Source organism: Erythrobacter tepidarius (assembly GCF_002155695.1).
Classification (GTDB): Bacteria; Pseudomonadota; Alphaproteobacteria; order Sphingomonadales; family Sphingomonadaceae; genus Erythrobacter; species Erythrobacter tepidarius.
In genome coordinates this window covers 1-56683 of sequence record NZ_MUYJ01000007.1, presented here as the reverse complement: position 1 = coordinate 56683, position 56683 = coordinate 1, and the positions used below count along the sequence as shown (strand labels likewise).

Annotated in this window: 52 protein-coding genes (1 of these 52 cut by a window edge); 31 read left to right on the top strand and 21 right to left on the bottom strand. The window is 64.5% G+C overall.

Annotated elements, in window-relative coordinates:
• The 5 genes from BZF61_RS08205 to tyrS all read right to left on the bottom strand — a co-directional run.
• Window positions 1–394 carry the 5' portion of a dienelactone hydrolase family protein gene (locus BZF61_RS08205; RefSeq protein WP_086618400.1) on the bottom strand. 311 nt of this gene lie to the left of the window's left edge, so only the first 394 of its 705 coding nucleotides appear in the window; its start codon is at window positions 392–394; its stop codon lies off the left edge, out of view.
• Entirely contained in the window at window positions 391–1311 is a 921-nt protein-coding gene (cysK, locus tag BZF61_RS08200; RefSeq protein ID WP_086618399.1) for a cysteine synthase A, read from the bottom strand. The genes BZF61_RS08205 and cysK overlap by 4 nt, the downstream gene beginning before the upstream one ends.
• A complete protein-coding gene (locus tag BZF61_RS08195; protein ID WP_086618397.1) occupies window positions 1308–2576 on the bottom strand; it encodes an MFS transporter in 1269 nt (422 codons plus the stop codon). Before BZF61_RS08195 ends, cysK begins: the two co-directional genes overlap by 4 nt.
• Before the next feature lie 74 nt (window positions 2577–2650).
• Window positions 2651–2956 (bottom strand): PilZ domain-containing protein, encoded by a 306-nt coding sequence (locus BZF61_RS08190; RefSeq protein ID WP_086618395.1) that lies wholly within the window; start codon window positions 2954–2956, stop codon window positions 2651–2653.
• A gap of 108 nt (window positions 2957–3064) precedes the next feature.
• Entirely contained in the window at window positions 3065–4294 is a 1230-nt protein-coding gene (gene tyrS / locus BZF61_RS08185) for a tyrosine--tRNA ligase (RefSeq protein WP_086618394.1), read from the bottom strand.
• A 77-nt stretch (window positions 4295–4371) separates the two neighbouring features.
• Here tyrS and BZF61_RS08180 point away from each other — a divergent pair, with 77 nt between their 5' ends.
• Window positions 4372–4887 (top strand): DOMON domain-containing protein, encoded by a 516-nt coding sequence (locus BZF61_RS08180; RefSeq protein ID WP_086618392.1) that lies wholly within the window; start codon window positions 4372–4374, stop codon window positions 4885–4887.
• On the opposite strand, the gene BZF61_RS08175 is transcribed toward BZF61_RS08180, so the two are convergent.
• Window positions 4884–5366 (bottom strand): TspO/MBR family protein, encoded by a 483-nt coding sequence (locus BZF61_RS08175; RefSeq protein ID WP_086618391.1) that lies wholly within the window; start codon window positions 5364–5366, stop codon window positions 4884–4886. The genes BZF61_RS08180 and BZF61_RS08175 overlap by 4 nt on opposite strands.
• A gap of 71 nt (window positions 5367–5437) precedes the next feature.
• Here BZF61_RS08175 and BZF61_RS08170 point away from each other — a divergent pair, with 71 nt between their 5' ends.
• Both BZF61_RS08170 and BZF61_RS08165 read left to right on the top strand, forming a co-directional pair.
• The gene (locus BZF61_RS08170; protein ID WP_086618389.1) at window positions 5438–6637 is read left to right on the top strand and encodes an exo-beta-N-acetylmuramidase NamZ family protein; all 1200 of its coding nucleotides are present in this window, start codon (window positions 5438–5440) and stop codon (window positions 6635–6637) included.
• 96 nt (window positions 6638–6733) lie between these two features.
• Window positions 6734–8026 carry a spinster family MFS transporter gene (locus BZF61_RS08165; RefSeq protein WP_086618387.1) on the top strand — a complete coding sequence of 431 codons (1293 nt, stop codon included), beginning with the start codon at window positions 6734–6736 and terminating at the stop codon, window positions 8024–8026.
• Between the two features lie 11 nt (window positions 8027–8037).
• Here BZF61_RS08165 and BZF61_RS08160 read toward each other — a convergent pair whose 3' ends face one another.
• Together BZF61_RS08160 and BZF61_RS08155 are read right to left on the bottom strand one after the other, a co-directional pair.
• Window positions 8038–8391, bottom strand: a complete 354-nt coding sequence (locus tag BZF61_RS08160; RefSeq protein ID WP_086618385.1) for a hypothetical protein — start codon at window positions 8389–8391, stop codon at window positions 8038–8040.
• Between the two features lie 57 nt (window positions 8392–8448).
• Window positions 8449–9633 carry a vWA domain-containing protein gene (locus BZF61_RS08155; RefSeq protein WP_086618384.1) on the bottom strand — a complete coding sequence of 395 codons (1185 nt, stop codon included), beginning with the start codon at window positions 9631–9633 and terminating at the stop codon, window positions 8449–8451.
• A 129-nt stretch (window positions 9634–9762) separates the two neighbouring features.
• Between BZF61_RS08155 and BZF61_RS08150 the strand changes: the two genes are divergently transcribed.
• Window positions 9763–11163, top strand: coding sequence for a methyl-accepting chemotaxis protein (locus BZF61_RS08150; protein WP_086618382.1), 1401 nt, complete (start codon window positions 9763–9765; stop codon window positions 11161–11163).
• A 128-nt stretch (window positions 11164–11291) separates the two neighbouring features.
• Here BZF61_RS08150 and BZF61_RS08145 read toward each other — a convergent pair whose 3' ends face one another.
• From BZF61_RS08145 to BZF61_RS08130, 4 genes are all read right to left on the bottom strand, one after another.
• Window positions 11292–12152, bottom strand: coding sequence for an AAA family ATPase (locus tag BZF61_RS08145; RefSeq protein ID WP_086618381.1), 861 nt, complete (start codon window positions 12150–12152; stop codon window positions 11292–11294).
• A gap of 81 nt (window positions 12153–12233) precedes the next feature.
• Window positions 12234–13538, bottom strand: a complete 1305-nt coding sequence (locus BZF61_RS08140) for a serine hydrolase (RefSeq protein ID WP_158094075.1) — start codon at window positions 13536–13538, stop codon at window positions 12234–12236.
• Window positions 13539–13785: 247 nt separating this feature from the next.
• Window positions 13786–15774: a DNA topoisomerase IV subunit B gene (parE, locus tag BZF61_RS08135; protein WP_086618378.1), complete on the bottom strand. Its 1989-nt coding sequence runs from the start codon at window positions 15772–15774 to the stop codon at window positions 13786–13788.
• An 84-nt stretch (window positions 15775–15858) separates the two neighbouring features.
• A complete protein-coding gene (locus BZF61_RS08130) occupies window positions 15859–17070 on the bottom strand; it encodes a penicillin-binding protein activator (protein WP_086618376.1) in 1212 nt (403 codons plus the stop codon).
• A 41-nt stretch (window positions 17071–17111) separates the two neighbouring features.
• On the opposite strand from BZF61_RS08130, the gene rsmI reads away from it, so the two are divergent.
• From rsmI to BZF61_RS08110, 4 genes are read left to right on the top strand one after another with little or no spacing between them, the layout of a single operon-like run.
• Window positions 17112–17969: a 16S rRNA (cytidine(1402)-2'-O)-methyltransferase gene (rsmI, locus tag BZF61_RS08125; RefSeq protein WP_086618375.1), complete on the top strand. Its 858-nt coding sequence runs from the start codon at window positions 17112–17114 to the stop codon at window positions 17967–17969.
• Window positions 17966–18343, top strand: a complete 378-nt coding sequence (locus BZF61_RS08120; RefSeq protein ID WP_086618373.1) for a YraN family protein — start codon at window positions 17966–17968, stop codon at window positions 18341–18343. The genes rsmI and BZF61_RS08120 overlap by 4 nt, the downstream gene beginning before the upstream one ends.
• Before the next feature lie 19 nt (window positions 18344–18362).
• Window positions 18363–19340: a glutathione synthase gene (gene gshB, locus BZF61_RS08115; protein ID WP_086618372.1), complete on the top strand. Its 978-nt coding sequence runs from the start codon at window positions 18363–18365 to the stop codon at window positions 19338–19340.
• Window positions 19341–19352: 12 nt separating this feature from the next.
• Entirely contained in the window at window positions 19353–19970 is a 618-nt protein-coding gene (locus tag BZF61_RS08110; protein WP_086618370.1) for a DedA family protein, read from the top strand.
• A gap of 8 nt (window positions 19971–19978) precedes the next feature.
• Here BZF61_RS08110 and BZF61_RS08105 read toward each other — a convergent pair whose 3' ends face one another.
• Both BZF61_RS08105 and hemW read right to left on the bottom strand, forming a co-directional pair.
• Window positions 19979–20869 (bottom strand): tyrosine recombinase XerC, encoded by an 891-nt coding sequence (locus BZF61_RS08105; RefSeq protein WP_086618368.1) that lies wholly within the window; start codon window positions 20867–20869, stop codon window positions 19979–19981.
• The gene (hemW, locus tag BZF61_RS08100) at window positions 20866–22017 is read right to left on the bottom strand and encodes a radical SAM family heme chaperone HemW (protein WP_211276742.1); all 1152 of its coding nucleotides are present in this window, start codon (window positions 22015–22017) and stop codon (window positions 20866–20868) included. Before hemW ends, BZF61_RS08105 begins: the two co-directional genes overlap by 4 nt.
• A 69-nt stretch (window positions 22018–22086) precedes the next feature.
• On the opposite strand from hemW, the gene BZF61_RS08095 reads away from it, so the two are divergent.
• Window positions 22087–22629, top strand: coding sequence for a CAP domain-containing protein (locus BZF61_RS08095; protein ID WP_086618365.1), 543 nt, complete (start codon window positions 22087–22089; stop codon window positions 22627–22629).
• Between the two features lie 6 nt (window positions 22630–22635).
• On the opposite strand, the gene rdgB is transcribed toward BZF61_RS08095, so the two are convergent.
• On the bottom strand, window positions 22636–23262 hold the full coding sequence (gene rdgB, locus BZF61_RS08090) for an RdgB/HAM1 family non-canonical purine NTP pyrophosphatase (RefSeq protein ID WP_086618363.1): 627 nt from the start codon (window positions 23260–23262) through the stop codon (window positions 22636–22638).
• Window positions 23259–23972, bottom strand: coding sequence for a ribonuclease PH (rph, locus tag BZF61_RS08085; RefSeq protein WP_086618362.1), 714 nt, complete (start codon window positions 23970–23972; stop codon window positions 23259–23261). The genes rdgB and rph overlap by 4 nt, the downstream gene beginning before the upstream one ends.
• 80 nt (window positions 23973–24052) lie before the next feature.
• Between rph and hrcA the strand changes: the two genes are divergently transcribed.
• Entirely contained in the window at window positions 24053–25096 is a 1044-nt protein-coding gene (gene hrcA, locus BZF61_RS08080) for a heat-inducible transcriptional repressor HrcA (protein WP_086618360.1), read from the top strand.
• A 16-nt stretch (window positions 25097–25112) separates the two neighbouring features.
• Window positions 25113–25691, top strand: coding sequence for a nucleotide exchange factor GrpE (grpE, locus tag BZF61_RS08075; RefSeq protein WP_086618359.1), 579 nt, complete (start codon window positions 25113–25115; stop codon window positions 25689–25691).
• On the opposite strand, the gene BZF61_RS08070 is transcribed toward grpE, so the two are convergent.
• Both BZF61_RS08070 and BZF61_RS08065 read right to left on the bottom strand, forming a co-directional pair.
• Window positions 25688–26185, bottom strand: coding sequence for a vgr related protein (locus BZF61_RS08070; RefSeq protein ID WP_245804551.1), 498 nt, complete (start codon window positions 26183–26185; stop codon window positions 25688–25690). The genes grpE and BZF61_RS08070 overlap by 4 nt on opposite strands.
• A gap of 32 nt (window positions 26186–26217) precedes the next feature.
• Entirely contained in the window at window positions 26218–26730 is a 513-nt protein-coding gene (locus BZF61_RS08065) for a copper chaperone PCu(A)C (protein ID WP_245804550.1), read from the bottom strand.
• A gap of 171 nt (window positions 26731–26901) precedes the next feature.
• Here BZF61_RS08065 and dnaK point away from each other — a divergent pair, with 171 nt between their 5' ends.
• Window positions 26902–28824: a molecular chaperone DnaK gene (gene dnaK / locus BZF61_RS08060; RefSeq protein WP_086618357.1), complete on the top strand. Its 1923-nt coding sequence runs from the start codon at window positions 26902–26904 to the stop codon at window positions 28822–28824.
• A 91-nt stretch (window positions 28825–28915) separates the two neighbouring features.
• Window positions 28916–30067 carry a molecular chaperone DnaJ gene (dnaJ, locus tag BZF61_RS08055; protein ID WP_086618356.1) on the top strand — a complete coding sequence of 384 codons (1152 nt, stop codon included), beginning with the start codon at window positions 28916–28918 and terminating at the stop codon, window positions 30065–30067.
• A 24-nt stretch (window positions 30068–30091) separates the two neighbouring features.
• Here dnaJ and BZF61_RS15570 read toward each other — a convergent pair whose 3' ends face one another.
• On the bottom strand, window positions 30092–30472 hold the full coding sequence (locus BZF61_RS15570; RefSeq protein WP_143736963.1) for a hypothetical protein: 381 nt from the start codon (window positions 30470–30472) through the stop codon (window positions 30092–30094).
• 164 nt (window positions 30473–30636) lie between these two features.
• Window positions 30637–32952, bottom strand: coding sequence for a patatin-like protein (locus BZF61_RS08045; RefSeq protein ID WP_086618615.1), 2316 nt, complete (start codon window positions 32950–32952; stop codon window positions 30637–30639).
• A gap of 72 nt (window positions 32953–33024) precedes the next feature.
• Here BZF61_RS08045 and radA point away from each other — a divergent pair, with 72 nt between their 5' ends.
• From radA to rnr, 9 genes are all read left to right on the top strand, one after another.
• The gene (gene radA, locus BZF61_RS08040; RefSeq protein ID WP_086618353.1) at window positions 33025–34392 is read left to right on the top strand and encodes a DNA repair protein RadA; all 1368 of its coding nucleotides are present in this window, start codon (window positions 33025–33027) and stop codon (window positions 34390–34392) included.
• A gap of 12 nt (window positions 34393–34404) precedes the next feature.
• Window positions 34405–34950, top strand: a complete 546-nt coding sequence (locus tag BZF61_RS08035) for a CvpA family protein (RefSeq protein ID WP_086618351.1) — start codon at window positions 34405–34407, stop codon at window positions 34948–34950.
• Between the two features lie 4 nt (window positions 34951–34954).
• Window positions 34955–35395 (top strand): iron-sulfur cluster assembly scaffold protein, encoded by a 441-nt coding sequence (locus BZF61_RS08030; RefSeq protein WP_211276741.1) that lies wholly within the window; start codon window positions 34955–34957, stop codon window positions 35393–35395.
• 58 nt (window positions 35396–35453) lie between these two features.
• Window positions 35454–37085: an MFS transporter gene (locus tag BZF61_RS08025; protein ID WP_086618348.1), complete on the top strand. Its 1632-nt coding sequence runs from the start codon at window positions 35454–35456 to the stop codon at window positions 37083–37085.
• Window positions 37078–38121: an alanine racemase gene (alr, locus tag BZF61_RS08020; RefSeq protein WP_086618347.1), complete on the top strand. Its 1044-nt coding sequence runs from the start codon at window positions 37078–37080 to the stop codon at window positions 38119–38121. The genes BZF61_RS08025 and alr overlap by 8 nt, the downstream gene beginning before the upstream one ends.
• A gap of 77 nt (window positions 38122–38198) precedes the next feature.
• Window positions 38199–38771: a polyhydroxyalkanoate synthesis repressor PhaR gene (gene phaR, locus BZF61_RS08015; RefSeq protein WP_086618614.1), complete on the top strand. Its 573-nt coding sequence runs from the start codon at window positions 38199–38201 to the stop codon at window positions 38769–38771.
• 45 nt (window positions 38772–38816) lie between these two features.
• Window positions 38817–40361 carry an aminoacyl--tRNA ligase-related protein gene (locus BZF61_RS08010; RefSeq protein WP_086618345.1) on the top strand — a complete coding sequence of 515 codons (1545 nt, stop codon included), beginning with the start codon at window positions 38817–38819 and terminating at the stop codon, window positions 40359–40361.
• A gap of 37 nt (window positions 40362–40398) precedes the next feature.
• The gene (locus BZF61_RS08005) at window positions 40399–41772 is read left to right on the top strand and encodes a M20/M25/M40 family metallo-hydrolase (protein WP_211276740.1); all 1374 of its coding nucleotides are present in this window, start codon (window positions 40399–40401) and stop codon (window positions 41770–41772) included.
• A gap of 113 nt (window positions 41773–41885) precedes the next feature.
• Window positions 41886–44171, top strand: coding sequence for a ribonuclease R (rnr, locus tag BZF61_RS08000; protein ID WP_245804549.1), 2286 nt, complete (start codon window positions 41886–41888; stop codon window positions 44169–44171).
• A gap of 11 nt (window positions 44172–44182) precedes the next feature.
• On the opposite strand, the gene BZF61_RS07995 is transcribed toward rnr, so the two are convergent.
• Window positions 44183–44635, bottom strand: coding sequence for a universal stress protein (locus BZF61_RS07995; RefSeq protein ID WP_086618342.1), 453 nt, complete (start codon window positions 44633–44635; stop codon window positions 44183–44185).
• A gap of 148 nt (window positions 44636–44783) precedes the next feature.
• Between BZF61_RS07995 and BZF61_RS07990 the strand changes: the two genes are divergently transcribed.
• From BZF61_RS07990 to BZF61_RS07950, 9 genes are all read left to right on the top strand, one after another.
• Window positions 44784–46208, top strand: a complete 1425-nt coding sequence (locus BZF61_RS07990; RefSeq protein WP_086618340.1) for a 2-oxo acid dehydrogenase subunit E2 — start codon at window positions 44784–44786, stop codon at window positions 46206–46208.
• A gap of 233 nt (window positions 46209–46441) precedes the next feature.
• Window positions 46442–47854, top strand: a complete 1413-nt coding sequence (gene lpdA, locus BZF61_RS07985) for a dihydrolipoyl dehydrogenase (RefSeq protein ID WP_086618339.1) — start codon at window positions 46442–46444, stop codon at window positions 47852–47854.
• A complete protein-coding gene (locus tag BZF61_RS07980) occupies window positions 47854–48708 on the top strand; it encodes a class I SAM-dependent methyltransferase (RefSeq protein WP_086618337.1) in 855 nt (284 codons plus the stop codon). The genes lpdA and BZF61_RS07980 overlap by 1 nt, the downstream gene beginning before the upstream one ends.
• A 256-nt stretch (window positions 48709–48964) precedes the next feature.
• Complete coding sequence (locus BZF61_RS07975; RefSeq protein WP_086618335.1) at window positions 48965–49663, top strand: Crp/Fnr family transcriptional regulator; 699 nt, start codon at window positions 48965–48967, stop codon at window positions 49661–49663.
• A 332-nt stretch (window positions 49664–49995) separates the two neighbouring features.
• Window positions 49996–50211, top strand: a complete 216-nt coding sequence (locus tag BZF61_RS07970) for a helix-turn-helix transcriptional regulator (protein WP_086618334.1) — start codon at window positions 49996–49998, stop codon at window positions 50209–50211.
• A 172-nt stretch (window positions 50212–50383) separates the two neighbouring features.
• Complete coding sequence (locus BZF61_RS07965) at window positions 50384–51256, top strand: BrxR family helix-turn-helix transcriptional regulator (protein WP_086618332.1); 873 nt, start codon at window positions 50384–50386, stop codon at window positions 51254–51256.
• Window positions 51257–51315: 59 nt separating this feature from the next.
• Window positions 51316–52137 carry an IS5 family transposase gene (locus BZF61_RS07960; RefSeq protein WP_086618331.1) on the top strand — a complete coding sequence of 274 codons (822 nt, stop codon included), beginning with the start codon at window positions 51316–51318 and terminating at the stop codon, window positions 52135–52137.
• Between the two features lie 126 nt (window positions 52138–52263).
• Window positions 52264–55113: an SNF2-related protein gene (locus BZF61_RS07955; RefSeq protein ID WP_086618329.1), complete on the top strand. Its 2850-nt coding sequence runs from the start codon at window positions 52264–52266 to the stop codon at window positions 55111–55113.
• Window positions 55114–55142: 29 nt separating this feature from the next.
• Window positions 55143–56683: hypothetical protein (locus BZF61_RS07950; protein WP_211276739.1), on the top strand; the 1541-nt coding region annotated here is incomplete at its 3' end.

The window sequence follows — 56683 nt, the reverse complement described above, 5'->3', positions numbered from 1 at the left end:
GCGCCAGATCGGCACCATCGCGCGCCAGTTCCAGCACCGCCATCCCGCCCAGGCAAAAGCCGATCGCGATCTGCGGTAGCCCAGGCGCGATACCCGCTAGAGCATCAAGCGATGCTCGCAAACGCTGGCGCATCGCCAGGGGATCGGCACGCAGCCGTTCCATCGCGGCGAAGGCGCTGGGCGCATCATGCGGCGTATCGGGGCCATAGAAATCGGCGACCAGCGCGATGCACCCCGTCTCCGCCAGCGCCAGCGCCTTGGCCTCGATCCCTGGGGTGATGTTCATGAAGGTCGGAAACACCGCGACCGCGGCGCGGGCAGGGCCGGAAGGCCGCGCCAGCCATCCGGCCAGCGCGGTGGCCCCGTCGGCATAGGCAAGCGGGGCGAGGCTCATTCGACCGGAAGAAAGTCGGGCACCGAAAGGTAACGCTCGCCGGTGTCGTAGTTGAACCCGAGCACGCGGCTGTCTTTCGGCAATTCGGGCAGTTTCCTGGCGATCGCAGCGAGGGTCGCACCGGAGGATATCCCCACCAGCATCCCTTCCTCGCGCGCTGCACGGCGGGCCATTTCGCGTGCATCCTCAGCGGCTACTGTGATGGCACCGTCGATCGATTGTGTGTGGAGATTGCCCGGAATGAAACCTGCACCGATGCCTTGGATCGGGTGCGGGCCGGGCTGACCGCCGCTGATGACGGGCGAAAGCTCAGGCTCGACCCCGTAGGCCTTGAGCGAGGGCCAGTGCTTCTTCAATTCCTCGGCGCAGCCGGTCAGGTGCCCGCCGGTGCCAACCCCGGTAATGATCACGTCGATCGGCGTGTCGGCGAAATCGGCGAGGATTTCCTGCGCCGTGGTGCGGGCGTGGATGGCAGGGTTGGCGGGGTTGTCGAACTGGCTCGGCATCCACGCGCCCGGGGTTTCCTCGACCAGCTGCTGCGCGCGTTCGATCGCGCCCTTCATGCCTTTCTCGCGCGGCGTGAGATCAAAGCTCGCACCATAGGCGAGCATCAGCCGGCGGCGCTCGACCGACATCGATTCGGGCATGACCAGCACCAGCCGGTAACCCTTGACTGCCGCGACCATGGCGAGGCCGATCCCGGTGTTGCCGCTGGTCGGCTCGACGATGGTGCCACCCGGCTTGAGCGCACCGCGCGCCTCAGCATCCTCGACCATGGCGAGCGCGATGCGATCCTTGATCGAGCCGCCGGGGTTCGACCGCTCGGACTTCACCCAGACCTCGTGGTGCGGGAACATCCGCGCCAGACGGATATGCGCAGTTCCGCCGATGGTGGCGAGAATGCTGTCAGCCTTCATGTCGATACCTCTCTTTTTAGCGCTTGCGGCTCGAAGCTGCTGGCGTGTCGCAATTCGGGAAAATACCACGCCCAGATAAGTGTCACCACTATCGCGCCCGCCCCTCCGAATACAACCGCTCCGGTTGCCCCCAGCAGCGCTGCGGCCAGGCCGGATTGCATCTCGCCCAGCTCGTTCGAGGCCGAAATCGCGAGGCCCGAAATCGCGGACACCCTCCCGCGCTTGTCGTCGGGCGTGAACAGCTGGACCAAGGACGAGCGAATGAACACCGAAACCATGTCGACTGCACCCATCGCGGCAAGGATCGCCACCGACAGGGCGAAGCTGCGCGAAAAGGCAAAGGCGATGGTAAGCGCCCCGAAGGCGCCCACGGCAAGGAGCATTTTCACCCCCACGCTACGTTCGATCGGGTGGAACGACAGCCACAGCGCCACCAGCGCCGCTCCCAGCGCAGGGGCGGCGCGCATCAGACCAAGGCCGTCCGGGCCGACGAAGAGGATATCGCGGGCGAACACCGGCAGCAGCGCGGTTGCCCCGGCGAGCAGCACCGCGAACAGATCGAGGGTGATACAGCCGAGCAGAAAGCGTTCACGCCAGACATAGATCATTCCCTCGATGATCTGACGCACCGGCTTCAGCGTCGGGCTTTCGTGTCGCGCCTTGATCGGGCGGATCGACAGGATCAGAATCGTCCCGGCCAGCAGCATCAGGGCAGAGATGGCGTGCGGCAGCCACCCGGCGCTTGCAAAAATCAGCCCGCCCACCGCCGGGCCGGCTACGCTGGCGGCCTGCCAGGCGATCGAGCTCAAGGCGATGGCGCGCGGCAGGAGGGCAGAAGGCACGATATTGGGCGCGATTGCGCTCATCGACGGTCCGACGAAAACCCGCGCAGTGCCATGCGCCGCCGCCAGCGCGAAAAGGATCGGCAGATTGAGCGTATCGGTCCAGGTCATCACCGTCAGCAGCACCGCAACCAGCGCGTCTATTCCATTGGCGAAAGCGGCGACATGACGGCGGTCAAAGCGGTCGGCGGCGAGACCCGCGACCGGGGTGAGAACGAACAGCGGAACGAACTGCGCCAGGCCCAGCAGTCCGAGATAGAAGGAAGCCTCGGCCAGGCTCATGGCGTAGTCCGCACGCGCGACTTCGTAGGTCTGGTAGCCGAGCAGGACCACCATCGACATGGTCGCGAACACGGCCAGAAACCGCGCGAGCCAGTAGCGTCGGTAATCGCCGATCTGGAGGGGGGAGGTAGGTTCGGTCACGCGCGCGCCATGGCAGGCCTTATCGCTCCTGCCAAGCAGGCGAAACTTGCCAAGGGTTGAGCGAGGCTTGTGGTTCAGCGCGGGCGGCGCAGGCGGGGGTTGGGCTGCAGCTCGTCGATGATGGCGATGAAATCATCGAGCCGGATAATCCGCTCGAACTGGAAGCCGGCGCGCGTATCGCGGGTCCAGATCACATAGGCCTCGAGTCGTCCCACCACCGGCAGGCGGATGATGATCCTGTCGCCACGCGCTAGCTGGTGCGCATCGTCGACCATGAAGCCGTGGGCCGAAAGGTTGCAGACATGCAGCTTGAGATCACCATGATCGAAATGCTCGACGATCACCGGATAGTCGACCGGATGCCGCGCTGCACGCCGCATATCGGTTACGCTCAGACTTGCTCGGCCAGTCACGCGCCGCGATCCTCCGTTGTGCCTGGGGTTCGCACAGGAGATGCCCGAGAAAGGCTTCAAATTGGTAAAGGGCTCTCAGCGCTTGACCAGCGCATGGCGCTTCTTGCCGAGGCTGAGGCGCAAGGTTTCGCCTTCGCCGGGCAGCACGAGGTGGGCAGGATCGGTGATGGTCTCGCCTTCCAGCCTAACCGCGCCTTCGGCAATTTTTCGTTTGGCCTCGCCGTTCGAGGCTGTCAGGCCGATATTGGTGAGGAGCGCGGCTATGCGCATGCCTTCGGGACCGGTGGCAAGCGTGGGCAGATCCTCGCCGGCGCCGCTGCCGGTGAAGGTTTCGCGCGCGGTCGCCTCGGCGCGGGCAGCCGCGTCTGGCCCGCGCACCAGCGCGGTCACCTCATTGGCGAGCACGATCTTGGCGGCATTGATTTCAGCGCCTTGCAGCGCTTCCAGACGGGCGATCTCGTCGAGGGGAAGATCGGTGAACAGCCGCAGGAACCTGCCGACGTCGGCATCATCGACATTGCGCCAATATTGCCAAAAGTCGTAACTTGGCAGCTGATCTTCGTTGAGCCAGACGGCGCCGGCCGCAGTCTTACCCATCTTGGCTCCGCTCGCGGTGGTCAGCAACGGGGTGGTAAGACCGAACAGCTCGACCCCATCCATCCGCCGGCCTAGCTCGATCCCGTTGACGATATTGCCCCATTGGTCACTGCCACCCATCTGCAAGCGGACATCAAATTCCTTTGACAAGTACCTGAAATCATATCCTTGCAGTATCATGTAATTGAATTCGAGGAAGGTCATCGGCTGTTCGCGCTCAAGTCGAAGGCGAACCGAATCGAAGGTCAACATCCGGTTGATGGTGAAGTGCGTGCCGATTTCCTGCAGCAGCTCGATATAGCCGAGCTTGCCGAGCCAATCCTGGTTGTTCACCATCACTGCGTCAGTCGGGCCGTCACCGAATTTCAACAGCTTGTTGAATACAGTGAAGATCGATTGGACATTGGCCTCGATCGTCTCGTCGTCGAGCATCTTGCGGCTCTGATCGCGCCCGGTGGGATCGCCGATCCGCGTTGTCCCGCCGCCCATCAGTACGATCGGCTTGTGTCCGGTCTGCTGCAAGCGCCGCAGCATCATGATCTGCACCAGACTGCCCACATGCAGGGATGGCGCGGTTGCATCGAAACCGACATATCCCGGCACGATCTGCCTGGCTGCAAGGGCATCAAGCCCTGCCGCATCGGTCAGCTGGTGGATGTAGCCGCGCTCGTCGAGCAGGCGCAGAAGGGCGGATTCGTAGGTGCTCATGGGGCGCGCGCTTAACAGCGGGGAAGGAAGACGGGAAGAGACTTGCCCGCCGCCGGTGCCGGGGCCATGAAGCGCGGATGCACCCGCTCATGCTCCATGTCGCCTGTGACCTCGGCCCGATCCGCGCCGTCAGCGCCTCGGTCACTGCGACCGCGCAAGGCTGCGAGGCCGAATTCAGGCTCGATGGCCGGGTTCCCGCGATCGTGCTCCCGGCCCGGGCCACGCCGGCGCGGATGGACAACCTGTGGCAGACGACCTGCTTCGAGATCTTTTGGCAGCCTCTGGGCGGGACCCGGTACCGAGAATTCAACCTCTCGCCCTCGGGGTGCTGGGCGGCCTACGATTTCGATGACTTCCGCGAGGGGATGCGCGATGCGCCGGTCGATACGATCGCGATTGCCTGTTCGCATGACGACGGCGGGCTGGTGCTGACGGCCAGCATCGCCGCCGCTTTGCCGGCCCCTGCGCAGGTGGCGCTCAATGCGATTGTCGCGCATCCGGACGGCGGCAAGCAGTTCTGGGCGCTGGGCTTCCCGCCGGGCAAGCCCGAGTTCCATTCCGAGGCCTGCCGTACGCTGATCATCGAACGCTAGCGCCCGAAGGGGCGGTTGAGCTGCACGATCTTGGCATTGAGGATCAAGGCGAAACTCACCCAGATGAAATAGGGCAGGTTGAGCCAGCCGACGATGCTGTCCTGCACAAGCCGTGGGAACACGGTCAAGAGGGCGGTGACCGAACCCCACAAAAGCACGTTCTCCGCCAACGCCCAGTCGGGGCGCCTGAGCTTGAAGAACAGCGGCGACCAGCACAAGTGCAGCACGAAATTGGCGGCGAAAAGTGCTTCCACCGCCAGCTTCGTCTCCGGGGTGGGCGCGCGGGTAAGACCGATGTAGAAGCTCCACCCGGCCAGCCCGAGGATCACCGTCCAGGCCGGGCCGAACAGCCAGTCAGGCGGTTGCCACTGCGGTTTCCTGAGATCGCGATACCACTGGCCGATCTCGGTCAGCGCGCCGCCCGCTCCCCCGAGGATGATTGCCCACGCGGCGGCAACAAGGGCGCTGGTCCAGTCCATGGGCGAGGATATAGGCAAGCGCGGCGCAAATGCCATTGCCTTTGCCGCAAGCCTGCTGCACCCCAAGGCACATGAAGACTGGTATTGACCGGCTGCTGGCCGATCCCGAACTGCTCGCCCGGCTAAGCGGCCGCCGCGTCGCGCTGGTGGCGCATCCTGCGAGCCTCACCGAAACGCTCGTGCACAGCCTTGATGCACTGATCGGCGCCGGGGTGAACATTTCCAGCGCTTTCGGTCCGCAGCACGGGCTCAAGGGCGACAAGCAGGACAACATGATCGAGACGCCGGACGCGTTCGATCCGGCCTATGGCATTCCGATTTTCTCGCTCTATGGCAAGGTGCGGCGGCCGACTGGCGAGATGATGTCAAGCGCCGACGTCTTTCTGTTCGACCTTCAGGACCTCGGCTGCCGGATCTACACCTTCGTCACCACGCTGCTCTACCTGCTGGAGGAGGCGGCGCGGCACGGCAAAGAAGTATGGGTGCTCGACCGGCCCAATCCGGCCGGGCGTCCGGTCGAAGGCACGCTGCTGGTGCCTGGGCAGGAAAGCTTTGTCGGCGCCGCGCCCATGCCGATGCGGCACGGGCTGACAATGGGAGAGATGGGCCACTGGTTCATCGCGCATTTCGGCCTTGATCTTGCCTATCGCGTTGTGACGATGGAGGGCTGGCAGCCGGATGAGGAGGGCGGCTTTGGTTGGCCGGCGTCACGGATCTGGATCAATCCCTCGCCCAATGCCGCCAACCTCAACATGGCCCGCTGCTATGCCGGCACCGTGATGCTCGAAGGCACCACACTATCCGAAGGGCGCGGCACCACACGGCCGCTGGAGGTGCTCTTCGGTGCGCCCGATCTTGATGCCAGAGCGGTGCTGACGGAGATGCAGCGCCTTGCACCCGACTGGCTGGCGGGTTGCGCGATCCGGGAATGCTGGTTCGAACCGACTTTCCACAAGCATGCAGGAAAGCTTTGCCACGCCCTGATGATGCACGCAGAAGGGCGCTTTTATGAGCATCATGCTTTCCGCCCTTGGCGGCTTCAGGCGCTCGCATTTAAGGCGATCCGGCGGCTCTATCCCGACTACTTGCTGTGGCGCGACTTTCCTTACGAATACGAGCTTGGCCGGCTGGCGATCGATGTCATCAATGGCGGGCCTGGGCTGCGCGAGTGGGTCGATGACCCGGCGGCAACACCGCATGATCTTGACGTCATGGCCTCACATGACGAGGCCGCATGGGTGGCCGAAGCGCGACCGCACCTGATTTACTGAGTGGCCTCAAGGCGCTGGAAGACACCCTCCAACGCCACTGCAATGACACAATTAGGGATGGCGGATGGCCCGTCACCGCGAGAGGATTGGGAGCCGATGGCGAGCACGAATGTCGGGACAGCCGGTCAGCGATCGGTCCGGATCACACTTTGGACACTGCTGGCCGTCTATATCTTCAACTTCATCGATCGCCAGATCGTCAACATCCTGGCCGAGCCGATCGCACGCGACCTCAAGCTTTCCGACACCCAGATCGGGCTGATGACGGGCCTCGCCTTCGCGCTGTTCTACACTCTGCTCGGCATTCCCATCGCCCGTTACGCCGATCGGGCGACGACCAGCCGGCCCCGGCTGATCGCGGTCGCGCTCGCCGTGTGGTCGGCGATGACGGCGCTGTGCGGGCTGGCGCAGAACTTCGTGCAACTGCTGCTCGCGCGCATCGGCGTTGGCGTGGGTGAAGCGGGTTGCACCCCGCCGGCGCATTCGCTCATCAGCGATATTGTGCCGTCCGAGAAGCGCGCTTCTGCGCTGGCGTTCTATTCGCTTGGCATTCCGCTGGGATCTTTGCTGGGAATGGTGATCGGCGGCACTTTGGCCGATCTGATGACTTGGCGCGATGCTTTCGTGATCGTCGGTCTGCCGGGGGTGGGGCTGGCGCTACTCGTGTGGTTCGTGCTCAAGGATCCGCGTCGGGCGGATGCCGCCGCCGTGCTGCGCGCCCAGAACCAGCCGGCCGCGCTGCCCTTGGGCGAGGCGCTGAAGGACGTGATGGGCTCGCGCGCCTTTGTGCTGCTGCTTTTCGCCGGATCGGCGGCGGCGTTCCTGTCCTATGGCAAGACCACTTGGACCACGATCTTCTTCCAGCGCACCCATGATCTGACCCCGGGGCAGGTGGGACTGTGGTTCGGCCTGCTGGGCGGGGTGGGCGGGATGTTGGGCACTTGGCTGGGCGGATACCTTGCCGACCGCTTCGGTGCGATCAATCGGCGCCACGTGCTGAGCGCGCCTGCGATCGGCATGGCACTGGCCGTGCCGCTGGCGATTGCCGCCTACCACGCGCCGAGCTGGCCGCTGGCGCTGGCGCTGCTGTTCATCCCTACCGTGTTCAATTCGTTCTACTATGGGCCGTGCTATTCGGCGGCGCAGGGGCTGGTGCCGATCAAGGCACGGGCGATTGCGGCGGCAACCCTGCTGTTCTTCCAGAACCTCATTGGCCTGGGTTTGGGACCATTGTTTTTCGGGATGCTGTCGGACTGGCTGCAACCCAGCTTTGGTGCGGATAGCGTGCGCTATGTGCTCTACGGCGCAGCGGTGCTGGGGTTGGTGCCGGCGTTCTTCTTTTGGCGTTGCAGCCTGCATCTGGACGCGGAGCTAGACCGCAAGGGGTGAGCAGTGCGCAGCTACTTGCCGCGTTCGGGCAGCGGCGCCCCTGGCAAGGAGCAGGGCCGAACTCGCGGTTGTCGCGGATCATTGGGGACGTATTTTACCATCACCATAGAGCATCCGTCGATGCGCCGCTCCACGGCATAGATCATCTGGCCATCGCCCGGCGTTGCCGGCTCGCGTTCGAAGCGCGGCCGGGTCGAAGGCTCTACATCGGTCTGCACGAGGCGATCGTGGCACCATTTGCCCGACGCTTTGAGCGGCGCGATGATGCGCATGGCGGCGTCGGGCTGGGCAGGCGAGGGCGAAGGCGGCGCATCAGCGGCACCCAGCAGGGCCACCGCGGCAAGCAACAGGATGATCGGTTGCATGACGTCTCCTCGGAGACGTAAGATTACCACGAAACCGAGCGATTTTGAGCCCTCGGCTCAGGCCCCGTGCTTGCGCGAAAGCTCCCGCATGGCGTCATCCAACCCCTCGAGCGTCAGCGGATACATCCGGTCGCCCATTAGCTGCTTGATGATCTTGGTAGACTGCGAATAGCCCCATTGCTTCTCGGGCACCGGGTTGAGCCACACGGTCGCGGGATAGGTGTTGGTGACGCGCTGGAGCCACACCGCGCCCGCTTCCTCGTTCATGTGCTCGACGCTGCCGCCCGGATGGGTGATCTCGTAGGGGCTCATTGCCGCGTCGCCTACGAAGACGATCTTGTAGTCGTGGCCGTATTTGTGGAGCACGTCCCAAGTCTTGGTGCGTTCCTGCCAGCGACGCTTGTTGTCCTTCCACACGCCTTCGTAGAGGCAGTTGTGGAAGTAGAAGAATTCGAGGTTCTTGAACTCGGCCGTGGCGGCGCTGAACAGCTCCTCGACTAGCTTGATGAAGGGGTCCATCGAGCCGCCGACGTCGAGGAACAGCAGCAGCTTGACGGCATTGCGCCGTTCGGGCCGCATCTTGATGTCGAGCCAGCCCTGCTTGGCGGTGCCTTCGATGGTGGCGGGAATGTCGAGCTCGTCGGCCGCGCCCTCGCGGGCGAAGCGGCGCAGGCGGCGCAGCGCCATCTTGATGTTGCGGGTGCCCAGTTCCCTGGTGTTGTCGAGGTTCTTGAACTCGCGCCGTTCCCAGACCTTGATCGCCCTGCCGTGGCGGGACTCGCCGCCGATGCGCACCCCTTCAGGGTTGTATCCCGAATTGCCGAACGGGCTCGTGCCGCCGGTGCCGATCCACTTGTTGCCGCCCTGGTGACGCTTTTCCTGTTCCGCGAGCCGCTGCTTGAGCGTCTCCATGATCGCGTCCCAGTCGCCCAGCGACTTGATCTTCTCCATCTCTTCGGGGGTGAGAAACTTCTCGGCGACAGCCTTGAGCCACTCCTCTGGAATGTTCACCGGGTTCTGGCCATAATCGGTCATGATCCCCCTGAACACCTTCTGAAAGACCTGGTCGAAACGGTCGAGCAGGCCTTCATCCTTCACGAAAGTCGCGCGCGACAGGTAGTAGAAAGCCTCGGGCGTCTGCTCGATCACGTCCTTGTCGAGCGCCTCCAGCAAAGTGAGGTGTTCCTTGAAAGACGCGCCGATCCCGGCAGCCCGCAATTCGTCGACGAAGTTGAAGAACATGAAGGCTGCTTAACCTGCACGGACGTGCCTGACCAGTCCCCATTCTTGTGGGACGTGGGCACGGGTCTTAACCCTTCACTAACCATCCCGGCGCTAAACCGGCGGTGCACCAAGGGGCGGCTTATCATCATGCAACAGATCGCAATCGACACCGTCAATGCCCGCGCGCTGACGATGATCCCGGAAAGCTGCGGCGCAGTGACGGTGGGTTGCAGCGATGTCGCCGGCGTGGTCGAAGCGGTGATCGCTTCTTCCAAGATCCTGCGTTCCGAGCACGAGGCGCTGGCCGAAACCGTCCGCGCGCTTGAGGCCGACCAGACAAAGGTTGCCGAAGCGAGCGACGAGGCGCGTCTTCTGTCCGAACGCGCGATTGACCGGCTGGCTGAGGGCACTGCGCTGATCGAGTCATCGCTCGCGCAGATTGGCGGCCTCATCGAACTGGTCGAGGCGCTCGGCCAGCACGTAACCAGCTTCTCTGCCGCAATGGAGCAGGTGCGCCGCTCCGCGCAAGACATAGACAACATTGCCGAGACGACCAACATCCTCGCGCTCAATGCCACGATCGAGGCGATGCGTGCGGGGGACGCGGGCCGCACCTTCGCGGTGGTCGCAAGCGAGGTGAAGAGCCTGGCCAACGACACCCGCAAGGCGACCGAGGAAATCGCCCAGACGATCGACGCATTGGGCGGCGAGGCGGAAATGGTGATCGGCCGGATCGAAGCCGGTGCGCGAGCGAGCGGCGAGGCCAAGGCCTCGGTCGCGCGGATCGAGGCCACCATGGCGAGCGTCGGCGCTCTCGTCGAGGAAGTCGACAAGCAGAACGACGTCATCGCTCGCTCCACCGGCACGATCTCCGGCCATGTCGACAAGGTGCAGCGCGTGCTCAGCAGCTTCGATGCCGCCGCGCGCAGCAACGAAGACCGGCTCCACGGTGCGCATCGCAAGATGGAGGAGCTGGAGTTCACCGCCTCCGAAATGTTCGACCGGATCGTCCAAGCCGGGCTCAGCCCCGAAGACAGTGTGATGGTGGAACAGGCACAGGCGATAGCGCGCGAACTGGTGGCGCATACCGAGGCCGCGTTGGCTTGCGGCGCGATCACCATGGCAGCGCTGTTCGATACGGACTACGTGCCCGTCCCCGGCACCAACCCGCAGCTGTTCCGCACGCGCCTGACCGACTGGGCCGACGCCGAGTGGCGGCCTTTCCTCGACCGCGCCAAGGCGAGCGACCCGCGCGTGCTGGCCGCAGCCTGCACCGACATGAACGGCTTTCTTCCCACCCACCTGACCGAGCGCAGTCGCACCCCTACCGGCGATGTCAATCATGACACCCAGTTCTGCCGCAATGGCCGGATCATGCTGGAGGCGATCGACCGCAAGGCCAAGGCATCGGCTGCGCCCTACATGATGGCGGTCTATCGTCAGGAGGGCGACGGCAATTCCTATGTGGTGGTACGCAACGTCTATGTCCCGCTGGTGATCGGTGGGCGGCGCTGGGGCGATTTCGAGCTTGCCTACAGCTTCGACTGAGACAGCCGGGCGGCCCTGCGGTGTTTCACGTGGAACACCGCAAGACCCGCCATTGATCATACAATCATCGCACAATGAGGCGGCAATGACCGCACCGCGCCCGTGGCGGGGCCTGCGCGAAGCCGCCCTCAGCTCGGGTTGCGCCGGGCCATGAAGGCAAGGCGTTCGAACAGCATGATGTCCTGCTCGTTCTTGAGCAGCGCGCCGTGGAGCGGCGGGATCGCGCTCGCCGGGTTCTTGTCTTGCAGCACTTCGAGCGGCATGTCCTCGTTGAGCAGCAGCTTGAGCCAGTCCAGCAATTCGCTGGTGGAGGGCTTCTTCTTCAGGCCCGGCACTTCGCGCAGGTCATAAAAGATATCCATCGCCTTCTTCACCAGCGTCTTCTGGATGCCGGGGAAGTGGACATCGATGATTTTCTGCATCGTCTCGCGGTCGGGGAACTTGATGTAGTGGAAGAAGCAGCGGCGCAGGAAGGCGTCGGGCAGTTCTTTCTCGTTGTTCGAGGTGATGACCACGATCGGGCGCTCCTTGGCCTCGATCCGCTCCTGCGTCTCATAGACGTCGAAGCTCATCCGGTCGAGTTCCTGAAGCAGGTCGTTCGGGAACTCGATATCGGCCTTGTCGATCTCGTCGATCAGCAGCACGGGAAGCTTGGGCGAGGTGAAGGCCTCCCACAGCTTGCCCTTCTTGATGTAGTTGCGAATGTCATGAACCCGCTCGTCACCGAGCTGGCCGTCGCGCAGCCGCGCCACGGCGTCGTATTCGTAAAGCCCCTGCTGCGCCTTGGTGGTCGACTTGATGTTCCATTCGATCAGCGGGGCGTCCAGCGCCTTGGCGATCTCATGCGCCAGCACGGTCTTGCCGGTGCCCGGCTCCCCCTTGACGAGGAGCGGGCGGCGCAGTGTCACGGCGGCATTGACCGCGACCTTCAGATCTTCGGTCGCGATATAGGACTTGGTGCCTTCAAAACGCTGCGGCTGATCGGTCATGAGTTTTCCTGTGAGACTGAATTTCGCTGCCAGCGATAGGGGCGCGCTTGACGCGGCGCAAGGGGGAAGCAGGCTGGCAAATCAGCGAGGCAGCAACAGGATGCGCTGGGCTATCCCTTCCAGCTTGCCTTGGTCGAGCGCAGCCGCCGGGTTGTTCCATCCGAGCGTCAGCACCCAGTCGCGCCCGGCCTTGTCGGTGAGCAGCCAGGTGAGGTTCATCACCCCCGGCTCGCTTCCCCCCTTGAAACCGATATAGCGCCATGCGTCCGTGATTGCGGGCGTGGCCGAGGGGTTGATCGCCATGATCGCGAATGCCTCGGGATCGGCGGTCATGCGCATATGGGCGAACAGCTTCGCCAGATCGGCGGGCGAGGCGAACCATTCGATGTCGATCGCCTTGGGGCCTTGCGCAAAGGCGGCATTGACCTCGTCGAGCGAGGGGTTGTCGCTCGACAGCAAAGCTTCGAGTGCTCCGTTTTCGGTGGACGGCCCTTTGCGCCAATCATCGAGCGCCTTGCGGTCCCAGGTCTTGAGCACGAACAGTTCGCGCGTGGTGAGGAAGGGATCGTTTGCGCCCGGATTGGCGTGGCCGCTGTCCTTCATCAGCTTGAGAATGCGCTCGCGGCCCAGCACCGTGATCAGCTGGTCGGTGGCGGTGTTGTCGCTGATCGAGATCATCAGGCTCGCCAGCGTGTGCAGCGTTACCGGCGCGCCCTTGGGCCAGTCCTGCAAGCGCCCGCTGGGATAGCTTTTCTCGCTGAGCAGCACGACATCAGACCAATTGCGCCGCTTGGCCTTCACGTCTTCGGCCAGGGTAGCGAGCACGTAGAGCTTGAAGGTCGATCCTAACGCGAGCGGCTTGTCTGCGTCGATGCTGATCACCGGCGCGCCCCCATCCAGCGGGGCGAACCATGCGTTGACGGTGCCGGGCAGGGCGGCCAGATCGGCGGCGATCCTTTCATGCGTGTCGCCCGCAACCGCGAGCGAATCGACCGAGGTGAACAGCAGTTCGCTCACGCGGCCCTCCTCGGCAGGGTCGATGGCGATGCTGCCCTTGGCCAGCCCGCGTTCGAAGCGGATATGGAGCACCGCACGAGTGCCGTCACGCGGGCTGAGGAGATCGACCGCCACCGCCGCGCCGAACTGCGCGACAAGGCTCGCGGAAAGCGCCTTGATCTGGGCGGCGGGGATCGCGGCCTGGAATTCGCGGCTGAATACATCTTCGGGCGCCGCCTCGCCATTGAGCAGCATGATGACCTGGAGGCTGCGCTCCTCCAGCGGGGTCGGCGCGTCAGCGAGCGCGGGGACGGGGTCCTGCGCGGCGAGCGGGACGCCGGCAACGATGCCCGCCACCAGCGCGATGCCAAGAAAAAGACGGCGGATCATCGGCATTGCTCCTTTTGTCTGAGCTGAAGTCTAGGATTTTTGGCCGTCCGGTGCCAGCGCCTTGAGCCGCGCCTTGTCGGCGTTACGCTCGACCGAAAGGGCAAGGCGCGCAAGAGCGGGCGCGAATTGCGCGCCTGCCTGGCGTCAGACATGTTCGGTTGCGCCGGTCATGCCCCTTTAGTCGCTGCCGGCGCGGGGTTCTTACAGCGCGGGCGCGATTCTCTCGCCGCGCGCCTGCGAGCGCCGCTCAGGCATCGATCAGATCGCGGTCGACATCGCCGGCGTGGTTCTGGATGAAGTTGAAACGGTGTTCGGGGTTGCGTCCCATCAGCTCGTCCACCAGCCGCGCAACGCTGGCGCGCTGTTCATATTCGGCCGGCAAGGTGATACGGATCAGGCTGCGGGTTTCGGGCGCCATGGTGGTTTCGCGCAATTGCTGCGGGTTCATCTCGCCCAGGCCCTTGAAGCGTGCGACTTCGACCTTTTTGCCCTTGAACACGGTGGCTTCCAGCTCCGCCCGGTGGGCATCATCGCGGGCGTAGCGGCTCTCCTTGCCCGCAGTCAGCCGGTAAAGTGGGGGCTGGGCGAGGAACAGGTGGCCGCGCCGCACGATCTCGGGCATTTCCTGGAAGAAGAAGGTCATCAGCAGCGTGGCGATATGCGCCCCGTCGACGTCGGCGTCGGTCATGATGATGATGCGGTCGTAACGCAGATTATCGGCATTGCAGTCCTTGCGCGTGCCGCAGCCCAGCGCGAGCACGAGATCGGCAATCTCGCTGTTGGCGCGGATCTTGTCGTTGGTGGCGCTGGCAACGTTGAGGATCTTGCCGCGGATCGGGAGGATGGCCTGGCTCTTGCGATCACGCGCCTGCTTGGCGCTGCCACCGGCGCTGTCGCCCTCGACGATGAACAGTTCGGTTTCGCGCCCGCCTTCGCCGCTGCAATCGGTGAGCTTGCCCGGCAGGCGCAGCTTCTTGGCGTTGGTGGCGCTCTTGCGCTTGATCTCGCGCTCGGCCTTGCGCCTGAGGCGCTCGTCCATGCGCTCCATCACTTCGCCCAGCAGTGCGCGCCCGCGCTCCATATTATCGGCGAGGAAGTGGTCGAAATGGTCGCGCACCGCATTCTCGACGAGCCGCGCGGCTTCGGGCGAGGTGAGGCGATCCTTGGTCTGCGACTGGAACTGCGGATCGCGGATGAAGACCGAGAGCATAACCTCCGCGCCGGTCATCACGTCGTCGGCGGTGATGTCCTTGGCCTTCTTCGCGCCGACCAGTTCGCCGAAGGCACGCAGGCCGCGGGTCAGCGCCATGCGCAACCCCTGTTCGTGCGTGCCGCCATCGGGCGTGGGGACGGTGTTGCAATACCAGCTGGTCGCCCCGTCGGAATAGAGCGGCCAGGCGATCGCCCATTCGACCCGGCCCTGTTCGTCAGGGAAATCCTGTCGCCCGGTGAAGGGCTGGGCCGTCACGCATTCGCGGCTGCCCACCTGTTCGGCAAGATGATCGGCAAGGCCGCCGGGGAACCGGAAGGTTGCCTCGGCCGGCACATCCTCGCTGGCGAGACTGGCCGCGCATTTCCAGCGGATCTCGACCCCGGCGAAGAGATAGGCCTTGGAGCGGGCGAGCTTGAACAGGCGCTTGGGGTTGAACTGCCGATCTCCGAAGATTTCGGTGTCAGGGGTGAAAATGACGGTGGTGCCGCGCCGGTTGGGCGCCGCGCCGAGAATCTGCAGCGGGCCTTGGGCGAGTCCGCGCGCGAATTCCTGTGCGTAGAGCTGCCTGTCACGCGCCACTTCGACGCGGGTGTGCGAGGACAGGGCATTGACCACGCTGACCCCGACACCGTGCAGGCCACCGCTGGTGGCATAGGCCTTGCCAGAGAACTTGCCGCCCGAATGGAGTGTCGAAAGGATCACCTCGAGCGTTGACTTTCCGGGGAACTTGGGGTGCTCGTCAACCGGAATGCCGCGCCCGTTGTCAGCGATCGAGAGGCGGTTGCCTTCCTCAAGCCGCATCTCGATCCGGGTTGCATGGCCGGCCACCGCCTCGTCCATGGCATTGTCGAGCACTTCGGCGGCGAGGTGGTGAAGCGCGCGGTCGTCGGTTCCGCCGATATACATGCCTGGCCGGCGGCGCACCGGCTCCAGCCCTTCGAGCACCTCGATGGCGCTGGCGTTGTAATCGCCGCTCGATGCAGGGGTATTGGCGAAGAGATCGTCAGGCGTGATTTCGGACATGGCCCGGATATAGGCCGGCCCGCTGGCCGGTCACAAGCGGGGCAGGAGGGTTTTGCGCAAGCCTGCCTGCGACCGCATCGCCTGCTATTGCTTGCCGAAGCTGGTAGGTGGCGGATCGACCACCGTCACTTCGCCCCGGCGCACTTCGCGCACTTCGAGCGCACGCTCGACAATTCCGTTGCGGGCGAAGCGGAACGGGCCATCCACCCCCAGGAAGCCGCCACGGTCGTAAAGTTCGCCCTTGGGAAAGGGCGTGCCAACCCTCCAATCGCGCGCGATCCGCAAGGTCAGCAGCACGGCATCATAACCGAGTGTTGCGATCCGGTAGGGCTTGCTGCCGAAGCGAGCTTCGTAGCTTTCGGCAAAGCGCCGGTAGCGCTGGTCAGAGACGGCGGAGAAGATTGCGCCTTCCATTGAAGCAGCGCGGGCGATCACGGTCTCCCCGCTCCACAATTCGGTGCCGATGATGCGGGTGCGCGGGCCGGAACCGCGCTGCAATTCGTCTGCGGCCTCGATCCCCAGCCGGGCGGAATCCGCAATCAGCACCGCGTCATAACCTCCCGCGGCGCGCAGGCGTTGGGCGGCGCTGAGGATCGAGGTGTTACCGCGGGCATAGCTTTCCTTGCGCGCCAGCACGCCGCCGAAATCGCGCAGGGCATTGCTGAGCGCCGAGGCCGCGCGGGTGCCGTAGTCACCCTCGGGCAGCAGCGCGGCAAATCGGTTCGTGCCGCGCGCGCGAGCAAATGCGACCGAGCGGCGGATCGCCTGTTCGGGATTGTGGCCCATCACGAAAACATCGGCCGAGGCGACGCTGGTATCGTTGGAAAAGGCGATCACCGGCACCCCCGCGGCCCGGGCGACGGAATGCACTTGGGGCACGGCGTCGGCCATAAGCGGGCCGAGGATCAGCTTGTTGCCATCGGCGATCGCCTGCCGCGCGGCCGCGGCAATCCCGGCCGTTGTGTCATAGGTGGTGATGCGCAGATTGTCGGCATTGGTATCGAGCAGCGCCATGGTGGTGGCATTGGCAATCGCTTGACCGACCGCGCCGGTCTCGCCGCTCAAAGGCACCAAGAGCGCGATGCGATGCCGGCCGCTGTCGGTCGGCAGCGCGGTGGCCGATGGTTCGGGGGCAGGCGGGGCTGGCGTGGTGGTTGCGGGCGCGTTGCTCTTGGGCACGACCGCGCAGGCCGCCGTCAGCAGTGCCGCCCCGGTCATCACGACGATGCGCCGGTTCAGCAGCCCCGCGAAAGTCGCAAGCCATCCTGCCCAATTCGGCACTTTGCTGTGGTTCATCCTTGCCGACCCCTCGCTGGTGCTTCAATGCTGCGCCCGTCATGACGAGCACGCGTCCATTCATCCCTGCCGGGACTCCCTTGCCCGGGCTGTATATCGTGGCGACCCCGATTGGCAATCTTGGCGACATCACCCTGCGCGCGATCGCGGTGCTGCAAGGCGCCACGCTCGTGGCCTGCGAAGACACGCGGGTGACAGGCAAGCTGTTGAAGCATCTGGGGATAAAGGCACGGCTTCAGCGGCTCGATGATCATGCCTCGCCCGAAGTCCGCGCGCGGATCATCGACGCGGCGAGGCAGGCACCGGTCGCGCTGGTGAGCGACGCGGGCACCCCGCTGATCTCCGATCCCGGCTATCGTCTGGTGCGCGAGGCGCGTGCGGCAGGGGTGACGGTCACCAGCATTCCCGGCCCCTGCGCCGCGGTCTCGGCGCTGGCGATGGCGGGCCTGCCGTCCGATCGCTTCCTGTTTGCCGGCTTCCTGCCGGTCAAGGACAAGGCGCGCACCGAGACGCTCGAGGCGCTCGCGCCAGTCGCGGCGACGCTGGTGTTCTATGAAGCCGCGCCCCGGCTCGAAAGGTCGCTGCGCGCGATCGCGGAGCTTTGGCCGACACGCGAGGTGGCGGTCGCACGCGAGCTTACCAAGCTGCACGAGGAATGCCGCACCGGCACTGCGGCGAGCCTTGAAGAACACTACGCGGCGCATCCGCCCAAGGGTGAGATCGTGCTGCTGATCGGCCCGCCCGGTGCAGACGAAGCGCCGGTGCAGGACGCCGATGCATTGCTGCGCGAAGCACTGGCCGAAGGCGGCCCGGGCAAGGCGGCGGGGATCGTCGCCAAGGCCACCGGGATTGACCGCGCTAAGCTCTACGCCCGCGCGCTGGAACTGAAAGGGGCATGAGCGTGCCGCGCACCTCCGAGCAGCGCCAGGAGGCCGAGCGGCGTGGCCGGACGGGCGAGGCCGAGGCGGCGATGTGGCTCGCGCAGCAGGGCTGGCGGATCATCGCCGAAAGGGTCAAGACCAAGGCGGGCGAGATCGACCTCATTGCCAAACGCCCTGGTCTGATCGCCTTCGTCGAGGTCAAATGGCGCGCTCGCGCGGCCAGCCTTGCCGATGCCATCGACGAACGGCGGCTTTCCCGGGTGGCCGCCGCGGTCGAGCTGCTGTGGCAGGACTATGCGACAGGCGGCGAGGATATCCGGATCGACGTCATCCTGCTTGCGCCGGGCTGCAAGCCGACCCACATCGAAAATGCCTGGATGCCTTTCGGCTGACCCTTTCGGAGCCCAATCAATGACCTTGCGCATTGCCGTCCAGATGGACCCCATCGACCGTATCAACATCGCCGGCGACAGCTCCTTCGCGCTGATGCTGGCGGCGCAGGCACGCGGCTACACCCTTTATGAATATCACGTCGAAAGCCTGACGCTCGATGAGGATGATCGTCTTTTCGCCCATGCCTTCCCGGTGACGGTACGGCGCATTGAGGGCGATCACTTCACCCGCGGTGAACGGGTGCGGCTCGATCTCGGGGCCGATGTCGATGTGGTGCTGATGCGGCAGGACCCGCCGTTCCACATGGGCTACATCACCGCAACGCACCTGCTGGAACGGATCGCGCCGCACACGCTGGTGGTCAACGATCCGGCCAATGTCCGCAATTCCCCCGAAAAGGTGATGGTGCTGAACTATCGCCGCTTCATGCCGCCGACGCTGGTAACGCGCTCGGTCGAGGAAGTGCGTCGCTTCATGGCAAAGCACGGCGCGATCGTGGTCAAGCCGATCCACGGCAACGGCGGCAAGGCGATTTTCCGCGTGCCGGAGAACGGCGAGAACCTCACCGCACTGTTCGAAGTGTTCAACCAGACCTGGCCCGAGCCGCACATGGTCCAGCCTTTCCTTCCCGAGGTGGCCAAGGGCGACAAGCGCATCGTGCTGGTCGATGGCGAGGTGGCCGGTGCGATCAATCGCATTCCGGGCGAGGGCGAGTTCCGTTCCAACCTCGCGATGGGCGGTTCGGCCCAGCCGACCGAGTTGACCGCGCGCGAACGGGAAATCTGCGACGCGCTTGGGCCGGACCTCAGGCGCCTCGGCCTCACCTTCGTCGGCATCGACGTGATCGGCGGGCAGTGGCTGACCGAGATCAACGTCACCTCGCCCACCGGCATCGTCGCGATTGACCGCTTCAACAGCACTGATACGGCGGGGATGATCTGGGATGCGATCGAGCGCCGTCTGGCCGAGCGCCGCGCGGCTGCAACGCACAAGTGACGGAAAGGCCCGATGACCGAACTCCTGCTCACCCTGCTCGACAAGGGCGGCTACTTCGGCATTTTCGTGCTGATGATCCTGGAAAACGTGTTTCCCCCGGTGCCCTCCGAGGTGATCCTCGGCGCGGCGGGGGTGCTTGTCGCGCAGGGCAAGATGAACGGGATCGCGCTCTGGCTGATCGCCACGGCGGGCACGCTGGTCGGCAACCTGTTCTGGTACTGGCTGGGCAGTCGCTGGAGCGAGGAGACGCTCAAGAAGGTGATCGACCGCTGGGGCCGGATTCTGACCTTCGAGTGGGACGAGTTCACCAAGGCGCGCGACATCTTCCGCAAATATGGCGACTGGATCGTATTCCTGCTGCGCTTCTCGCCGTTGCTGCGCACCATCGTCTCGCTGCCGGCCGGACTTGCGCGGATGAGCGTGTGGCGCTTCAGCCTGTTCACCTTTCTTGGCTCGCTGATCTGGAACGGGCTGCTGATCCTCGGCGGGCAGGCGCTTGCGGGGTTGATCGCGCGTTACGAGAGGCTTGCAGGCTATGTCATCATCGCGCTCGTGCTCGCAGGCGTGGCAATCTACATCTACCGCTTCGTCACGTGGAAGCCGGTTGCCGCCTTCGAGGATAAGGAATAGCGCGCGGCCTAACCGCGCGGGTGGGCCTTGCGGTAGTTCTCCAACAGGCTTGCCGCATCGACGCGGGTGTAGATCTGGGTTGAACCCAAGGAAGCGTGGCCGAGCAGTTCCTGCAGGCTTCTGAGGTCAGCCCCCGCGCTCAGCAGATGGGTGGCGAAGGAATGCCTGAGGGCGTGAGGTGTCGCGGTGTCGGGCAGGTCGAGCGCGCGGCGGGCCTGCGCCATCGCCTTTTGCACCATGCCCTGCGCCAGCGGCCCGCCCTTTGCTCCGCGGAACAGCGGCTCGGCGGGTGTCAGCGGCCAGGGGCACAGGCGCGCATAGTCGGCCACGGCAGCGCGGGTAATCGGCAGCACCGGTACGATGCGCTGCTTGCCGCCCTTGCCGGCCACCTGCAACACTTCGCCTAGCTCCGCTTCACGACCCGTGAGCGAGAGCGCCTCGGCGATCCGCAGGCCCGAGCCGTACATCAGCAGCAGCACCGCCCGATCGCGCGCGCCGATCCAGTCCTCGCGGGCAAGTTCGCTCGCCAGTTCGGTGAGGTTGACCGCCTCGTCCGGAGTGACGGGGCGGGGCAGGCCCTTCTTCAAGCGCGGACCGCGCAGGCGAGGGGCGGCAGGATCGGGATCACCCGCCTGCGCGCGCGCAAAGGCGATGAAGGCCTTGAGCGCCGAAAGTTCGCGCGCGGCACTGGCGTTGCCCAATCCTTCAGCGCGGCGCGCAGCAAGATGGCCGCGCAGATGATGGGCCTCGTTGCGAGCGACGGACTGCCAGTCGGCCAACCCGTTTGCCGCGACCAGCCTTTGCGCGGCGGCAACATAGGCGCGCACGGTGTGGGGCGAGCGGCGACGGTTGTCGGCGAGATGCGCCTGCCAGCTGGCGATCAGGTCGGCCGCACTCATGCCGCCACCAGCGTATCGGCGACGACTTCGGCGAGCAGCGCATCGAGCAGCCCGCGCCCTTGCGGCGCAACGCCGATCCGCGTGCCCTCGCGCCACATCAGTCCGAGCGCGGCAAGCCGGGCAAGCGCGGCTTCATCCACCAGTCCTTGAACCGGCAGGCCAAAGCGGGCTGAAAGCGGCGCGAGATCAATGCCTTCGGTCAGCCGCAATCCCATCAGCAGTGCCTCGGCGGCCTGATCGGCAGGGGCGAGCAGGCGGGCTTCGGCAATCCCGTGTCCCTGCCGCGCCACGGCGGCGAGGAAATTCTCCGGCTTCCTGTGCCGCACCGTCGCCACGCCGCCGCGCCGGCCATGCGCGCCGGGGCCGATTCCGGCGTAGTCCTGATAGCGCCAATAGGCGAGATTGTGACGGCTCTGCTCGCCCGCGCGGGCGTGGTTGCTCGTTTCGTAGGCAGGCATTCCGGCCGCCTCGGTGAGGCACTGGGTGATGCTGAAAAGTTGGGCAGCCGCGTCGTCATCGAGTGGCACCAGCCGTCCATGCCGGACATCGCTGGCAAAGCGCGTGCCCGGCTCGATGGTGAGCTGATAGAGCGACAAATGCCCGGTGCCGTACCCGAGCGCGCGGGCAAGGCGCCGCTCCCACAGCGCGGGCGTGTGGCCGGGCAGGGCGTAGATCATATCGAAACTGACGCGCGCGAAATGCGCCTGCGCAGTCGCCAGCGCCGCCAGCGCCTCGTCCGCCCCGTGCAGCCGCCCGAGGAAGCGCAGCTCCGCATCGTCCAGCGACTGCACCCCGAGCGACACGCGGTTCACCCCCGCGCCCGCCAATGCCGCGAAGTTCGCTGCCTCGACCGAGGAGGGGTTGGCTTCCAGCGTGATCTCGATCGCGGAATCGAATCCCCATAGTCGCTCGGCCTCGACCAGCAGCGCGGCGACCAGTTCGGGTGGCATCAGCGAGGGCGTGCCGCCGCCAAAAAAGATCGAAGTCAGCGTTTCGCCCGCGGCAAGCGCCGCCTCAGCACGCATATCGGCGATCAGCGCGCGCTCCCACGTGGCGCTATCCACACGCGCGCGCACGTGCGAATTGAAATCGCAATAGGGGCATTTCTTCGCGCAGAAGGGCCAGTGGATGTAGAGCGCGCGTGCCACAGGTGTAATCTTCAGCCTCGCTTAACCGTTGACCGGGATAGTCTGCCTCCGAAAGGAATCTTCCCCCCGGTGAGCATCATCGCCCGTTTTGTCTGCCTTGCCCTGCTTATGGCAGCCGCGCCAGCGCTGCCGCAAGCCTCGGGCGAACAGCCTCCTCATCCGCAAGAGTGGCTCGATGCGCACAACCTCGCACGCGAGGATCTCGGCCTGCCGCGGCTCGCATGGAGCGAGGCTCTGGCGCGCGATGCGGCGGGCTGGGCGCGGCATCTGGCACGCAACGATCTCTACGAACACGCCTCGCCCGATCAGCGGCGCGGGCAGGGCGAGAACCTGTGGCGCGGGCCGAAGGGCCTTTGGTCCGCTTCGCAAAAGGTCGGTTTTTTCCTTGCGGAGAAGCGCCATTTCCGTCCGGGCAACTTCCCCGATGTCTCGCGTACGGGGCGCTGGAGCGATGTGGCGCATTACACCCAGATCATCTGGCCCCAAACCCGCGAGGTCGGCTGTGCGGTGGCGCATTCCGCCAGCGATGAGGTGCTGGTGTGCCGCTATTGGCCAGCGGGCAATGTCTGGGGGCAGCGCATCGACCCGCGCGAGCATGCCTTGCAGCGCTAGGCCTGCCTAGCCGAACTGCTCGGCGACGAGCCTGGCGAAGGCATCGGCGCGGTGGCTGATGGCGTGCTTTTGCTCGGGTGAAATCTCGGCGAAGGTGAGTGTGCTGCCGACGGGGACGAACACCGGATCATAGCCAAAGCCCATCGTTCCGCGCGGCGGCCAGGTCAGCGAACCGTCACAGCGTCCCTCGTAGATCGCATGTTCGCCGTCCGGCCATGCCAGCGCCAGCACGCAGTGGAATGCCGCTGCACGGTCGACGTTTGCGCCTTTCTCCGCCAGCATCCCCTCGACCTTGCCCATTGCCATGTACCAGTCGCGGCCCGGAGGGCCCTCGAACCACTGCCGCTCGGCCCAGTCGGCGGTGTAGACGCCGGGACGACCATCGAGCGCGGCAACGCTGAGACCGCTGTCGTCAGCCAGCGCCGCCAACCCTGAGGCCTCGGCCGCGGCCCGCGCCTTGAGCAGCGCGTTCTGGGCGAAGGTGGTTCCGGTCTCGGCCGGTTCGGGCAGGCCGAGCGATCCGGCCGAGATGCATTTCACCCCATAGGGTTCAAGCAGCGCGGCAATCTCCTTGAGCTTGCCCGGATTATGCGTGGCGATGACCAGCGCGCCCGAGCCAAGACGGCGGGTCATCGCACCGCGTCCGCTTGCGCCGCGAAGATGCGCTCCGCACCGATCCGGGCGAGGCGCAGGAGGCGCAGCAGGCTTTCCTCGTCATAGGTCGCGCCCTCGGCAGTGGCCTGCACCTCGGCGATCTTGCCGCCCGAGAGCAGAACGAAATTGCCATCCGCCTCGGCGTTCGAGTCCTCGTCATAATCGAGATCGAGCACCGGCACGCCCTTGTAGATGCCGCAGGAAATGCCGGCGACCTGGGCCTGGATCGGATCATGCTTGATGTCGCCTGCGGCCATCAGCCTGTTGACTGCCAAGCGCAGCGCGATCCACGCGCCGGAAATCGCAGCGGTGCGGGTGCCGCCATCGGCCTGGATCACGTCGCAATCGAGGGTGATCTGCCGCTCTCCAAGCTTCTGCAAATCCACCACGGCGCGTAAAGAGCGTCCAATAAGCCGCTGTATTTCTTGTGTTCTACCAGATTGTCTGCCCTTGGCCGCTTCGCGCTGCCCGCGGGTATGGGTGGCGCGCGGGAGCATCGAATATTCGCCCGTCACCCAGCCTTCGCCCTTGCCGCGCAGCCACGCCGGCACGCCCTTCTCGACGCTTGCGGTGCACAGCACCTTGGTATCGCCGAAGCCGATCAGGCAGGAGCCTTCCGCGTGTTTGGTGAAACCGGTTTCGATGGTGATGGCGCGCATTTCATCGGGCGCGCGTCCTGAAGGGCGCATGGGGAACTCCGTTTGGGGCAAGACCGGCCATTAGTCGCCCGGCACTTGCCGCGGCAAGCGCAAAGACTAAGATTGCTTCCATGACATCGCTTCCCGTTACCGAACTGTCGGCGCGTGCGCGCGAGATCTTTCGGCGGGTGGTCGAGGAATATATCGAGAGTGGCCAGCCGGTCGGGTCAAAGACACTGGCGGCCGATGGCACGCTTAACCTCTCGCCTGCGTCGATCCGCTCGGTTTTGGCGGACCTTGAGATGGCGGGCCTGCTCGCCGCGCCGCATACCAGCGCGGGGCGGATGCCGACCGATGCCGGCCTCAGGATCTTCGTCGATGGGATCATGCGCGTGTCCGAGCCGACCGCGCAGGAACAGGCGACGATCGAGGCGCGGTTGGCCGAGGCTGGCCCGGTCGAGGCGGCGATCAAGCAGGCCTCGGCGATCCTGTCCGATCTTTCTGGCGCGGCCGGGATGGTGCTGGTCGCACCGCGCGAACAACGCCTTGCGCAGTTCAGCCTCGTCGATCTCGGTCAGGGTCGGGCACTCGCGGTGCTGGTGGGCGAGGATGGCGGGGTGGAAAACCGCGTGCTGACGATCGACGGCGCGCTCAGCCCCGGCGCGCTCGACCGGGCGTCGAACTACATCACCGCCCGGCTTGCCGGTCGCACGCTCGCCGAGGCGGCGCAGGCGGTGCGGGCAGAGATTGCGAGCGGCCAGTCCCAGCTCGACGATGCCTCGCGCGATCTGGTCGAGCGCGGGCTCGCGGTGTGGAGCCAGGATGCTGCCGCGCGCCCCGTTCTGATCGTGCGCGGTGCGGCGAACCTGCTCGATGAGGCGGCGATGGGCGATATCGAGCGGGTGCGGATGCTGCTCGAAGACCTCGAGAACAAGCAGTCGATCGCGCAATTGCTCGATTCGGCGCGCGAGGCCGAGGCGACCAGGATCTTCATCGGCAGCGAGAACCGCCTGTTCGCACTCTCGGGTTCCAGCGTCATCGCTTCGCCCTATCGCAATCGCGAGGGGCGGGTGGTCGGCGTTGTGGGTGTGATTGGCCCTACGCGGTTGAATTACGCGCGGGTTGTCCCCATGGTGGATCTGACCGCCCGTTCGCTGGGCAAGCTCATTGCTTGAATGGAAGCCACAGGACATGATCGACAACGACAAGCCGCAGGATCAAGCGGCTGAAGACCAATTGCAGGATGTGACCGAGGAGTCCCCCGATAATGGCGGGGACGAGAGCAGCGAGGATGCTCTTGGGGAGACACTCGCCGCGCTACAGCGCGATCTCGAAGCGGCCAAGCAGGAGATCCTCTACGCGCAGGCCGAAACGCAGAACGTGCGTCGCCGCCTTGAGCGCGAGAAGGACGAGGCACGCGCCTATGCCGCGACCGGCTTTGCGCGCGACATCCTGAGCGTGGCAGACAACCTCGCCCGCGCGGTGCAGGCGATCCCCGAAAGTCTGCGCACCGATGACAGCCTGAAGGGCCTCGTGACCGGCCTTGAAGCCACCCAGCGCGAGCTGGAAAAGGTGTTCGCCAGCCACGGCATCACCCGCATCGCCGCGATGGGCCTGCCGCTCGATCCCAACCAGCACCAGGCGATGCTCGAAGTGCCGAGCAATGAGGTCGAGCCAGGCACCATCGTGCAGGAATTGCAGTCTGGCTGGATGATCAAGGATCGTCTGTTGCGCGCGGCGATGGTGGCAGTGGCAAAGAAGCCGGACTAACTAGCGAAGGCCAACAATGTTTCGTAACTGGCCAGTGGCGGGGCCCCCGCCACCGGCATGCCGTTGCGCAAGAGAAATGCGTGGCGCACGATTTCGGCCTGTTGCTCGATGCCGTAGCCTTCGAGCCGAAGGCCGGGCTTGAGCGCATAGTGATAGCGGCACCATGGGTGGCGGCGCAGGACAAGGTGCCAGCGTCCGCGCGTCTGGGCTTGCCACACATGCACCATCTCGTGGATGAAGTGGCCCTGCAAGGCGAGCGGGGCAGCGGCGAAGTCGTCGCAGTAATGCGCGGCCAGCGGATGGAAGTGCAGGTGGCCCATGGGGGCCATCGTTACGTCGCGGGGATGCAGCGGGAAGAACTTGCGGCGACGCACCGTCACGCGCGCATAGTCGATCGCCTCTCCAAAGATGCTGCGGGCGAGCGCAATCTCGCCTTGGGTGAGCGGGCGGATGCCGCCGGCCGGGCAAGCCAGCGGCGGCGCGTCCGGGCGCACTGCAGCCAGCTCGTCACCGTTGAGCCGGTCGATCAGCGTTCTTCACCCGCGGCGCGCACTTCGGCATCGAAAACCTGAGTGGTGCCGCCTGACAAGGTGAGCGTGACCTTGACCTTGTCGCCCGGCTTCCAGGTGGCGGGCGGTTCCATCACCATCACATGCAGACCGCCGGGCTTGAATTCGACCTTTGAGCCCTTGGTCAGCGAGACCGGGAGGGCCTCCATCATCTGCACTTTGTTATCCCACTCGCCATATTCGTGCATCATCGTCATGCCGGCGCCCTCGACATCGGCCTTGCGGATGGTGAGACCGCGATCACCTTGATAGTCGAGATCGAAATAGATCGCCGCCGGATTGCCTGCGACTGGGGCAAGCACGAGGCGGGCGTTGCTGATGGTCATGCCGGGCACCTGCCCTGGTGCAGCCTCGATGGCGGGTGCCTCGGCCTCGCCGCCGCAGGCGGCAAGGCCCAGCATCGCCGCTGCCACACCTGCCGCCAACACGCTCTTCCGCAGCTTCAGACCCAATCCGTCAATAATTGTCACGTCGTCTCGCTCCCTCTTGGAATGGCCGAAAACTAGGCGCTTCCAAGTCTTGTGCCAAGCAAAACCGCACCTATATCGCGCTCAACCAAACGAGCCGCCAAAGTGCTTTGCCGCCTTGTGGGAAGCGCGGGGTGCGGTGTCCAACGAACTTCCAGATGGATGGGGTAAAAAATGGGTAAAGTAATCGGTATCGACCTCGGCACCACCAATTCCTGCGTTGCCGTGATGGACGGCGGCAAGCCCAAGGTGATCGAGAATTCGGAAGGCGCGCGCACGACGCCGTCGATCGTCGCCTTCGCCAAGGATGGTGAGCGCCTGATCGGCCAGCCTGCCAAGCGGCAGGCCGTCACCAATCCGGACAACACCCTGTTTGCGATCAAGCGTCTGATTGGTCGCCGGTTCGATGATCCGCTGACCAAGAAGGACATGGAGCTGGTGCCCTACAAGATCGTCAAGGGCAAGAACGGCGACGCTTGGGTCCATGCCGGCGGTCAGGATTACAGCCCCTCGCAGATTTCTGCCTTCATTCTGCAGAAGATGAAGGAGACGGCGGAAAGCTATCTCGGCGAGCCAGTGACGCAGGCGGTGATCACCGTCCCAGCCTATTTCAACGACGCCCAGCGTCAGGCGACCAAGGACGCCGGCCAGATTGCCGGCCTTGAAGTGCTGCGCATCATCAACGAGCCGACCGCGGCGGCGCTCGCCTACGGGTTGGACAAGGAAGACGGCAAGACCATCGCCGTCTATGACCTTGGCGGGGGCACCTTCGACATTTCGATCCTCGAGATCGGCGATGGTGTGTTCGAAGTAAAGTCGACCAACGGCGACACCTTCCTTGGCGGTGAAGATTTCGACAATGCGATCGTCGAATATCTCGCCGATTCCTTCAAGAAGAAGGAAGGTATGGACCTGAGGAGCGACAAGCTCGCGCTCCAGCGGCTCAAGGAAGCCGCCGAAAAGGCCAAGATCGAGCTGTCGAGCGCGGCCACGACCGAAATCAATCTGCCCTTCATCACCGCCCGCATGGAAGGCGGGACCACCACCCCGCTGCACCTCGTGGAAACGATCACCCGCGCCGATCTGGAAAGGATGGTCGACGGCCTCATTCAGCGTACGCTCGAACCGTGCAAGAAGGCGCTGGCCGACGCCGGAATCACCAAGGATCAGGTCGACGAGGTGATCCTTGTTGGCGGTATGACCCGGATGCCCAAGGTGCGCGAAGTCGTCGAAGCCTTCTTCGGGGCCAAGCCGCACACCGGCGTCAATCCGGATGAAGTGGTTGCCATGGGCGCCGCGATTCAGGCGGGCGTGCTGCAGGGCGACGTCAAGGACGTGCTGCTGCTCGATGTGACCCCGCTTTCGCTCGGCATCGAGACGCTGGGCGGCGTGTTCACCCGCATGATCGACCGCAACACCACCATCCCGACCAAGAAGACCCAGGTCTATTCGACCGCCGAAGACAATCAGAACGCGGTGACGATCAAGGTCTATCAGGGCGAGCGCGAGATGGCGGCGGACAACAAGCTGCTCGGCACGTTCGATCTGATCGGGATTCCCCCGGCGCCGCGCGGCGTACCCCAGATCGAGGTGACCTTCGACATCGACGCCAACGGCATCGTCTCGGTCTCGGCCAAGGACAAGGGCACGGGCAAGGAGCAGACGATCAAGATCCAGGCCTCGGGCGGTCTTTCGGATGCCGACATCGAGCAGATGATCAAGGACGCCGAAAGGTTTGCCGAAGAGGACAAGAAGCGCAAGGCCGTCGCGGAAGCGCGCAACCAGGCCGATAGCCTCGTCCATGCGACAGAAAAGCAGCTTGCCGAACACGGTGACAAGATCGACGCTGCCACCAAATCGGCTGTCGAGGCCGCCATCGCGGCGACCAAGACCGCGCTCGAGGGCGACAATGCCGACGATATCAATGCCAAGGCGCAGGCGCTCACCGAGGCGGCGATGAAGATGGGCCAGCAGATCTACGAAAGCCAGCAGGCCGCAGGTCCCGAGGCTGCCGCCGAGACTGCCGGACAGGCGGCCGCCGACGAGGAAGTCGTCGATGCCGAGTTCTCCGAGGTCGACGACGACAAGAAGGTCTAAGGCCCCGATGCCATCCTGAACGTCGCCGATGTGGCCGGTTCCCCTTTCCGACACATCGGCGGCGACCGGCCACGGGGATTAGGTCACGATCATGTCCAGCGCCCAGCTCGATTATTACCAGACGCTCGGAGTCGCCCGCGATGCCGATGGCGCGACGATCAAGAGCGCCTTTCGCAAGCTCGCGATGAAGTATCACCCCGATCGCAATCCGGGGGACAGCGAATGCGAAGCCAAGTTCAAGGCGATCAACGAGGCCTATGAATGCCTCAAGGACCCGCAGAAGCGTGCGGCCTATGATCGTTACGGCCATCAGGCCTTCACCCAAGGCATGAACGGCGCAGGGGGCGGTGGCCCCTTCGGCGGCGGCTTTGGCGGCGGTCGCGGCGACTTTGCCGATATCGGCGATATTTTCGAGACGATCTTCGGCAGCGCCTTTGGCGGCGGCGGGCAACGCCAGCAGAACCGCCGCGGCGCAGACCTGCGCTATGATTTGCAGGTCACGCTCGAAGAAGCATTCCACGGCAAGTCGACCGAGATCGAGATCGAAGTCAGCACCGAGTGTGATGCCTGCAACGGCACCGGGGCCACGCCTGGCACCTCCGAACGCCAGTGCAACATGTGCCACGGCCTAGGCTCGGTGCGCGCCAAGCAGGGCCTGTTCGTGATCGAGCGTCCCTGCCCGACGTGCAACGGGCGTGGCACAGTGATCGAGAACCCCTGCCGTGGGTGCCGGGGTGAAGGCCGGGTTGATCGCGTGCGGACGGTGAAGGTCGAAATCCCCGCCGGGGTCGATACCGGAACCCGCATCCGTCTTGCCGGCAAGGGCGAGGCCGGCCAGCGCGGCGCGCCTCCGGGCGATCTCTACATCTTCCTTCACGTCCAGCAGCACCCCGTGTTCGAGCGCGATGGTACCACCTTGCTAACCCGTGTGCCGGTGAGCTTCACCACCGCGGCGCTGGGCGGCTGTGTCGAGATTCCCGATCTCGACGGTTCAACCAACCGGCTCGAGATTCCCGCAGGCATCCAGTCGGGCAAGCAGTTGCGGGTGCGCGGCGGCGGGATGCCGGTGTTGCAGGGGCGCGGGCGCGGCGATCTTGTGGTCGAGATTGCGGTCGAGACCCCGACCAGGCTCTCGCGCCGCCAAAGGGAAATCCTTGAGGAGTTCCGCGCCACCGAAACCGGCGAAGAGTGCCCTGAAAGCCGCGGCTTCTTCGACAAGCTGAAAGACGTGTTCGGGAGCTGAGGGGTCTGCTCCCCGCGCTCCTGCTCATCGACGATTTCCTGAAAGATCCGTGGGCGGCGCGCTGCGCTGGCGCTGAACCATGATCCGGCGCTCCGGCACGGCAATTTTTCCGACCCCAACGCATCGACGCGGCTCGATACCAGCGCGATCGAAGCCATGGTCTCGCGGCCGCTCGGCGTCGCGCGTGGCCCGCAGCGCGGCATTCTGCGGGGAGCCTGTCACCCGGCGCGCAGGGGTGATCGCGGCAAGAAGCCGGCGCCCCACCGCCGCACCGGGCTGGAAGCTTTGCCGCAGGACCTGGCCAAGCTCGCCGCATCGGGCCGTGCCGACATCAATGCGCTGGCCGCGGCCGCGGCTTGAAGGGATGCCATCCTGCCCGGCAAGTGGGATCGCATCATCCGCCATGCCGGCGCGTTTCGACCGTCTTTTGCTGTTCTTCGGAGTGACGAATTGAACCGCCTTTGGGGCGGGGCCTGTCCGCGGCGGGCGACCTTCCATGCGCGCCCGCGCCACATATCACCGAGCAGGGTCGTGACGCGCGCCGTGCGAACATCGGGGTTAGGCAAGCCTCAGCCCATCCGTTCGGTCACCTCCATGCGGATCTGGTCGATCAGGCCGCGCTGGCAGCGCCCGGCGATTTCCTCCTCCTCGAGAATGGCGAAAAACGCCTCCCGTTTTGCCGCGCGGATGCGGGCTTGGGAGATGCTGCCGCCGACGGTCGAGGCGACGAGATCGATCATCCGCTCGGCCCCGTGAAGCCGGCCCCAAAGATAATCGTTCTCGCGGTAATCGCGGCTAAAGAAGGCGCCGAAATTGTAGAATTCGATCCCGCGCAAGGTGGCCGCGGTGCCGCCTTCGCGGATCGATCGGGCGTCTTCGGGCGAAATGCGGTCGATCCGCACCGGGTTGTATTCATCCAGCCCCTCGCGCCGGGTGAGCGGCAAGGTTGCCACGTCATAAAAAGGAAAGCCGAGATAGGACAGCAGCATACGCCGCTTGAGCCGCTTGGGCATCGCATCGAGCGCAGCGATCAGTTGCTCTTCTGCGGCCAGATCGGTGCTGGGCAGCAAGCGCTGTGCAGCGAGGAAATCGAGCACCGCCTCCGGCTTCGCCAGGGCATTCTTGGCAAGGGCGGCAAACTGCGGGTTGTTAAGCACGGTTTCGTCCGCCCGGTGATAGAGTGCCAAGATGCCATAGAGCCGGTCGCGCGCATAATCGAGCGCAGCGTCGGGAATCTCCGGATCGAGCTCCCAATCGCGCGAAACGTTGCGCGCCAGCAGTTGCAGACGACGGATACGGAAGCCGGTATCGTGGGTGCGGAAGAATGAAATCGCCGCGGCGCTGGCACCGCCATGATCATCGGTCAGCCGCTTGAGGCCGCGCGCCTCGAGGGCTGCGCGGAACGCCGCCGCGAGCAGCGCGTGATCGGCCTGCGGTGTGCCTGCCGCGCGCAGCGTGAGTCTGGCGAGCTGATCGAGGATCGCGTCGAACTTGGTCAAGGCATAGGCGCCGAAGGCATAGCCCGCCCGCTCGGCGGCGGCCTGCTGCGCCTTGGCCCGCCAGCCAGCAAGCCGTTTTGGCGTGGGGCGATTGAGAAAGACAGTGAAGCCGAACAGCTTCTCCACCGCGCGGTCGATGTCAGGCTGTAGCTCCATGATGATCCGCTTGAGCCGCGCGGCATCGCGGGACTGTTGTTCGATGCGTTCGAGATCGTCGCGGATCGGCTGCTCGCGCGGGATGGTCGAGAGCGAGCCGAAGATCGCCCCGAAGAAGCCAATCCGCCGCTGGCGCAAGCCGGGCATCAGCGCGCCGCCCTCCGGACGTGGATCGATATAGACGAAACGTCGATCAACCTCGCGCTGGCTAGGGCGGCCGTGAAGCGCCGCCAGTGCCGCTCCGAAGGGTGCATTGACCAGCACTGCGCCGTCGATCAGGGCCGCTTCGTCGATCGTTCCTTCGCGCATGTGCACCGGCATGATCCGGCCGAGGAAGCTGCCGCGGCTTTGCCAGTGATGTCCCTCGGCGGCAGCCAGTTCGTCGATCTCGGCGATCCTGAGCGGCGGGAAGGCGCCGGGAAAACTCGCCGTGGCGCGCGCGGCCAGCACCAGCTCGAACCGATCGGCCAGTGGTTCCAGCGGACCGGCATTGACCCGCGCGCGGAAGCAGATCGGCAATCGGTGCTCCATTTCTTCGATCTGCGGGGGAGAATTGAGCCGGAGGGTCTGGGGGTAGCCGCGAAAATCGGTGGCCGTCACGACGAGGTCGATCGGATAGTTGGGGGGCAGCAGGCTGAGGCCGTCGCCCTCGGCCGCCATCTTGGTCAGCGCCTCGCTCAGCATCGCGGAAAAGCGCGCGCCCGAGAACGGCGGACTGAACCAGCGCCCGCGCACGAAGCGTGAGACCTTGTGGCGCACCTCGGCGCGGGTTTCGGGTGAGACCGTCTCGCTGACAGCATTGCCCGGACGGCGCAGAAACCACTCGGCAATCGGCTGCGCCCAGAACTTGGCATAGCGCCACATCGGTTCGGCATCGGGATCGGTGAGCTGACTGACATCGGCATTCTCGAGCCACAATTCGGTCAGCGGTTCGAGGCTGTGCCCCGAATGGATCGCCTGCGCGAGAAACACCGCGTTGATCCCGCCCGCGCTCGCGCCGGTGAGAATATCGGGAAGAACCCTGAGGCGCAGGCCATCGACACGCGCGATTTCGGCAAGGAAGGCGTGATAGGCACCCGCCACGCCTTCGAGCGGCGGCGCGGCGGAATGGTGGAAGGCCCGGCTCGCCCGCGCAAGGTGCCAGATTTCCTTTGTGATGCCATGCATATAGACCGCAAGGCTGACGCCGCCATAGCAGACGAGGGCAAGGCGCAATTCCTTCTGGCGCATGGTCATCTGTAACCCGCAAGGCCGCGCCAATGCAATTGCGTTCTAATTCTGTTCCGGTTATGGCATGGCGCCATGGCAAAGTCAAAGCGCCGCTATGTCTGTCAGGCCTGCGGGTCGGTGTCGCCACGTTGGCAGGGACAATGCGGCGATTGCGGCGCGTGGAATACGCTGGTCGAGGATGTCCCGGCAACGGTGTTTTCGGCCAAGCACGATCTGTCCCGCGGAGGGCGGGCGCTGGCGTTCGAGCCGCTCAATGCCCCAACGCAATTGCCGGTGCGAAAGTCCACCGGGCTTGCCGAGTTCGATCGGGCGCTGGGCGGCGGGCTGGTACCGGGGTCGGCCGTGCTGATGGGCGGCGATCCGGGCATTGGCAAATCGACTCTGCTGCTCCAGACCGCGGCGACCATCGCCCGCGGTGGCCATGACGTGGTCTATGTCAGCGGCGAGGAAGCGGCCGGGCAAGTGCGGTTGCGCGCGGCGCGCATGGGGGTGGCAGACAGCCCGATCCGGCTCGCTTCGGAAACCTCGGTGCGCGATATCCTCACCACGCTTGGGCAGGGCGATCCGCCAGCGCTGCTGGTGATCGATTCGATCCAGACGATGCATTCCGACATGATCGAAGGTGCACCCGGCACTGTCGCGCAGGTGCGCGGCTGCGCGCTCGAGCTGATCCGCTACGCCAAGGAATCGGGTTGCGCGCTGGTGCTGGTCGGCCATGTCACCAAGGATGGCTCCATCGCCGGGCCGCGCGTGCTCGAACACATGGTCGATGTGGTGATGAGCTTCGAGGGTGAACGCAGCCACCAGTATCGCATATTACGTGCCTTGAAGAACCGCTTCGGGGCGGTCGACGAGATCGGCGTCTTCGCGATGGCTTCTGAAGGGCTGGAGGAAGTGACCAATCCCTCGCTGCTGTTCCTTTCCGGGCGCGATCAGCCCCTGGCAGGCAGTTCGGTTTTCCCGGCGCTGGAAGGCACGCGCCCGGTGCTGGTGGAGATCCAGGCGCTGATCGTGCGGCTGCAATCGGGCGCGACCCCGCGCCGCGCGGTGGTGGGGTGGGATTCGGGCAGGTTGGCGATGCTGCTTGCGGTGCTCGAATCGCGCTGCGGGCTCAATTTCTCCTCGGCCGAGGTCTATCTCAACATCGCCGGGGGCTATCGCCTGACCGATCCGGCCGCCGATCTGGCGGTGGCCGCCGCGCTGGTCTCGGCGCTGGCCGACAGGCCTTTGCCCGACAAGGCGGCGTGGTTCGGTGAGGTCAGCCTTGCAGGGGAGATCCGCCCTGTTGCCCACGCCGCGCTGCGATTGCGCGAAGCGGCCAAGCTTGGTTTTACCCGCTCGTTCGGCCCGGCAGGCCTGATCGGGACGCTGGATACGCCGGGCTATCGCGGCCTTGCCGCGCTTGCGAACCTCGTTGACCAAGTGATGGGCAATGCATAGACAGACCGGCGCATGGCCGGGCTCGACATCATAATTCTCATCATCGTTGCGGTCGCCGCGATCGGCGGCTTCATGCGCGGGCTGGTGCAGGAAGTGCTCTCTCTTGCCTCGTGGGTTTTTGCCGCGCTGGCGGTGCATTTCCTGCACCCCGTGCTGGCGCCGGCGCTCAGCGATTTTTTCCACTCTTCGCGGCTGACGCCGGTGTTCGCCTTCGTGCTGCTGCTGCTGATCCCCTATGCGGCGATGAAGCTGATCGCAGCGAATATTTCCGGGGCCTCGGACGGCGCGATCCTTGGCCCGGTCGATCGCGTGCTCGGCTTCGGCTTCGGTGCGGTCAAGGGCGCGCTGATCGCGGGTTTTGCCTTTTCGCTGTTGGCGCTCGGGTTTGACGAGCGCTGGGGCTACAAGGGTCGACCAAACTGGATAACCGAGGCGCGCACCTATTCAGCCGCTGATGCGTTCTCGCGCGAGCTTGTGCCGATGATCGCGATCCGCCGCGATCAGTTGCGCCGCGAATCCGAGGCACAGGAAGCCGCAGCGGCCCGGGCCGCCAAGTAAGCGCGTGCGTCCGCGCGTCTCCTCCAAGCTTTACACGCCCGAATTGCTCGCTCTGGCGACCGGGCTGGCGAGCTTCCCCCTGACCGATGATCTGCCTCTGCGCGCCGAGGAACGCTCGCGCACCTGCGGCAGTGCGATTGCGCTCGGCCTTGCGCTGGATGACAAGGGCCTTGTGTCCGGCGTGGGGATGAAGGTCAGCGCCTGTGCGATCGGACAGGCTTCGGCAGCGCTGCTGGCGCAGTCGATCAGAGGCGTCGATCCCGCTCATGTCTGCTGGATGGGCGGCGCATTGGAACGCTGGCTGGCGGGCGAGAGCGAGCTGCCGCGCTGGCGGGGGATCGAAGCGCTGGTTCCAGCCCGCGATCATCCGGGCCGGCACGCGGCCTTGCTCTTGCCGTGGAAGGCGGCTCGCAAGGCGCTTTCAAGCAGCGTGACAGCGGGCTAGGGGTGCGTCCGAGAGACACCGCTGATGGCGATGCAGCGATAATTGGGGATTGAGCGACATGGCACAGGCGCAGACGCTCGCGGACCGCGAGCCGTCCGAGAAGGAAATCCGTCTGGTGATCGGCGCGTCGAGCGCGGGCACCATTTTCGAATGGTACGACTTTTTCATCTACGGCACGCTTGCGTACATCCTCAAGGATGCCTTCTACGCCACCGATAACGAAACATTGGGCCTGCTGCTGGTGTGGTCGACTTTCGCGGTCGGCTTCGCCTTCCGTCCGCTGGGGGCGATCCTGTTCGGCTTTCTGGGGGACAAGCTGGGGCGCAAATACACTTTCCTCGTCACCGTCACCTTGATGGGCATCGCCACGGCGGGCGTGGGCCTGATCCCCACAGTCGACACGATCGGCATGGCCGCGCCGATCATCGTGATCCTGCTGCGGGTCATTCAGGGCCTGGCGCTGGGCGGCGAATACGGGGGCGCGGCAATCTACGTCGCTGAACACGCGCCGCCTGACAAGCGCGGGTTCTATACGAGCTTCATCCAGGCGAGCGTGGCGGGCGGCTTCGTGCTGTCGATCATCGTCGTGCTCGCTTGCCGCGCGCTGATCCCGGCCGAGGCTTTTGCGGCATGGGGCTGGCGGGTGCCGTTCCTGCTGTCGATCGCTTTGCTCGCCATCTCGCTGTGGATGCGGCTCAAGCTCTCGGAAAGCCCAGTGTTCCAGGCAATGAAGGCAGCGGGCGAGACCTCGGGCAATCCCTTTGTCGAAAGCTTCACCTATCCCGGCAACAAGAAGCGCATCTTCGTCGCCCTGTTCGGCATCACCGGGATTCTGACGACGGTGTGGTACACTGGCTTTTTCTCGGCGATGAGCTTCCTTCGCGGGCCGATGCACGTGGACGATCTGACGGTCGAGTTGGTGCTGCTGATCTCGGGCCTGGTGGTGATGGGCTTCTACATCATCGTTGGCAAATGGTCGGACAGGGTCGGACGAAAGCTGCCGATCATCATCGGTGCGGGGCTGAGCCTGGCGCTGCTGTTCCCGCTGTTCTGGGCGATGGGCAGCTTTGCCAACCCCGGCATTGCCGCCGCGGCCGAGAAGGCGCCGGTGGTGGTGCGCGGCCCCGCCTGCGAGACCGATCCCTTCGCCGAGCTGTTTCAGCGCGAGCAGACCGATTGCGGCAAGATGCTGGAAACGCTGACCGCATCAGGCGTGCCCTACCGGCTCGAGGCAGGCGAGACAGTCAGCCTCATGGTCGGTGGCGATCCCGTGTTTGTCGATCCGGCATGGTTTGCCGATCCTGCCGCGCGCAAGGCGGGTATCCATGCCGCGCTTGGCCGATACGGTTTTGATTTCTCCAAGCAGCAGCCGCCGCTTCCCAATATCCTCGGCATTATCGCGGTGCTGCTGGGATTGGGGATGCTTTCGGCGCTGACCTATGGCCCGGTCGCGGCGCTGCTGTCCGAGCTGTTCCCGCCGCGGATCCGCTATTCCTCGATGTCGATCCCCTACCACATCGGCGCCGGCTATCTCGGCGGGTTCCTGCCACTGATCGCGGGTGTGATCGTGGCCCGCACCGGGGATATCTATTCCGGGCTGTGGTACACGTGGGCTGTGGTCGCTTTCGGCCTGGTGGTCGCATGGTGGGGCATCCCCGGCGGCCCGCCGCGAGACTTCGCCGATGACTGAAGCGCCGCCGCCGCAGCTGCGGTTGGTGGTCGACACCGCCGCACTGGCGCACAATTGGCGCGCGCTCGACGCCCTTTCGGGGACAGCGCGGGCGGGCGCAGCGGTCAAGGCGGATTGTTATGGCCTCGGGGTCGAGACCTGCGTGCCGGCGCTGCGCGATGCGGGGTGCGAGACCTTTTTTGTCGCGCACTGGAGCGAGGTTGCCGCAGTTGCGCGCCATGTCTCGCCCGGCCGGGTCGCGGTGCTGCACGGCCCGACCAATGATGCCGAATGCGCCTATGCCCGCGCGACCGGGGCGGTGCCGGTGATTAATTCGCGCGAACAGGCGGCGCGCTGGACCGCGAGCGGAGGCGGGATCTGCCACTTGATGGTCGATACCGGCATCAACCGGTTGGGGATCGCGCCGGAGGAAGCGGGCGCGCCGGAGATCGCAGCGCTCGATATCGACATCCTGATGAGCCATCTCGCCAGCGCCGACGATGACAGCGCGATGAACGCCGCGCAGCTGGCCGCATTCAGGGCAGTTGCCGGACGCATCGCGCACCGCCGGGCGAGTCTTGCCAACAGCGCCGGGATTGCGCTCGGTGCGGACTATGCCTTCGATCTTACCCGCCCGGGTCTCGCACTCTATGGGGGGGTGCCGCGCGGCGAGCTTGCCGCGACCATCCGGCCCGTGGCCTCGGTCGAGGCGGCCATCCTGCAATGCCGCACGCTCTCGGCGGGCCAGAGCGTCGGCTACAATGCCACCTTCACCGCCAGTGCTCCGATGCGGGTCGGCACGGTGTCGATCGGCTATGCCGACGGATTCCTGCGTCAGCGCGGTACGGGCAATGCCCTGCATCACGGCGGGCGGCGGCTGCCGATTCTCGGCAAGGTGTCGATGGACATGGTGGTGGTCGATCTGTCCGCCGCACCCGATCTGCTGGCCGGCGATTGGCTGACCGTGCCTTGGGACATCAACGATGCGGCGCAGCAAAGCGCGCTTTCTCCGTACGAATTGCTGACTGTAATCGGTGCACGGCTGCGCGGTTGTTGAACCCTTCGTCGGGCGATATTGCGCTGCACATTGTGCAGGTGCTAAGCTGCTCGCGGGTCAATTATCGGGACAAGAAAATGGTCGGCAGGTCGAAGGCCGCATCGCGCGGGGCGGATGAGGCGGTTATCATCAAGAAATACGCCAACCGCCGGCTCTACAACACCGCCTCGTCAAGCTACATCACGCTCGAGGATCTGGCGAAGATGGTGCGTGAGAATGTCGAGTTCCAGGTGCTCGATGCCAAGACCGGCGACGATATCACCCACTCGATCCTCACGCAGATCATCATGGACGAGGAGGCCAGTGGCGGGCACCAGATGCTTCCCGTGAGCTTCCTCAGGCAGTTGATCGGGATGTACGGCAATTCGATGCAGGCACTGATACCGTCCTATCTCGAAGCCAGCATGGCGAATTTTCGCGACAACCAGAGCAAGATCCGCGAGGCCTTTGAAAAGGGTATCAGCGCCACGCCCTTTGCCGCGATTCACGAAACCAACATGGCGATGATGCGCGCCGCGGCGGACGTGTTCCTTCCCGGCATGGGCAAGGCCAGGGACAAGTCCGCCTCCGCCGACACCCGCGACGAGATTGCCGAGCTGCGCGAACAGATGGCGGCGATGCAAAAGAAGCTGGACGAACTCAGCAAATAGCGCCGATAGCGCGCGCCGCTCTCACTTATTCAGGAATTGCCGTCCGTGTCCCAGATTCGCCACGCGCTCACCGTCAAGCGCGAAGACGACTTCGCCAAGTGGTATCAGGAAGTCATCAGCGCCGCCGAACTTGCCGAGGAATCCGGCGTGCGCGGCTGCATGGTGATCAAGCCATGGGGCTACGGCATCTGGGAGCGGATCCAGCGCCTGATGGATGATCGGATCAAGGCCGCGGGCGTGCAGAACTGCTACTTCCCGCTGTTCATCCCGCTCGCCAATTTTACCCGCGAAGCCGAGCACGTCGAGGGTTTTGCCAAGGAAATGGCAGTTGTCACCCACCACCGCCTGATCGCCGATGGCAAGGGCGGGTTGATCCCCGATCCGGCCGCCAGGCTTGAGGAACCGCTGGTGGTGCGTCCGACTTCCGAAACGATTATCGGCGATGCCATGGCGCGCTGGGTGCAGTCGTGGCGCGATCTGCCCCTGCTCACCAACCAGTGGGCCAATGTGGTGCGCTGGGAAATGCGCACGCGGATGTTCCTGCGCACCAGCGAGTTCCTCTGGCAGGAAGGCCACACCGCGCACGAGACGCGCGAGGATGCGCTTGCCGAAACGCATCGCGCGCTGGAAATGTATCGCGCCTGTGCCGAGGAAGACCTCGCCCTGCCGGTTATCGCCGGTGAAAAGCCCGAAAACGAACGCTTCCCCGGCGCGGTCGAGACCTGGTCGATCGAGGCGATGATGCAGGACGGCAAGGCGCTCCAGGCCGGCACCTCGCACTATCTCGGCACCAACTTCGCCCAAGCTGCGGGCATCCGGTATCAGGACCGCGAGGGCAGCCAGCAATTTTGCCACACCACCAGCTGGGGCGTCTCGACGCGCCTTATCGGCGGGGTGATCATGACGCATGGCGATGATGACGGGCTGCGCGTGCCCCCCGCGATCGCGCCGCAGCAGATCATCATTCTGCCCATGCTGCGTGACGCTCCCGAGGATGCGGCGCTGATCGCCTATTGCGAAGAGCTGCGCGTGATGCTCGCCGGCCAGATCGGGCTGGGCGAGAAGCTGCGCGTGCTGCTCGACAGGTCGCCCGGCAAGGTGGCGGCCAAGCGGTGGAATTGGGTCAGGAAGGGTGCCCCGGTCATTCTTGAAGTCGGCCCGCGAGACATGGCCGAAGGCAAGGTCGCGGTGTTGCGCCGTGACCGGCTGTGGAACGCCGCCAACGGCAAGCCCGCGATGCAGTTTGTCCCGCGCGAGGCGTTTGCCGCTTCGGCGGGGGCCTTGCTGGCGGACATCCAGCAGGCTCTGTACGAAGAAGCCCGCGCGCGGCGCGACGCCAACATCACCCGCGGCCTTACCGAGTGGCAGGCTGTGGTCGATCACTTCGAAAAGGGTGGAAAATATCCGGGCTGGGTCGAGGTCGAGTGGTCGAAACCGACGGGCGAGACGCTCGAAAAGGTCGTCGAGAAGCTGAAGGCGGTCAAGCTCACCATTCGCAACGTGCCGCGCGGCGGCGCGCCTGCCCGCGGCGCCTGCATTTTCACCGGCGAACCCGCGGTTGAGCGCATCCTGGTGGCGCGCGCCTACTAGGCTTGCGTCTGCGGTAAGCGGCGTGCAGACAGGGCTGATGTTGAAACGCGCCCTGTTGCTCGCCGCCCTTGCGGCCGCCCCGCTCTCTGCCCAAGCTCACCCTGCCGACGCGGTCTCCATCGAGAGACTGAAGAACGATGTCGCCAAGCTCGTCAGCTTCGGCACCCGCCACACCCTTTCTTCGCAGACCGACCCCAAGCGCGGGATCGGCGCGGCGGTCGATTGGGGTCTTGAGCAGTTCCGGCGCATCGGCGCCAAGTGCGGCGGCTGCCTCGAGGTGCTGCCGGTGGGCGAGGTGGTCCAGCCCGATGGTCGCCGCATCCCCGCCGCGACGCTGGTGCGCAACGCGGTCGCGATCCAGCGCGGCAGCGAGCGTCCAAACGAGGTCGTGATCGTGCAGGGCCATATCGACAGCCGCGTCAGCGACGTGATGGATGCGACCTCGGACGCACCGGGGGCCAATGACGATGGCAGCGGCACCGCGCTGGTGCTTGAGGCCGCGCGCCTGCTCAGCGGCACGCAATATCCCTCGACCATCATCTACGCCCTGCTTTCGGGCGAGGAACAGGGCTTGATAGGCGCGCGCATCCTGGCAGACTGGGTCGAGGCGCAGGGCTTTACGGTGAAGGCGGTGCTCAACAACGACATCGTCGGCAATTCCTGCGGGAGCGACGGCTATTGCGAGCCCAAGCTGGTGCGCGTCTTTTCCGAAGGCCCGCGTTCTGACCTGACCGATAGCCTGCGCGCCGCGCAGACCCGCTTCGGTGGCGAGAACGACACGCCTTCGCGCAATCTTTCGCGCTGGGTTGCGGATCTTGCGCAAAAGCACCCCGAAGAAATGCAGGTTCGCCAGGTCTGGCGCACCGACCGCATGGGGCGCGGCGGCGATCACGTGCCGTTCCTGCAAAAGGGCTATCCGGCGATCCGCTTCAGCGTCGGGGTCGAGGATTACAACCACCAGCACCAGGACCTGCGCACCGAGGATGGCGTGGCCTATGGCGACACCATCGACGCAATGGACTTCGCCTATCTCGCAGGTGTGACCAAGCTCAATGTCCGCGCGCTCGATGCGCTCGCCCGCGCGCCGATGCCGCCCAAGGTGACGGTGGATGCAGCGGTGCGGGTAGATAGCGAGATCAAATGGAACGCGGTCGCCGGGGCGCAGGTCTATTCGGTCGTGATTCGCGCCACGGATGAACCGGCCTGGCGCAAGGATTTGACGCTGGTCTATATCGACGGTTCGCAGGTTGACAACGCGGCGGCGGTCGCAAGCGGGCGCAGCTTCAGCCATGTGAAGCAACTGCGCGGTGACGACTGGATGTTCGGCGTGGCCGCTTGCGCGGGAATGTTCTGCTCCCCGGTCGCCAGCGCGGTTCCCGGCGGAGCGTTCGGGCCGGTGGCGAAGGAATAGCCCTCGTCCTTGCGCGGCGCGCCGGGGCTGCGGCAATCCGGCGTCCGTGGATGCCGCTCGGGATGGCTTGGCTCTGCTCGCAATCAAGCGGCATATGGGCTAGAGCCGTGATTATGGCCAAACCCCCAAAGCTTCCCCAAGGGATGCCGACGCGCCAGCAGGTGCTCGACTTCATCCAGTCCTCGAGCATTCCCGCCGGCAAGCGCGAGATTGCAAAGGCATTCGGGCTGAAAGGGCAGGAGAAGATCAAGCTCAAGGCCCTGCTCAAGGACATGGCCGAGGAAGGACTGATCGACGGCTCGAAAAGCGCCTACCACCGCATGGGCGGGGTGCCCAAGGTGACGACCCTCAGGATCGTCGATGTCGATGATGGCGCGCTGTTCGCCGAGCCCGACAACTGGAACCCCGAAGCCCCCGGCAAGCCGCCGCGCCTGATCGTGCGCGAATCCGGAGCGCGCGGGGCGAAGCGGTCTGCGGCGCTCAAGCGCGGGGATCGTATCCTTGCCCGCACCGACCAAACCGAGCGGGGTTGGATCGCCCATCCGATGAAGAAACTCCCCGCGCGCACCGAGGGGCTGATGGGCATCGTCGAGATCGACAAGACCGGCAAGGCATGGCTCGCGCCCGTCGACAAGCGAGTGCGCCACTCGGCCCCGATTGCCGATCGCGGCGCGGCCGAGGCGGGGCAGCTTGTCATCGCCGAGCGGGTGGGGCGCTCCGAGCGCGCAGGGGTGAAGGTGGTGGAAGTGCTGGGCGATCCGCTCGCCCCGCGCTCTTTCAGCCTGATCGCCATTGCCAAGCATGGCATCCCGCACATCTTCCCGGAGGAAGTGCTCGATGAAGCCCGCCGTGTGGCGAAGCTCAAACTGTCCGAGAAGACCCGCGAAGATCTGCGCCATCTGCCGATCATTGCCATCGATCCTGCCGATGCGCGCGATCACGATGACGCAATCTGGGCCGAGCCTGACGGGCAGGGCGGCTTCAATGCCATTGTCGCGATTGCCGATGTGTCCTTCTACGTCCGTCCTGGCTCGGCGCTCGACCGCGAGGCGCGCAAGCGCGGTAATTCGGTCTATTTCCCTGACCGGGTGGTGCCGATGCTGCCCGAGGTGCTCAGCGCCGATGTCTGCTCGCTGAAAGAGGGCGAGGACCGCGCGGCGATGGCCTGCCACCTGCACATCGACGCTGAAGGCAAGGTGACTCGCTTCCGCTTCACCCGCGCGCTTGTCCGGATCGCGCGCAATATCGCCTATGAGGACGCGCAGCAGGCGGTGGACGATGGCAATCCGCCCGAATTCCTCGCCAACCTCTGGGCTGCTTGGCGCGCACTTGCCGCGGCGCGCCATGCGCGCGATCCGCTTGAACTCGAACTGCCCGAGCGCCGGGTGGTGCTCGACGAGAAAGGCCGGATTGCCGAGATTGCCATCCGCGAGCGGCTCGATGCGCACCGCGTGGTCGAAGACTTCATGATCGCTGCGAATGTCGCGGCGGCAAAGGCGCTCGAGGCCAGGGCCGCGCCGGTGGTCTATCGCATCCACGAGCCGCCCTCGCGCGAGAAGTTGATCGCGCTGCGCGATTACCTTGCCACGATGGGCAGGAAGCTGGCGCTGGGGCAGGTGGTGACGCCGGGTCTGTTCAACCGAATGCTCAGGGACGTCACCGACGAGGGGGAAAAGGCACTGGTGATGGAAGCGGTGCTGCGCAGCCAGACCCAGGCCTATTACGGGCCGGTCAATGCGGGGCACTTCGGGCTAAGCCTTGGCTCCTACGCCCATTTCACCTCGCCTATCCGGCGCTATTCCGATCTGCTGGTGCACCGCGCGCTGGTTGACGCATACAAGCTCGAGCAGCCCGCACCGCCCGGAACGATACCAGCGACCAGTGGCCTTTCCGAGCGCGACCGCGCCAGCCTTCAGCAAGTCAGCGACGCGATCAGCCAGACCGAGCGCCGCGCGATGGAGGCCGAGCGCGACACCCTCGACCGCTATGTCGCCGCTTGGCTATCAGACCGTGTGGGCGAGGTGTTCGACACCCGTATCACCGGGGTGCAGGCCTTTGGCTTCTTCGCCACGATCGTGGGCCTGGGCGGCGATGGGCTGGTGCCGATCTCCACCCTTGGCAGCGAGCATTTTCGCCATGACGAGGCCGCGCAGGCCCTGGTCGGCGCCGACAGCGGCACGACCTATGCGAGCGGTGACCGGCTCAGGCTCAGGCTGGCCGAGGCCAACCCGCTCACCGGCGCGCTCAAGTTCGTGCTGCCCGATCAGCAACCCGGCGTGATCGAACCGCGCGGCGCCCGCATCCAGAAGCGGCAGCGCGGGCCGGTCAAGGCGGGCAAATTCATGGTCGGCAAGCGCGGACGACCGGGCAATATCCGCCATCAGGGTCGCAGGTCGTAGCCGAAAGGGGCTCAGGCGCGGTGGTCGCTCTTCATCTCGTCGTAATCAGCGGGGATGATGTAGAGCGGACAGGGCAGGGTGCCTGCGATTGCCGAGAAGTGCGTTACCAGCGGGCCGGGCGTATGGCCACGCGCCGCGGCGAGCACCAGCGCGGCCACTTCCCTGTGCTCGGCAAGGAACTCACTGACGATCCGCTGGCTCTGGCCGACCTTGACCGAGATGGTCGGCATGATGCCGCTTTCGGCGAGCAGATTGCCCGCCACGCCATGCGCCAGCATCTCGGCCCGGTCACGCGCTTCGGCCTCAATCGTCGCCTGAACCGCCCCGAAGGCCGAAAAGTTCTGCTGCGGCACCAGCGCGAGCAAATGCACCGCGCCACCGACGCTTGCCGCCCGCCGGGCGGCATAGCGCAAGGCCGCAGTCGCTTCCTCGCTCTCGTCGATGATGACCAGAAATGTGCGCATGTCCTGTCGCCCCGTTGGTCGGGAGGTATCGATGCATTCGTATGGAATGGCAAGTCCTCGCCGCCATCCGGCCTTGTTGGGCCTTGCCCGATGTCAGCGAATTGGCCAGAGGAAGGGCACGGATCGATTACGGGAGTTTCAGCGGATCATGGCGATCGACATCAAGATGCCGGCCTTGTCGCCCACCATGGAAGAAGGCACGCTGGCGCGCTGGCTGGTCAAGGTCGGTGATCAAGTCGCCTCGGGCGACGTTATGGCCGAGATCGAAACCGACAAGGCGACGATGGAGTTCGAGGCGATCGACGAAGGTGTGATCACGGAAATCCTGGTCGCGCAAGGGACCGAGGGCGTGAAAGTCGGCACGGTGATCGCGCGACTGGCGGTGGAAGGTGAAGAAGCCGCGCCGGTGGCCTCCGCGGCGCCTGCTGCCGCGGCTGCGCCCGCGGACGACGCCCCCGCCGCGACACCCACGGCGCGCAAGCTGGCGGAGGCGCATGGCATCGATCTTGCGAGCATCACCGGCACCGGCCCCAAGGGCAGGATCACGAAGGAAGATGTCGAGGCTGCGGTCGTCAAGAGCGGCGGGACGGTTGCGGCTGTGCCTGCTGCGCCTGCTGTCCCCGCATCGACTCCTGCCCCTGCGGCTTCGGCAGAGCGCATTATTGCCTCGCCACTCGCCAGGCGGATTGCCGCGGCAAAGGGCATAGATCTGGCGCTTGTCAGGGGAACTGGCCCCAATGGCCGGATCGTCAAGGACGATGTCGTGAACTTCACGCCGGGATCTGCGGCCGCGGCGCCCGCTGCGGATGCGGCACCTGCACCTGCTGCACCTGCCGCGGCGCCGGCGCCGATGGCGCCACCCAGCCTTGGCGGCGATCTCGATGCGCCATTCGAGGTGCAAAAACTCAACAATGTCCGCAAAGTCATTGCCCGCCGCTTGACCGAGGCCAAGCAGACCATTCCGCACATCTATCTCACGGTCGATATCCGGCTCGATGCGCTGCTCAAGCTGCGCGGCGAACTCAACAAGTCGCTTGAAGCCGATGGCGTGAAACTTTCGGTCAACGACCTGCTGATCAAGGCGCTCGCCCGCGCGCTCCAGCGCGTGCCAAAGTGCAATGTCAGCTTCCAGGGCGATACGCTGCTGCAGTACATGCGGCAGGACATTTCGGTGGCGGTGGCCGCGCCCTCGGGTCTCATTACCCCGATCATTCGCGACGCGGGCCGCAAGGGTCTGGCCGAAATCAGCACCGAGATGAAGGCGCTGGCGAACAAGGCCAAGGAAGGCAAGCTGCAACCGCACGAATTCCAGGGCGGCACGGCGAGCCTTTCAAACCTCGGGATGTTCGGCACCAAGCAATTCGACGCGGTGATCAATCCTCCGCAGGCAATGATCCTTGCGGTCGGCGCGGGCGAACAGCGTCCCTGGGTGGAAGACGGCCAGATCGTCGCTGCCACCGTGATGAGCGCCACCGGCAGCTTCGATCACCGCGCCATCGACGGGGCAGACGGTGCGCAGCTGATGGAGGCGTTCAAGAACCTCGTCGAGAACCCGATGGGGCTGGTGGTGTGACGAGCGCCCCTGCGCTGGCGGTCTTGCTCGCGGCGCGCCCGGCGCGGCCCCCGATCATGCTCGATCAGGCTGTCCTACACCTTGCGGTGCGGGCACCATCGCCGCGATGATCCGTCGCCGCACCTTTGTCCGCGCAGTCGCCTGCGCGCATCCAGCACCTGCCGGGGCAGGTTTTCGGTTTCTGGACTGTGTCTCAAATGTCTCATCGTTCAGCTTCAAAAGGGATCATCTGAATGACCGCCTCCTATGACGTGATCGTGCTCGGTTCCGGCCCTGGTGGCTATGTTGCTGCGATCCGCTGCGCGCAGCTCGGGCTCAAGACCGCGATTGTCGAGCGCGAGAATCTGGGCGGCATCTGCCTCAACTGGGGCTGCATTCCGACCAAGGCGATGCTGCGCTCGGCCGAGATCTTCCACTACATGCGCCATGCGGGCGATTATGGCCTGAAGGTTGCAGGGGAAATCGAGGCCGACCTTGCCGCCATCGTCAAGCGCAGCCGCTCCGTGGCCAAGCAGCTCAATCAGGGCGTGGCGCACCTGATGAAGAAGAACAAGATCGCGGTGCATATGGGCGAAGGGCGCCTGACCGGCGCGACATCGTTGACGGTGAAATCGGAGAAGGGCGAGGAAGCCCTCGCCGCCCGCCACATCATCGTCGCCACTGGCGCGCGCGCGCGCGAACTGCCCTTCGCTCCGGCGGATGGCAAGCGCGTGTGGACCTACCGGCACGCCATGACCCCGACCGAACTTCCGGCCAAGCTGCTGGTGATCGGATCGGGTGCGATCGGGATCGAGTTCGCCAGCTTCTACAACGATCTCGGCAGCGAGGTGACCGTGGTGGAGATGCTCGACCGCATCGTGCCGGTCGAAGACGCTGATGTCTCGACCTTCCTCGAAAAGAGCCTCAAGAAGCAAGGCATCACCATCATGACCGGGGCGGGGGTCGAGGCGATCACGGTGTCGGACAAAGGCGTCAGCGCCACCATCAAGGACAAGACGGGCACGACCATCAGCGACGACTTCACCCATGTGATCGTCGCCATCGGGATCGTGCCCAATACCGAGAACATCGGCCTTGAAGGTCTTGCTGAGATGGATCGCGGCTTCATCCAGGTCGACCCCTATGGCCGCACCAAGTCCCAGGGCCTGTGGGCGATCGGTGACTGCACCCCGGGTCCATGGCTCGCGCACAAGGCGAGCCATGAAGGCGTCACCTGCGCCGAGGCCATCGCCAGGGAATTGGGCAATACCGAGGTTCACCCCCATCCGCTCAACCGCAGCAATATTCCGGGCTGCACCTATTGCCACCCGCAGGTTGCCTCGGTCGGCCTGACCGAAGCCAAGGCGAAGGAAGCGGGCTACGAGGTGCGCGTCGGCAACTTCCCCTTCATCGGCAACGGCAAGGCGATTGCGCTCGGCGAGGCCGAGGGCTTCATCAAGACCGTGTTCGACGCCAAGACCGGCGAACTGCTGGGCGCGCACATGGTCGGCGCGGAAGTAACCGAACTGATCCAGGGTTTCACCGTCGGCAAGACGCTGGAAACCACCGAGACCGAGCTGATGCAGACCGTGTTCCCGCATCCCACCCTCTCCGAGATGATGCACGAAAGCGTGCTCGATGCCTATGGCCGAGCGCTGCACTTCTGATGGGCGATAAGGCAGTCGAGGCGCTCAAGGGCGAGGACTGGGCCGGCGAGATGGGCGCCCGCTGGCTCGCCAATCTCGAACGCTTCGAGGGCATGATTGCCCCCATCGGCGAAGCCCTGCTGGAACGTGCGGCCTATCAGCCCGGCGAGCGGGTGCTCGATCTGGGTTGCGGGGGCGGGGCAACGACGCTGGCGATAGCCGAGGCGGTAGGCCCGGACGGGGCCGCCATCGGACTCGATATCGCGCCGATGCTGGTCGAGGCCGCTGCCCGCCGTGCGGCCGCGGCGGGCAGTGCTGCACGCTTCATCTGCGCCGATGCTGCAAGTGCCGATCTCGATGAACCTCCCTTTGACCGGCTGTTCTCACGTTTCGGCTCGATGTTCTTCCCCGAACCGGTTGCCGCCTTCGCCAACCTCAGGAGGATGCTCAAGCCGGCCGCGCGGATCGATCTGGCGGTATGGGCGCACCCACGCGACAATCTGTGGATGATGGAAGTGATTGGCGTGGTGCGCCAGCATATCGAGATCCCGCCCGCCACACCACGTGCGCCGGGGCCCTTTGCCTTCGAGGACTTGGCCTATCTTGAGGAGATCCTGACCGGCGCGGGCTTTTCGGGAATGGATGCGGTGCCCTACTCAGGCCGCCAGCCAGTGGGCGGGCCGGGCGCGACACCCGAGGAAGCGGCTGATTTCGTGCTGTCGTCGATGGCGGTCGGCCGCGCGCTCGACGAGGCGGGCGAGGCCACCCGTTCGGCGGCGCGGAGCGATCTGGTTGATCTGTTCACCCGCTGCCATGTCGAAGGCGAGGGCGTGATGTTGGCCTGCAAGGCATTGCTGGTGCAGGCGAGCGCCTGACGCGCGACAAAATGGGCCCACACCCGTTGCACAGTGTGGGCCCAGGGTCACGGAAGGGGAGGCCCCTTCCGCCGGGTCGCTCGGTCAAACTCGGTTCCGCCGGACTTATTGCCGGGCGGCGTCTGGTCAGGTGCATAAGCGAATGCATTGCCTCCGCCTGTGATGGGCATCACGCGGGGCCAAAAAAATGTTTGATAGGAAGCGGCGCGGGAAGAAGGTTCAGGCCAAGCAAGACCGACCAATGAAGCGAGGCGCGATGGACAGAATCGATGATCTGATTGCGAAGCTCGCACCAGGGACCTTGCTGCGGGCCCTTGAACCGGCCCAGCTGCACGATCTGCTGGCCAACGCCGCCCGCCGCGAGCTGAAACGGGGCGAGGCGATCATCAATCAGGGCGACGAAGATGGCGACTTCGCGGTTTGCCTGCTGGCTGGCGGTTTGAAGATCAGCATGGTCAGCGCGAGCGGGCGCGAGATCATTCTCAACTATTGCGGCCCTGGCGAGATCGTTGGCGAGATTGCGATGCTTGACAAGGGTCCGCGCACTGCCACGGTTACTGCTGCGGTGCCGTCGACCGTGCTGCTGCTGCCGGGGCCGACATTCCTTTCTGCCGCGATGGCCAATCCGACTTCGGTCGCAGGGGTGATGCGCGAACTGGCGCGCCGAATCCGGCAGCTCAATCTGGTGATCGAGAGCGACCGCACCTTCTCGATGGCGCCGCGTCTGGCGCGGGCGCTGGTGCGTCTGATCGATCACGAGCAGGGCAAGGGCAGGCTGCGCTTCAACCTGAGCCAGAGCGAACTTGGCGCCTTTGCCGGACTCGCGCGCGAGAATGTCAGCCGGTTGCTGTCGGAATGGGAAGCGCAGGGCGTGATAGCGCGCGAAGGGCGCGAACTGGTGCTGCTCGATCTGGACTATGTGAGCGAATTGGCCGAACTCGGAGAGGGGGCGTGATGTTCCGGGACGCAACCGCCGCGCCTGTTCTGCCAGCGCAGGAACAACGCCCTTTCGGTCACAAACCCGTGGGGCGCCAGTGGCGCATCCTTTTGTAAGGGCTGGCGGAGCGGGAGGACTCTTCGACAAACTCGCTCGAAGTATGCCCCACATCGCGCCAGCATGCCCTCGTATTCGTAGGTGAATCTTCGCCTTCGAGGAACTTCTCTGTTCAAGACAAGGTGCAGCAAAACCCCGGTTTTGTGGCTCCCGGCAGTATTACCTTGATAGTGTTTTCCGTCCACGCCTTCGTTGTTTCGCAGTCAAACGGGCCTGAGCGAAAGGAAGTGGAAATGAAGGCAGTACACATGAACCAAATGGAGTTGGCCGAACGCTGGCGGATCAGCCCTCGTACTCTTGAGCGATGGCGGTGGATTGGGGACGGGCCACGTTTCGTCAAACTCGGCGGCCGGGTCGTCTACCGCTTGTGTGACATCGAGGAGTACGAGCAGGCGATGATACGGTCGAGCACCTCGGACAACGTTCATACCGAGCAAGCGGGCGCGTGACCATAGCCCCGGTATGGCGGTTGGCCGAGGCGCTGCCGCCATCCTCGCCCTCTCCCCTGCTTGCATACCCTACCAATTTCGATTGAACCCACACCGCTTCTCAGATAGCTTGATCGAAAATCCAGAAACTGGGCTGGCCTAGTTTCGGGACGGATCATGTCACTGGGAGTGCATGGTGGGAACAGAGAAGGCTGATCTTCGGTGGGGCGTCGAGCGTCGGCTCGAATTCATCGAGTTCCGCCTGTTTTGGGAGGGGCATGTGAATCGGGGCGATCTGATGGATGCGTTCAGTGTGTCGGTGAACCAGGCGTCTACCGACCTGAACCGCTACATCGGCATGGCTCCGGACAACATGACCTACGACAAGAGCGCCCGGGCCTACATCCGAGGCAGCAAGTTCGACCCACTGTTTCTGAAGCCGGACGCTAACCGATACCTCTCTCAGCTTCGTTCTGTCGCCGATGGCATCCTCGACCGGGCTGATGCCTGGATCGGGCAATTTCCGTCCTACGACTCCGCGCCGACGCCCGTGCGGGGCGTCAACGCCAAGACCCTGCGTTCGGTGGTCGCCGCAATCCGCCGATCAGAAGCCATCGAGGTCAAGTATCAGTCGCTGTCCCAGCCGGAGCCGCGCTGGCGCTGGATTGCGCCACACGCGATCGGGTTCGACGGTTTCCGCTGGCACACAAGGGCCTTCTGTCTCACCGATCAGAGCTTCAAGGACTTCCTGCTCTCGCGGATCATCGAGACCCGCGGCACCAAGCCGAGCGAGATCAGCGCTGAAGGGGATGCCGACTGGAACGAGCATGTCACTTTGGAGATCGGACCGCATCCTGAACTGTCTGAGACGCAGCAAAAGGTCATCGCGCTCGATTACGGAATGCGCAGCGGAAGGGCCACGATCCCGGTCCGCAAGGCGCTTCTGTACTACGCGCTGAAGCGGCTAGGTCTCGACACCGACCCATCTGCCCGCCGGCCGCAAGACCAGCAGATCGTACTCTTAGAGCCTGATCCGAAACTAAGTTGGGTGGTATCAGCGGGTTAGCTTGACGCCAGCCCAAGTCGTTGATTCAGGGTTTTTGCGAAAACTCCCGGAGATCAACGATGTGGACCGATACCACTCGGGCGCAGTATGCCCGCGCGGAACTGGCTTTGCCAAGCGATTTGACCGATGCCGAATGGGCGGTGCTGGAACCGCTCTTTCCGCTCCCCTCCCATGTCGGGCGTCCGCGCAAATGGCCGCTGCGGCGGATTGTCGAGGCGATCCTGTATCTGCTGCGCGGCGGCCTGCCGTGGCGGATGCTGCCGCCGTGTTTTCCGCCGGTCTCGACCGTGCGACGCTGGTTTTACCTGTGGCGGGACAACGGACTGTGGTTGTCGTTGAACCATGCCCTGTTGCTGATCGGGCGTGAGGCGGTTGGTCGGGAGGCTTCGCCCAGCGCCGGAGTGATCGACAGCCAGAGCGTGAAAACCACGGAAAGCGGCGGCCCTTGCGGCTATGACGCAGGCAAGAAGATCAAGGGACGCAAGCGCCATATCCTGACCGACACCGAGGGCAATCTGGTTCACGCCGTGATCCACACCGCCGACATCCAGGACCGCGACGGCGCGCCGCTGGTGCTCGCCGAGATCATCTGCCGCTTCCCGTGGTTGCGCCATGTGTTCGCCGATGGCGGCTATGCCGGTGACAAGCTTCGGCAGGCGCTGCGTCGGATCGGCAAATGGACCGTCGAGATCGTCAAGCGGTCCGATACCACAAAAGGGTTTATCGTCCTCCCGCGCCGCTGGGTTGTCGAGCGAACCATCGCTTGGCTCAATCGAAACCGCCGCCTCGCCAAGGACTTCGAGCAAACCATCGCATCGGCCACCGCATGGCTCTTCATCGCTTCGGTCCAACTCTTCGTGCGCCGTATCGCAAGACTATGAATTTACGCGGAATAATTTTGAATCAGACTCTTAAACAAAAGCGCGATCGGCCAAATGCGCCCCCTGCCCACGTCGGGTTCTGACCATGGTTAGAACCCTAGAATTCCAGCCGGGGGGCGTGATCAATTGATTACTGAATACCATGCAAAGCTATTTGCACTCGAGCTCAGTAAGCGGCACTCAGTTGCTGATGCCGAAAAGCTGACTGGTGCTCTCTTGGACGCGCAAGTGGACCTGAACCCGCATCAGGTGGAAGCCGCCCTTTTTGCATTCAAATCACCGCTGTCAAAGGGTGCCATTCTTGCTGACGAGGTAGGGCTTGGAAAAACGATTGAAGCCGGACTCGTGCTCGCCCAAAAATGGACCGAAGGCCGCCGCCGTATCCTCGTTATTACTCCGGCAAATCTGCGTAAGCAGTGGTCGCAGGAAATCGAAGAAAAGTTCTTTCTGCCAACCCTGATCTTAGAGGCAAAGAACTACAATAAATTGGCCAAAGATGGTGCGCGGCGCCCATTCGAACAGAAGAAGCTCGTTATCTGCTCGTTCCAGTTCGCCGCGCGACATGCCGACGAGCTGATGGTCATCCCGTGGGATCTGGTGGTCATCGACGAAGCTCACCGGCTTAGAAACGTCTATAGGCCCGACAACCGGATCGGCCGAGCACTGAAGGGCGCGCTTGCAAATGTTCCGAAGGTACTCCTGACGGCGACCCCGCTTCAGAACTCACTGATGGAGTTGTACGGTCTCGTCAGCCTGATCGATGACTACACATTCGGCGATGTGAAGAGCTTTCGAGCGCAATATGCGCGTTTGACCGGTGACGGCCAGTATGAAGAGTTGAAGCATCGCCTTCAGCCGGTTTGCCACCGTACTCTGCGCCGACAGGTGTTGGAATACATCCGCTACACCAACCGGATACCCATCACCCAGGAGTTCGTTCCAAGCGAGGCGGAGCAGTCGCTCTACGACATGGTGTCGGAATACCTTCGGCGACCGTCTCTGCAGGCACTGCCGTCTAGCCAGCGGACGCTGATGACCCTCATCATGCGCAAGCTGCTGGCTTCTTCCACGTTCGCAATTGCGGGCGCCCTCGACTCCCTAGCCCGGAAGCTGGAACGCCAGCTCAAGGATGACACGAACCTTCGGGAGAAGCTCGAAGAGGAAATCGCCGAGGACTACGAGGAATTCGAGGAGGTCGCAGACGAGTGGGGACAGGACGGCGCCGAACCGGAGCTTCTATCCGCCGATGACATTGCCGCAATTGAGCAGGAGATCGCCGACCTGCGGGCGTTCCGCGATCTTGCGGTATCGATATCGGAAAATGCAAAGGGTCAGGCGCTATTGCAGGCGCTTCGCGCAGGCTTCGCCAAGGCGGCTGAACTTGGCAGCGCCGAGAAGGCGATCATCTTCACCGAGTCGCGTCGCACGCAGGAGTATCTCCTACGGCTGCTTTCGGAGAACGGGTACGCCGACAAGCTTGTGCTTTTCAACGGATCCAACTCCGACGCCCAATCGAAGATAATCTATGAAGAGTGGGTAGAGCGCCACAAAGGCACCGACCGCGTGACCGGCTCGCGTACCGCCGACATGCGTGCCGCACTGGTGGAGCATTTCCGCGAACACGCGTCAATCATGATCGCAACCGAAGCCGCGGCCGAAGGCATCAACCTGCAATTCTGCTCCATCGTCGTGAACTACGACCTACCGTGGAACCCGCAGCGAATTGAGCAACGGATCGGGCGCTGCCATCGGTATGGCCAGCTTTACGACGTGGTCGTGATCAACTTCCTCAACAAGAACAATGCGGCCGATCAGCGCGTCTACGAGCTGTTGGCCGAGAAGTTTCAGCTGTTCTCCGGCGTGTTCGGCGCTTCGGACGAGGTACTCGGAGCCGTTGAGTCTGGCGTCGAATTTGAGAAGCGGATCGTTAACATCTATCAGAATTGTCGAACCACCGAAGAGATCGAGGCTGAATTCGAACGCTTGCGTGCCGAAATGGATGAGAGCATCAATGCTGCCATGGAGGATACGCGCCGGAAGTTGCTGGAGAACTTCGACGCCGAGGTCCATGACCGCCTCAAGATCAATCTGGACAAGAGCCGGGAATATATCGGACGCTATGAGCGAATGTTGTGGGCGCTAACCCGGCATGAGCTGCGGCAACACGCCAGCTTTGATGACGAACACCTCACTTTCACCTTGAAGCGCGCGCCAAACGGTCTGGACGTCCCGACCGGGGGCTACGGCATCGCCAAAAATGGCCTGAGCGAACACAGATACCGCCTGGGGCACCCGCTCGCACAGCACGTGATTGCCAAGGCGCGCGAGCGCGATCTGAACAGCGCAACCCTCGTGTTCGATTATTCCGGATGGCCGGCCAAGGCGGTCAGCATCGAGCCGTTGGTCGGGCAGTCAGGTATCCTCGCCGCACGATGCCTCAGCTTCTCCGGATTTGACGAGCAGGACCACATTCTTTTTGCAGCCAGGACGGATGATGGGCGCGATATCGACCCTGACATTGTTCGACGCCTGTTCGAAATGCCCTGCCGAAAAGCCGAGGGCGAGATCGGAGATGGACGTGCTCTGCTGGAACCCATCCTTGCGCAACGCGAACAGGACGTCATCGAGGCGCTGAAGCAACAGAACGCCCAGTGGTTCGCCGAGGAAAGCCGGAAGCTGGAGAAATGGGCCGAAGACAAGGTCTTTGCCGCCGAGAAGGAATTGCAGGACGCGAAGGCGCGGATCCTTGAGCTCAAGCGCGAGGCGCGTACGGCCGAATCCCCAGAGCAGCAGCATCGCATCCAGACGCAGATCCAGGAGCTGGAAAAGTCCAAGCGCCGTTTGCGCCAACGAATCTTCGAGGTGGAGGACGAGATCATCGAGGAACGAGATCAGATGATCGCCGACCTGGAAGCCCGCCTCCAACAGGATATCAGCAAACAAGAGCTCTTCGCCGTCCGCTGGGCGGTCGTGTGAGCCGACAGAACGCAGGAGAAACCCGTCACATGCCGAACGTCGAGAAACAACGAGAACGTCTGATCAACCTGCTGAAGGAGCTGTTCCAGCTCGACCAGCCCGACCTGGACTTTGGCTTTTATCGCATCATGCATGCCAAGGCCGGTCAGGTGACCAAGTTTCTCGAGGAAGACCTGCTCGGCATCATCCGCGATGCCTTCGGCGAGGCGGACGAGGCGCGCATCGCCGAAGCGAAGGCCACTTATGAAGCCGCGCGGAAGCAAGCAGAAGAATTCGGCGCGCCCGATCCGGATGCCGCTCCGAAAGTGAAGGAAGCCAAGGCGGCCTGGGATGCGGCCAGGGAAAGTGGCAGCAACGAGGGTGACGTCTACGACCACCTCTACCGCTTCTTCGAGCGCTATTACGACAACGGTGACTTCATGAGTCGCCGCTACTTCGCGCGCGAGACGGATGGCAAGGCGGCCCCCTATGCTGTCCCCTATGACGGGCGCGAGGTCTATCTGCACTGGGCCAACCGTGACCAGTACTACATCAAGACGTCCGAGTACCTGACCAACTTCACGTTCGATCCGACGCAGGCGAAGGAGTTCCAGGCGCATCACGGCGCGCTGGTCGAGCAGAAGCCCCTCAAAGTCCACTGCCGGATCGTCTCGGCGTCCGAGGGCGAGCACAACAACGTCAAGGCGTCCGAACAGACCGAACGCTACTTCATCATCCACGAGCCCGAGCCGGTGAAGATCGAGACGGGCGACACCGGCGAGCCGGAGCTGGTGATCCAGTTCCAGTACCGCCCGGACCCCGAAAAGACCGGCCAGGAAGGTACCTGGCGCAAGAAGCGCCTCGCCGAGGCGGCGGACATGGTGAAGGCGCTGCTGCCCAAGCTGGACGGCGCGGACGACTATGTGACCGCGCTGATGACCCCGGCACCGACCGAGGCCGAGAAGGACCGGACGCTGCTGGAGAAGTACCTGGCCCAGTACACCGCCCGGAACACGATGGACTACTTCATTCACAAGGATCTGGGCGGGTTCCTGCGGCGCGAGCTGGACTTTTACATCAAGAACGAGGTCATGCGGCTCGACGACATCGAGTCCGCCGACGCGCCGCGCGTGGAAACGTACCTTGCCAAGATCAAAGTGCTGCGGCGCATCGCGCATCATCTGATCGACTTCCTCGCCCAGCTCGAGGACTTTCAGAAAAAGCTGTGGCTGAAGAAGAAGTTTGTCGTCGACACCCAGTACTGCATTACGCTCGACCGTATTCCGGAGGAGTTCTATCCCGAGATCGCGGCCAATGACATGCAGCGAGAGGCTTGGGTGCGGCTGTTCGCAATTGATGAAATCGACGGCTACTCAGAACCGCTAACGGACGATTTTCTGGAATCGAACCGCACGCTTATTGTAGACACTGGGTTCTTCGGCGCGGACTTTCGGGATAGACTTGTCGCGGAGCTAGAAGACATCGACGAAACCACCGAAGGCGTTTTGATTCACTCTGAGAATTCGCAGGGCCTCAGGTGGACACCTCGAAGAACCTGCTGTTTTCGGCCTGATGAGGGCGCGGATGGTCT

Excerpts from the sequence above, each read along its gene's own strand:
- BZF61_RS08110 (WP_086618370.1), top strand. The coding sequence starts at position 19,353 with ATGACCGAACTCCTGCTCACCCTGCTCGACAAGGGCGGCTACTTCGGC.
- BZF61_RS07995 (WP_086618342.1), bottom strand. The coding sequence starts at position 44,635 with ATGCGCACATTTCTGGTCATCATCGACGAGAGCGAGGAAGCGACTGCG.
- BZF61_RS08175 (WP_086618391.1), bottom strand. The coding sequence starts at position 5,366 with ATGGACTGGACCAGCGCCCTTGTTGCCGCCGCGTGGGCAATCATCCTC.
- rdgB (WP_086618363.1), bottom strand. The coding sequence starts at position 23,262 with ATGACCCGCCGTCTTGGCTCGGGCGCGCTGGTCATCGCCACGCATAAT.
- BZF61_RS08155 (WP_086618384.1), bottom strand. The coding sequence starts at position 9,633 with ATGTTCTTCAACTTCGTCGACGAATTGCGGGCTGCCGGGATCGGCGCG.
- rph (WP_086618362.1), bottom strand. The coding sequence starts at position 23,972 with ATGCGCCCTTCAGGACGCGCGCCCGATGAAATGCGCGCCATCACCATC.
- BZF61_RS08130 (WP_086618376.1), bottom strand. The coding sequence starts at position 17,070 with ATGAACCACAGCAAAGTGCCGAATTGGGCAGGATGGCTTGCGACTTTC.
- BZF61_RS08105 (WP_086618368.1), bottom strand. The coding sequence starts at position 20,869 with ATGAGTGCGGCCGACCTGATCGCCAGCTGGCAGGCGCATCTCGCCGAC.
- BZF61_RS07980 (WP_086618337.1), top strand. The coding sequence starts at position 47,854 with ATGGGCGATAAGGCAGTCGAGGCGCTCAAGGGCGAGGACTGGGCCGGC.
- tyrS (WP_086618394.1), bottom strand. The coding sequence starts at position 4,294 with ATGAGCACCTACGAATCCGCCCTTCTGCGCCTGCTCGACGAGCGCGGC.
- BZF61_RS08140 (WP_158094075.1), bottom strand. The coding sequence starts at position 13,538 with ATGATCCGCCGTCTTTTTCTTGGCATCGCGCTGGTGGCGGGCATCGTT.
- gshB (WP_086618372.1), top strand. The coding sequence starts at position 18,363 with ATGACCTTGCGCATTGCCGTCCAGATGGACCCCATCGACCGTATCAAC.
- parE (WP_086618378.1), bottom strand. The coding sequence starts at position 15,774 with ATGTCCGAAATCACGCCTGACGATCTCTTCGCCAATACCCCTGCATCG.
- BZF61_RS08190 (WP_086618395.1), bottom strand. The coding sequence starts at position 2,956 with ATGCGGCGTGCAGCGCGGCATCCGGTCGACTATCCGGTGATCGTCGAG.
- hrcA (WP_086618360.1), top strand. The coding sequence starts at position 24,053 with ATGACATCGCTTCCCGTTACCGAACTGTCGGCGCGTGCGCGCGAGATC.
- BZF61_RS08170 (WP_086618389.1), top strand. The coding sequence starts at position 5,438 with ATGAAGACTGGTATTGACCGGCTGCTGGCCGATCCCGAACTGCTCGCC.
- BZF61_RS08120 (WP_086618373.1), top strand. The coding sequence starts at position 17,966 with ATGAGCGTGCCGCGCACCTCCGAGCAGCGCCAGGAGGCCGAGCGGCGT.
- BZF61_RS08150 (WP_086618382.1), top strand. The coding sequence starts at position 9,763 with ATGCAACAGATCGCAATCGACACCGTCAATGCCCGCGCGCTGACGATG.
- BZF61_RS07990 (WP_086618340.1), top strand. The coding sequence starts at position 44,784 with ATGGCGATCGACATCAAGATGCCGGCCTTGTCGCCCACCATGGAAGAA.
- BZF61_RS07970 (WP_086618334.1), top strand. The coding sequence starts at position 49,996 with ATGAAGGCAGTACACATGAACCAAATGGAGTTGGCCGAACGCTGGCGG.
- BZF61_RS07975 (WP_086618335.1), top strand. The coding sequence starts at position 48,965 with ATGGACAGAATCGATGATCTGATTGCGAAGCTCGCACCAGGGACCTTG.
- lpdA (WP_086618339.1), top strand. The coding sequence starts at position 46,442 with ATGACCGCCTCCTATGACGTGATCGTGCTCGGTTCCGGCCCTGGTGGC.
- BZF61_RS08165 (WP_086618387.1), top strand. The coding sequence starts at position 6,734 with ATGGCGAGCACGAATGTCGGGACAGCCGGTCAGCGATCGGTCCGGATC.
- rnr (WP_245804549.1), top strand. The coding sequence starts at position 41,886 with ATGGCCAAACCCCCAAAGCTTCCCCAAGGGATGCCGACGCGCCAGCAG.
- dnaK (WP_086618357.1), top strand. The coding sequence starts at position 26,902 with ATGGGTAAAGTAATCGGTATCGACCTCGGCACCACCAATTCCTGCGTT.
- BZF61_RS08145 (WP_086618381.1), bottom strand. The coding sequence starts at position 12,152 with ATGACCGATCAGCCGCAGCGTTTTGAAGGCACCAAGTCCTATATCGCG.
- BZF61_RS08045 (WP_086618615.1), bottom strand. The coding sequence starts at position 32,952 with ATGCGCCAGAAGGAATTGCGCCTTGCCCTCGTCTGCTATGGCGGCGTC.
- dnaJ (WP_086618356.1), top strand. The coding sequence starts at position 28,916 with ATGTCCAGCGCCCAGCTCGATTATTACCAGACGCTCGGAGTCGCCCGC.
- BZF61_RS08160 (WP_086618385.1), bottom strand. The coding sequence starts at position 8,391 with ATGCAACCGATCATCCTGTTGCTTGCCGCGGTGGCCCTGCTGGGTGCC.
- grpE (WP_086618359.1), top strand. The coding sequence starts at position 25,113 with ATGATCGACAACGACAAGCCGCAGGATCAAGCGGCTGAAGACCAATTG.
- rsmI (WP_086618375.1), top strand. The coding sequence starts at position 17,112 with ATGACGAGCACGCGTCCATTCATCCCTGCCGGGACTCCCTTGCCCGGG.
- BZF61_RS07965 (WP_086618332.1), top strand. The coding sequence starts at position 50,384 with ATGGTGGGAACAGAGAAGGCTGATCTTCGGTGGGGCGTCGAGCGTCGG.
- BZF61_RS08005 (WP_211276740.1), top strand. The coding sequence starts at position 40,399 with ATGTTGAAACGCGCCCTGTTGCTCGCCGCCCTTGCGGCCGCCCCGCTC.
- BZF61_RS08180 (WP_086618392.1), top strand. The coding sequence starts at position 4,372 with ATGCACCCGCTCATGCTCCATGTCGCCTGTGACCTCGGCCCGATCCGC.
- radA (WP_086618353.1), top strand. The coding sequence starts at position 33,025 with ATGGCAAAGTCAAAGCGCCGCTATGTCTGTCAGGCCTGCGGGTCGGTG.
- BZF61_RS08025 (WP_086618348.1), top strand. The coding sequence starts at position 35,454 with ATGGCACAGGCGCAGACGCTCGCGGACCGCGAGCCGTCCGAGAAGGAA.
- BZF61_RS08035 (WP_086618351.1), top strand. The coding sequence starts at position 34,405 with ATGGCCGGGCTCGACATCATAATTCTCATCATCGTTGCGGTCGCCGCG.
- phaR (WP_086618614.1), top strand. The coding sequence starts at position 38,199 with ATGGTCGGCAGGTCGAAGGCCGCATCGCGCGGGGCGGATGAGGCGGTT.
- cysK (WP_086618399.1), bottom strand. The coding sequence starts at position 1,311 with ATGAAGGCTGACAGCATTCTCGCCACCATCGGCGGAACTGCGCATATC.
- BZF61_RS07960 (WP_086618331.1), top strand. The coding sequence starts at position 51,316 with ATGTGGACCGATACCACTCGGGCGCAGTATGCCCGCGCGGAACTGGCT.
- BZF61_RS15570 (WP_143736963.1), bottom strand. The coding sequence starts at position 30,472 with ATGGCGGATGATGCGATCCCACTTGCCGGGCAGGATGGCATCCCTTCA.
- alr (WP_086618347.1), top strand. The coding sequence starts at position 37,078 with ATGACTGAAGCGCCGCCGCCGCAGCTGCGGTTGGTGGTCGACACCGCC.